The sequence below is a fragment of the Paraburkholderia sp. UYCP14C genome (assembly GCF_004197395.1).
Taxonomy (GTDB): domain Bacteria; phylum Pseudomonadota; class Gammaproteobacteria; order Burkholderiales; family Burkholderiaceae; genus Paraburkholderia.
On record NZ_SELS01000058.1, the window covers coordinates 1 to 52,106 of the forward strand.

The following is a 52,106-nucleotide window of genomic DNA, read 5'->3' on the forward strand; positions in this document are numbered from 1 at the left end:
CGAAGCCCGTCAGGAAAGGCTGATGAAGCTGGCCGCCTGAGCTGCAAAAGCTTGTCCAGACAACCGGAGCCGATACAGAACCGGTAGCGGCCTTCGGCTCGCGCGCTATCGATGCGTTCGAGCAGCAAGTTAGATGAGAAGCTACCGTCGGACAAACGATGTGCCGAGGATTGGACGGCATAGCCGTTGTAATGTTGAATTCGTCTGTTTTGCATTTTAATTTTAATGATATTTGAGTGCGCACATGCCGTGCGAAAAGTGCACGGGCGCGCCGCTTCAAAGCCATTCGAGCCGACTTCTGAAGCAGTCGAACCGCGAAAAATGGCGTCGAAGCCTGAGGGGAGATTGAGGCGCAAGAAGGCGTATGACGCTCTTGGCAAACTGCTCAATAAGCCGTTGCCAATCAGGCGCGATTGCTCCAGCCGAGGGAGACGAAGCTCCGCGAGGGTGTCGCTGCAACCCGGCGTCCGTTGCGGGAGGCCGGGCTCTTCAACTTTACAGCGGCTTGATATTAGCCGCTTGCAGCCCCTTCGGGCCTTGCTTCGTTTCGAAGCTCACCTTCTGATTTTCAGCCAGCGTCTTGAAACCGTCGCCCCTGATTTCGGAGAAGTGAGCGAACAGGTCGTCGCCGCCCTTGTCCGGGCTGATGAAGCCAAAGCCTTTGCTGTCGTTGAACCACTTAACGGTGCCGGTATCCATGAAGAATCCTTGAGAAAAAAATGCGAAAGTTTGCTCTATTAAAGAGCGCGTGAAGCTTCAAGGAGGGAGAGGACAACGAATACCGCGGAGGAGCGAGGAATTGATGAACAGCAATCGAACTTCTTGAACTTCAGAGCGAACAGTACCCGCCGGATGGGTCAGGGTCAATACTTATCTTGTAACTGTTTCACCAGGGCGGCCCGATCTGCAGGCGAAGCGATGCGGCCACCAGCTACAAGGACCGTAAGGCGGTTGCAACCGCGCTGCGCCCGATTTACGCCGCAGCCGGCCGCACAGCAGGCGCTGGAAGACTTCGCTCACGGACTGCGGGGAACGGAATATCCGACCATCGTTTAGTCGTGGCGACGAGCGTGGGAAAAAGTCACGCCCTTTTCGTGTTCCCGTCTGAGATACGCCGGGTCATGTGCACTACAAACGCACGAGAGTCTGAATATGCAACTGCGCAAGAACATCAAGACCCGAGGGCACTTCCCAAACGACGAGGTGGCCATCAAGCTGCTGTGGCTGCGGCTTCGTGATGTGATGGCCAAGTCCGTGCGAGCCGCATTCGACCGGCCATCCGCCATGAACTAATTTGCTATTCTGTTTGGCAAGCGCTTCACGCACGCACGCGGATAACTCCGAAAACCGTCTCCCACACTAAATTGCGGACAGGTTCGGCCGAAAGCGCAAACCCGTCGAGATCGACTCGCGTTTGCATCCGGCGACGAAAGCGACTGTCTCTCCCGGTACTATCAACGTTACTAATGGACGGATGTCGCAACGTGCATGGCGCCTAAAACCGGCGCAAGCCTATCCTGCAGTTCCTAATTTTCTTGTTGTTTTTGACGTGCGATTTCAAATGCAATCAGCTCTCCGCGGGACGCTGTTGGAATCGTTACTGAGCGGACCGTTAGCTTGTTCGACACGCTTTGCATGCCAGTGCGCCTTGTTCTAAACGGAGGGGACCACTCCGAGCAAACCGCGAAGCAATCGTCTCGGATGCAGTTGCGCCTCGCGCGAGCAACGGGTTCAACTCGGGTGATACAGAAAAGCTTTGACCGTCGGTTCTGGCACAAGCAAACTAGGCATCCGCTGCCCACCTACAGAACTACCTGTTTCAAATCTCACGCGCATGTGGGCGAAACAACCGCGACTTACGATCGCCGTTGCGAATTTTCCACGAAACAAAAAAATTAAGTTATTCCAACGAATTCCGTGCGCGCTCGAGGTAGTCCTGCAACGTCTGCTTCCAACCTGAGTGCCGTATTGACATGTCATCCGATGGCGTAGACGATTGAATCAAACCCTCTCATCACCAAATGCAAACGGAAGGTCATCATGCCCGCATCGAAGACTTACACGAAAGCGCAATGGGATGAATTTGCCCGACGACTCGATGAGTTGCCGGAAAAGCCGCCTTCGGAACAGCGCGTTACTGTGCGCGATGCAATGCCGAAGTTTCGCGCGCATATCAATGCGGCTCGCGCGAAGGGGTATTCGTTTGAGCAACTGATCGATCAGGCGAAGGAGGCAGGTATGGACTTAACGGCCCGTGCGCTTCGATACGCGCTCCAAGATACGACGAAACGACGACCGCACACTCGCCGGATACGCGGCTCGCAGCAGTCACCAGACAAGGCAAACCCGCTTGTCACCCGTTCAGACCCGCGGAGGTCCGGTCAGCAGTCCGGTACGCGGTCGCGAACTAAGACAGAACCCGGCGCCATCACACCCGGATCGATGATCGTTCAGGACGCGTTCAGTTTCCCCATTAGACCGGATACGGTCAATCTTTGAACGCGAGAGCAATAGAGAGGGTTCCCGAAAATCAGATTGATTCGACCATTTGAAAGTTGACTCAGCGGAGCGAGGTCATCACCAATGCGCACCTATTGGCACGCCTGAAATGTCACTGGGCGCTTGTTAAGTCGCCGCTTTCCCGCTTCCAATACGAATGACCTCCGCGCCCGAACGGAGCCGATCCAGATAGTCGGCCCATTTCTGCATCATCACCCGGCGTTCCCTGATGAATATCGTGCGGTTATAGGCTGTGCCGAGGCTGTCCGCTACCGTGTGAGCGAGCTGATGTTCGATCACTTCCGGCTTCTGTTCGAGTTCCTCGTGCAGAATCGTGCGTGCCATCGCACGAAAGCCGTGCCCGGTGATCTCCGTGCGTGTGTCGTAGCCCAATCTACGAAGTGCCGCATTGATCGTGGCTTCGCTCATCGGCCGCTTGCGATCGCGCGCGCCAGGGAACACGTAGCGGCCGGCACCGGTGAGCGCGTGCAGTTCATGCAGAATGGCGACCGACTGCTTGGAAAGTGGCACCAGATGCTCAGTCCCAGTCTTGGTGACGAGGTAGCGCCATTCGCCTTTGTCCAGATCGAATTGGGACCATTCGGCCTGACGAAGCTCTCCGGGCCGAACAAACAGTAGCGGCGCAAGTCTGAGCGCGCAGAGGACAGGGAAGGTGCCGGCGAACCCGTCGAACGCGCGCAGCATTTCGCCGACCCTGGTCGGTTCGGTGATCGAGGCGAAGTGGGTTGTTTGTGCCGGTGGAATGGCGCCGACCAGATCCCGTGCGGGGTCGGCCTTGCAATGTCCCTCTTTGATACCGTACCGGAATACTCTGCTGATTTCGCTGCGCACACGATGAGACGTGAAGCGGGCGCCGCGGCTATCAACGCGCTTCAGAACGACCAGAATGTCGGGCGCATCGATCTCTGTGATTGGACGTTTGCCAAGCCACGGGACACATCGTTTTCCATACGGGCGAGGGTTTTCACATGCTGGGCGAGCTCGACGCCGCTCTTGCGCTCATCCATCCAGCCGCGCGCGACTGCCTCGAAAGAGTTAGCCGCTGCAAGCCTGGCGGCTCGTTTCTCGAGGCGCTTGACGTTACTTGGGTCCAATCCCGCCGCCAACTTCTCGCGGGCATCGTCTCGTTTCTTCCGCGCTGCTGCGAGCGGCACGTCCGGATAGACGCCGAGCGCGAGCGTTTTATCCTCTGCCGGCGAACCGATAGTTCATCCGCCAGTATTTCGCGCCGGACTTGTCGAGCTGGAGATACATGCGACCGCTGTCCGCGAGGCGATTGCCGGTTCCCTCGGGGTTGTAGCGTGCGTTCCGAACCTGCACATCGGTCAGCGACATGGTGGTATCTCCCTCTGGAAAAGCCCAGAAACGAGCCAGATACCACCAAAAATACCACCAGATACCACCGGCTGTCGACGAATCGAAACCGATCTCTGGGGAATAAAAAACCCCGCAAGACCTTGATCTTGCGGGGTTTTTCGGAATTTATCGGCTCTCGCCGGAACAGCTTGTGGTGCCCAGGGCCGGAATCGAACCGGCACGCCTTGCGGCGGGGGATTTTGAGTCCCCTGCGTCTACCAATTTCACCACCTGGGCAGATACTGCAGCGTGCGGATCGAACGTCCCGCGCGCGAGGAAGACGCAGATTATGGCCGAAAATCGCTCGACGGGCAAGCCGGTTGCATTCGTCCGCGAGCCCGGGCGCGTCCGCAGCGAGCAGCGGTGCTCAGACCGTACGCGAGAACCGTGTGAGCGTCTGCTGGCCGAGATAGCGGTCGAACACCATCGCGACATTGCGCACGAGCATGCGACCGGCCATCCGCACTTCGAGCTTGCGCGAGCCGAGCGAGATCAGCCCGTCGTCCTCGAATGAACGCAGACGCGCCAGTTCCGGCGCGAATGTGTCGGCGAAGCGGATGCCGTACGCCGCTTCGAATTCGTCGAAGCGCAGTTCGAGGTTGCACATCAGCTGAGTGATCACGTCGCGCCGCAGGCGGTCGTCGGCGGACAGGCGGATGCCGCGCGCGATCGCGAGTCGGCCAGCATCGATCGACTCGGTGTAAGCGGGCAGCTCTTTGGCGTTCTGCGCGTACACATCCCCGACCTTGCCGATCGACGAGGCGCCAAAGCCGATCAGGTCGCACTCGGCCCGCGTGCTATAGCCCTGGAAGTTGCGATGCAGCGTGCGCTGTGCCTGTGCGCGCGCGAGCTCGTCGCTGGGCAGCGCGAAGTGATCCATGCCGATGTACACATAACCCGCCTCGGTCAGCCGTTCGACCACGCGTTGCAGCAGCGCGAGCCGCTCTTCGCTCGACGGCAGCATCGCGGCATCCATCTGCCGCTGCATCTTGAAGAGCTCCGGCATGTGCGCATACGCGAACACCGACAGCCGGTCCGGCGCGAGTTCGAGCATCGTGTCGAGCGTGCGGCTGAAGCTCGCGACCGTTTGATGCGGCAGGCCGTAAATCAGGTCGACGCCGATCGAATGAAAGCCGTGGGCGCGCGCGGCCCGCATCACCGATGCGGTCATCTCGTACGGCTGGATACGATTGATCGCCTGCTGCACGCGCGGATCGAAGTCCTGCACGCCGAGGCTCAGCCGGTTGAAGCCGAGGCGGCGCAGCAGCGCGATCGTATCGGGCGACGCCTCGCGCGGATCGACCTCGATCGAATATTCGGCCTGATCGTCGGGCAGAAGTTTGAAGTGCTCGCGCGTCGCGGCCATCAGCTCGGTCATCTCGTCGTGCGACAAAAACGTCGGCGTGCCGCCACCCCAATGCAGTTGCGACACGGGCCGGCGCGTGTCGAAACACGCGGCCTGCAAGCCGATTTCGCGTTTGAGCCGATCGAGGTACGGCCGCGCGTGCGCGCGATTTTTCGTCACGACCTTGTTGCAGCCGCAGTAGAAGCACACGGTGTCGCAAAACGGAATATGGAAGTACAGCGACAGATCGGTCGACGCGGCACCCGGGTCGGCGGCAGCGCGGCGATAGTCGGCGGTGTCGAAAGTTTCGCGGAACTGCGGCGCGGTCGGATAGGACGTATACCGGGGACCATTCGCGCTGTAGCGCGCGAGCAGGTCGGGACGGAACAGGGTGTCGGCCAGGGACATGAGCGGTATGGGGCGGTGGGCGGCTCTGGTGGCGTGCCGCGTGTGCGTGGTCGGTCAGCTGCTTTGAGTTTAAGTGCGGGTCGGCGGGTCTCGATTGTGTAAAAAGGTCGCACGAACACGCAGTGGCACAATGCGGGTCTGGCAACGCGTTGCCAAGGTTTGAGTTCAGGAAGGATGACGTGGATCAAAGGTTGAACAGCTTACGGCCAAACGGTAGTGGGCCGAGTCAGGCGCAGGCGGAGAGCGGCGACGTCGAACGCACGTCGCCGTTTCGGGTGGACGGCCACGCGTGCCGTCCCGATTGCGGCGCGTGCTGTATCGCGCCGTCGATTTCAAGTCCGATTCCAGGCATGCCCAACGGCAAGCCGGCGGGCGTGCGCTGCGTGCAACTCGGCGACGACCTGCGTTGCGCGATCTTCGGCCGGCCGGAGCGGCCCGCGTGCTGCTCGGGTCTGCAGCCGCAACTCGAGATGTGCGGCGCGAATCGCGGTGAAGCGCTCGCATGGCTCACGCAACTCGAGGCGCAAACACAACCTGCATCCCATCCGTGATGCGCGGCACGCGATAAGCGCCATCGCCCACCTCTCATCCAACGCAAGCCGATGTCCGCACGGGCTTCCACAGGAGATTTCGCATGACTCGACCCGCAGCGCCGGCCCGGCGCCGCTTTCTGCGCGCAGCACTGACCGGCTGCAGCGTGCTTGGCATCACTGTGTCGCTCGCGGCGTGCGCGAGCCCGACGTTTCCGTTCATGCCGTCGCACTACACGTTCTCGCAAAAGCAGGTGCAGGAGGCCGTGCAGCGCAAATTCCCATATCAGCGCACGGTGTCGCAGGTGTTCGACGTCGCGCTGAGCAATCCGGTGGTGGGCATGCTGCCCGATGCGAACCGCGTGCAGGTGAAGCTCGACGCGCGTTTCGCGAGCCCGTTCCTGCAGCAGCCGGTCAATGGCGTGTTCACGCTGTCGAGCGAACTCGCGTACGACGCGGCGAGCCGCTCGGTGATCCTGAAGTCGCCGACCGTCGATAACGTCAGCGTCAGCGGTGAGGCGCAGATGTACACGCAGCAGATCAACGCGGCCGCGGCGCTGCTGGCGACCCAATTGCTGACCAACTATCCGATCTACACGTTCAAGCCCGAGCAACTGCAATTCGCCGGCGTGAATTACGAACCCGGTACAATCACCATCCTTACAAACGGCATACGCGTGCAGATCGTCGAAAGATGACTGGCACGCGCGGCCACGAGGGCCGCGCGTGCCAGTCATGACCGTGCCGGGCCTTTTCGTCGCTTCGTTGCGACAACCTACCGCGATAAGGGGCACGGATGGACTGGCTACTGGCTTGCAAGGCGCTGATTCTCGGCGTGGTCGAGGGCTTGACGGAGTTTCTGCCGGTGTCGAGCACCGGGCATCTGATCGTCGTCGGCAGTCTGCTCGATTTCTCCGACGAGCATGCGAAGACCTTCGACGTCGTGATCCAGCTCGGTGCGATTTTCGCGGTGTGCTGGGAGTTTCGCCGCCGCATCGGCGATGTGATCGTGGGTCTGCCGAGCCGGCCCGAGGCGCGCCGCTTCGCGCTGAACGTGATCGTCGCGACGATTCCGGCAGTCGTGCTGGGCCTGCTGTTCGAGAAGTCGATCAAGGAGGCGCTGTTCTCGCCGGTGCCGGTCGCGTTCGCGCTGGTCGCGGGCGGCGTCGTGATCCTGTGGGCGGAGGCGCGTCAGCGTGCGCGCGGCGACGCGGCGCTGCGGGTGCGCAGCATCGACGACCTGAGCCCGCTCGATGCGCTGAAAGTTGGCCTCGCGCAGTGCTTCGCGCTGATTCCGGGGACATCGCGCTCGGGCTCGACGATCATCGGCGGGATGCTGTTCGGCATCGAGCGCCGCGCCGCGACCGAATTTTCATTCTTTCTCGCGATTCCGATCATCTTCGGCGCGACCGCCTACGAGCTGTACAAGGACTGGCACCTGCTCACCGCCGATGCGCTCGGCAGCTTCGCGCTCGGCTTCGGGGCGGCGTTCGTCAGTGCGTTCATCTGCATCCGCTGGCTGCTGCGCTACGTCGCGTCGCACGACTTCACGGTGTTCGCGTGGTATCGGATCGGCTTTGGGCTGCTGATCCTGCTGATCGGTTATAGCGGTGGGTTGAACTGGGCCGATTGAAGTTCGCCCCGCGATGAAAAAAGGTCCGCGTTTGCGGACCTTTTTTCGTTGGCTTGCCGTCCCGTCGCGTTACGCGGCGGCGCGCTTGCGGAACACCAGGTCCCACACGCCGTGGCCGAGCCGCAGGCCGCGCCGCTCGAACTTCGTCACCGGACGATAGCCGGGCCGCGGTGCGTAGGTGTCGGCGGTGTTTTCGAGCAACGGATCGGCGCCGAGCACTTCGAGCATCTGTTCGGCGTAGTTCTGCCAGTCGGTCGCGCAATGCAGATACGCACCCGGCTTCAGACGCGACACGAGCAGCGCGACGAACTTCGGCTGGATCAGCCGGCGCTTGTGATGGCGGGCCTTGTGCCACGGGTCGGGGAAGAAGATGTGTACACCGTCGAGGCTGTCGGGCGCGATCATGTGCTCGAGCACTTCGACCGCGTCGTGCTGGATGATGCGGATGTTCGTCAGGGACTGCTCGCCGACCAGCTTCAGCAACGCGCCGACGCCAGGCTCGTGCACTTCGACGCCGAGGAAGTCGTCGCCGGGACGCTGCGCGGCGATCTCCGCGGTGGTCGCCCCCATGCCGAAGCCGATCTCGAGGATGCGCGGCGCCTGCCGGCCGAACACGCCGGTCCAGTCGGGCTGCTGCGGTGTATAGGGTACGACGTAGCGCGGGCCGAGCTCATCGAGCGCGCGGCGCTGGCCGGTCGACACGCGACCCGCGCGCGTGACGAAGCTGCGGATGCGGCGGTGATACAGCGTATCTGCCGGCGTCGCGCCAGCGGTGCCGTCGACGTTGTCCGGCTCGTTGCCGGTGGGCTGGTCGGCTGCGCTCGTGGGTGTCGGGAAGTCGTCCGGGAGACCGGAGTCGTTTGGATCGTGGATCATCGTCGATGCTGCTGCAAGGGTGAGGGCTGCGCGGCTTGCGTGGCGGGTCGTGCGTCGCACCCCGCGGTCCGCAATGGCCGCCGACGCGAAGCCGCGTGGCTTGTTGCGTCGCGTGCGCTGTACCGGGCCATTGGCACTACAAAAAAGCCGCCTTCAGGGAGGCGGCTCTTGCTGGATTCCGCTGAACACTCAGCCGGAAAGTGGAGCGGGCGATGGGAATCGAACCCACGGCTCTAGCTTGGGAAGCTAGGGTATTACCATTATACGACGCCCGCAGAACGCGCAATTTTACAGGGTTTTGGGTGGTTTGGGCAGGGGGGAGGGTTGGGTGAGGCAGGCGGCGCCGGTGTGACGATTTCACGAAGTACTTGAGGGTGCCGCCCGGCTCGCGGCCGGATTCTGCTGGGCCTTTCCGAGTTCGCCTGGACTTCAGATCCGGGCTCCCGTTGCCGTTAACGCGGCTGGTGCCCTACGCCGTGAGCTTTCGCAACCGCAAGCTTGCACACCCCGGCGCTCCCCATCCCGATCGAGAGACTTTCCCAAGATGCAGTGGTTTTCCAATCTGAAACTGAGCCAGAAGCTGGTCGGCTCGTTGATGCTGTGCGCGTTCGTGACCGCCATCGTCGGCACGGTCGGTGTGCTGAAGGTGCGCGAAGTCGCGACGATGCAAACCGAAATGTACGACCGCGAATTCGTGCCGGTGCGCGACGACGGCACCGCCGCCTGGCAGGCGGCGTCGCACTTCCGGCGCCTCTATTCGTACATCCTGAATCCGGATCCGGCCGGCCGCGCCGATACGGTGCGCCTGAATCACGGCGGTGAAGCGGCGATCCTGTCGGCGTTCGACTACGAGCGCAAGCACGCGACCACCGACGCGCAGAAGCAGTTGCAGAGCGACTTCGACGCCGCCTATCCGGCCTACATGAGTTCGGTCGCGAAGGTGATGGCGCTGGCCGACCAGGGTGATCAGACCGGCGCGCTCGCCGAGCTCAAATCGACCACCGACCCGCTGCACGTCAAGCTGCGCACGCTGATGATCAAGCTGTCGGACGTGCGTGACGAACTGGCCCGGCAGCGCGTCGCGAACGGCGTCGAGATGGTCCAGTCGGTGACGTGGTGGATCGGCAGCTGCGCGGTCGTCGGCGTCGCGATTGCGATCGGCCTCGGGCTGCTGGTGACGCGCGCGGTCGTGCGGCAGATCGGCGGCGAACCGGCCGAAGTCGCGAAGGTCGTCGAGCAAATCGCGGCCGGCGACCTGAGCCAGCGCCTGCACACCGGCGCCGCCGACGACGGCAGCATCCTGCGCGCGGTCGCGCACATGCAGGAGCGTCTCGCGACGACGATCGGCTCGATTCGCGAAAGCGCCGAGTCGGTCAGCATCGCGTCGCAGCAGATCGCGAGCGGCAACATCGATCTGTCCGCGCGCACCGAAGGGCAGGCCGCCTCGCTCGAACAGACCGCGGCGAGCATGTCGGAATTGACGCAGACGGTCAGCCGCAACAGCGACAACGCCCGCAACGCGAGCGCGCTCGCGACCCAGGCGGCGCAGGTCGCCAACACCGGCAACACCGCCGTCGAGGGCATGGTGCGGACCATCGGCGAGATCAGCGGCAGCTCGACGAAGATCTCCGAGATCACCGGCGTGATCGAGGGCATCGCGTTCCAGACCAATATTCTTGCGTTGAACGCGGCGGTCGAGGCGGCGCGCGCGGGCGAGCAGGGGCGCGGCTTCGCGGTGGTCGCGAGCGAGGTGCGCAATCTCGCGCAGCGCTCGGCGAGCGCGGCCAAGGAGATCAAGGAGATGATCACGACGTCGGTCGCGATCATCGAGGGCGGCACGCAGCAGGCCGCCGAAGTCAGCGCGACGATGGCGGATATCAAGGACGCGATCAACCGCGTGTCGGATATCGTCGGCGAGATCGCGACGGCTTCCGAAGAGCAGAACCGCAGCATCCATCAGGTCGGCCAGGCCGTCACGCAGATGGATGAGACTACCCAGCAGAACGCGGCGCTCGTCGAAGAGGCCGCGGCGGCCGCGCAATCGCTCGAAGCGCAGGCGCGCAAGATGAAAGAGACGGTGTCGGTGTTCCGCACGGGGGAGAGCCGCGGCTTTACGGCGGCCGTGCCGAAGCAGGCGGTGGCGCCGGCTCGGGCGTCGGCGCGCGTACGTGTCGACCAGCCGGCGTCGCCGCAGCCAGTGGTGGCGGCGACTGCGGCCGCGGATAGTGACTGGAGTACGTTCTGATTCGCGGCTTGCCAACGAGCGCGGCGATCAGCGCCGCGCCATCGACGAATCGCGCGGCAAGCTGGAAATCGACCGACTGAGGCGCTCGAAGCCGCAACCACAATCGGCAGATACGAAAAAACCGCCGCATGCAGTCGCAAACGGCGGCATCTGAAGCGCGACGCGTGGCTCGAGGCCGCGCGTCAACCCACCTCCATCTTCCCGCGCGATCGGCTCAGATCACAAAATAAGTCAGCTGGACCGCCGCGCGCGTGACGACCATCTGCAGCACCTGCACGATCACGAACAGCAGGATCGGCGACAGATCGAGCCCGCCGAACTTCGGCAGCACGCGGCGCAGCGGATTCAGAAACGGCGCGGTCAGCTGATAGAGAATCGGCATCGCCGGCGAGCGCGGATTGAGCCACGACAGCAGCGCCATGATGATGGTCATCCAGATGATCAGGTTGAGCGCCCATTTGATCGCGGTGAGCACCGCGACGATCAGCAGCGTCGGCACGAGCGTCAGCGGATCGGCACCGGTCAGCACGATCATCAGGACGACGTAGATAATCGCGGCGATCAGCGTCGCGACCACGCTCGCCCAGTCGATCCTGCGCGTGCTCGGCAGGATGTGCCGCAGAGGCAGCACGATCCAGTTGGTCGCCTGCAGCACGGCGTTCGAGACCGGGTTGTACGGCGGCAGGCGCACGACCTGCAGCCACGCGCGCAACAGCAGCGCCGCGCCGAACAAAGTGAAAACGGTATTGAGCAGAAAACGGGCGATATCGCCAAACATCTCGTGTCCTTATGCTTCTGATGAGCTTTTGATGACGGCCGTCGAGGGCCGCGGGCTGCCGGCGTCGCCCGATCGGTGCGCACCGGCGGTTTTCTGGAGTTACCCGGTTAGCCAACCGGAGGGTCGACGCCATTGCGCGCCGCCAACCGGTGGCTGTCTGTCCGGCATCACACGGAAATCCGGACCTCGCTGATCAGGATCGTGCCGTTGCCGCCGTCGGTGTAGTTCGGGATATCCGCTAAAAGTTGCTCGGACGCGGGCTTGAACACTTTATAGAAGTCGTCCGCGCTGTCGAACAGGAAGTGACCCGCGGCCACATAAGGCGGCGGCGTGCCGGGTGGCCCGGCGTTGAGGCCCGCGTCGACCGACCAGCCTTTCAGCGCCGGCCCGAACAGCTTCGCCGCGAGCGGCATATGGGTCGCGCAGTAGTAGTCCATGTCGAAGCGGCCATTTTCCCGGTACGGGTAGAGGATGCTGACCTTGATCATTGTGCGTTCTCGTCTGTTGATCCCGAAGCGCGGCGCCGGTCGTCGCGGGGTTCGCGTGTGGTTCGTCCGGCGTGCCGGACGTCACATTATCACGGCTTACTTGACGCTTGCACCTGCCGCGGCCTGATTCAGCGAGCGGCCGAGCGATTCTTCCACGGCTTCGGAGATCGCTTCAATCGACGCGGGCGGCGCGGCGCGCCGTCGGGCGAGGTTGACCGCGCGGCGCGTCAGCAGTCCGTACAGCGCGGCATGGTCGCCGGCGAAGCTTTCGAGCAGCGCAAGCTGCTTCTCGACGACCCCCGTGTCGCCGCGCGAAACCGGCCCCGCGAGCGCGTTCGGCAGGCCTTTGTCGCGCGCCGTTTCGATCGTGCCGGCGAGCATCGGCAGCAGCGCACGCAACGCGTCGTCCTCGGCGAAGCCGAGCGTGCGCCACAACGCGACGCATTCGGCGAGGCTGCACAGCGCAAAGCTCGCCGCGTAGTGCGCGGCGGCGTGATACAGCATGCGGCCGCCCGCCGGAATCGACAGCGGATGACAGCGCAGCGCGAGCGCGAGCGCGGTCAGCGTCTCTTTCAGCGCGCCGTCGGCTTCGATCGTCACCGAGCAGCCGACGATCCGCTCGAGATCGGCGAGCTCGCCGCTAAATAGATACAGCGGATGAAAGCCGCCGATCGCCGCGCCCTGATCGCGCGCCGGGGCGAGCAGTTCGACCGGCGAGGCGCCGCTGCAGTGCACGAGCGCTTTGCCGGGGTGGCCTGCCGCATCGCGTCCAAAGCGGAGTGTGTGCGCTGTCGTACCGATGCTGTCGTCGGGAACGGCTAAAAAAACGATATCGGCGGCGTCGACGACCTGTTGCGGGTCGTCAGAGGCCGCGCAGTGTGCAATCTGGACGGCGAGCCGGCGCGCGGAATCGGCCGAGCGGCTCGCCACCGCGGTGACCGGGTAGCCGGCGCGCGCAAACGCGAGCGCGAGACAACGCGCGAGCCGCCCCGCGCCGATGAAGCCGACGCGCGGCAAGGAAGACTGGGACATGGTCACCTGCTCCGGACGGATCGTGTGAACGGGAAAGCAGCAGTATCGCGCATCCGCCGAAGCGCGGGCGTGATCCGGCCCCCTGCATGGATCGACAGCTGTCGTCGGATGAGTTTGCGGGCGATATGGCGCCAGTGGTCGGTCATCGGGTGGCGCGACGCCCACGGGTGTGAAAACTGCTCACAATCGCAGTAACAGGAATAGTGGTCGATGCACCGGTTTTGACAGTCGTATTTTCGTACTTCGTTCGCATTCGGAAATTCGGGAGGGTAGCGATGAGTATTTTTTCTTACCGAAAACACTTGCGGTTCCTGACGCACGCCCAGCGCCGTCGCTGGTGGGATCAGAGAAAGCGCCTGACGCCGCGTGTGCGGATCAGCGGCGCATACGTGCCGCCCAACGTGTCCCGCGAATTCGTGTACGTGAAGGTCGGCTAGTCACGCGGTCTTTGCAGGTGAGAAAATGCCCGGCTCGAGCCATCGAGCCGGGCATTTCTTATTGGGAAATTCCTTCCGGCTGTCAGGATTGAATCGAATTTGTAATTAAAGTTTACCGATGCGCGAACTCAAGCCCGCGCACTCGATCAGACCTAACGACGGGGCGGCCCGTCGCTCGCATACAACCCCTTGATTCCCAGCTGATTTTGCTGTCGTCGCGGCGGTGCGTGGGCGCGCTCGCGCGATGCTCGGCAAAACGCTCCGGCTTGTCCTTGCAATTTGCAACAAATGCGAACAATTCGGGTGGGGCTTTTTAGATACATTGATTCAACAGCATGCGAAGCATGCGCTGTCGGCGACCTTGGCAGGCCGCGCTAGGAGAATAGAAGTGAAAAAGATCGTTCCGTTTGTCGTTGCAGCCGCACTCGGCTTGGGACTTGCCGGGGCTGCTGAGGCAGGTGTTTCCGTCGGTATCGGCCTTGGGGTGCCGATCGCGCCGGCCTACCCGGTCTATGCGGCGCCGCCGCCTGTCTATTACGCGCCGCCGCCCCCGCCGGTGTACGCGCCGCCGGTCGTGGTCGCACCGGCTCCGGTAGTGGTTGGGGGCTATTACGGTTATGGCCACCCTTACTATCGTGGCTACTACCACGGCTACCATGGCTACTATCGCGGCTACGGGCACGGCTACGGATACTATCGCCGCTAAGTGCGGGCGCGCATGACGCGCGGGAATGACGACGGCGTAACGCCGGCTTGCGCCGGGTTACGCCGTTTCAATTTGCGTCGCCGGTTTTTTGCGTTGCTCAGCGTGGTCGGTTGGTGCCGCGCGGCCGCGCGAGCGCCGTTCCAAAGCATCGGTGAAGCTGGGAGAATGTGTGTTTCGCCACCGCTCCAGGAGAGTTTCGCCGATGCAAGCGCTTCCCGCTCCCACTTTCGATGACGTCCTCGACGCCGCCGCGCGTCTCGAAGGCGTCGCGCACCGTACCCCCGTTCTGACGTCGAGCACGTTCGACGAGCGCACCGGCGCGTCGGTGTTCTTCAAGTGCGAAAACTTCCAGCGCATGGGCGCGTTCAAGTTCCGCGGCGCGTACAACGCGATTTCGCATTTCGACGCGGAGCAGCGCAAGGCGGGGGTGCTGACCTATTCGTCGGGCAATCACGCGCAGGCGATCGCGCTGTCGGCGCGCCTCGCCGGCATACACGCGACGATCGTGATGCCGCACGACGCGCCCGAGGCCAAGGTCGCCGCGACCAAAGGCTACGGCGGCGAAGTGATCAGCTACGACCGCTACAAGGAAAATCGCGAGGAAATCGGCCGCCGGCTTGCCGAGGAGCGCGGCATGACGCTGATTCCGCCGTACGATCATCCGCACGTGATCGCCGGGCAGGGCACCGCGGTCAAAGAGCTGATCGACGAAACCGGTCCGCTCGACATGTTGTTCGTGCCCCTCGGCGGCGGAGGGTTGATCAGCGGCAGCGCGTTGTCGGCGGCCGCGCTGAGCCCGGCTTGTACGGTGATCGGCATCGAGCCCGAGGCGGGCAACGACGGCCAGCAGTCGCTCGCACGCGGCGAGATCGTTCATATCGACGCGCCGCGCACGATCGCCGATGGCGCCGCCTCGACGCATCTGGGCCATTACACGTTTGCGGTCATCCGCCAGCGGGTCGCGCGAATCGAAACGGTCAGTGATACGCAGTTGATCGACACGATGCGCTTTTTCGCGCAGCGCATGAAGATCGTCGTCGAACCGACCGGCTGCCTCGCGGCGGCAGCGGTACTGAACGGCATCGTGCCGGTGAACGGCAAGCGCGTCGGCGTGGTGGTGAGCGGCGGCAACGTCGATCTGCCGAAGCTCGCGCAGTACCTCGCATGAGCGGCTCACGTCGCATCGCATGAATGAAAAACGGCTCGCCGAGGCGAGCCGTTTTTTTGTCCATGAGCCGTTTCAGCTGGTCACTTGGAATGTGCTTTGCACGATCAGATCGTGATACCCGTTGACGATCACGCTGTACGAGAAATACGCGAACAACAGCGCCGACAGAACGTGACACGCGCGCAGCAGACCGCTGCCCGCACGCTTGCGTCCCTGGCTGCCGAGTCCGCAAATAAAAACCGTCCAGCACAGGCCGCCGAGAAAGAAGCCGCCGAGGAAGATCAGCGCGGTCGTCGGGCTGGTTGCGCCGGCCTTCGCGATCAGCGCGCCGCCGACCGCCGCGAACCACAGGATCGCCGACGGCGACGACACCGCGAGCAGCACGCCGCGCACGAACCCGCGCCACGGAGACTGATGCGGCGTTGCCGTAATGCCTTCGCCGGCAACGGCTGGCGCCGTGGCCGGGAACATCGCTTCACGCGCCATCTTCCAGGTGAGAAACAGCAGGATCGCCGCGCCGCCGATCCACACGACCCAGCGCACCGATTCGAACTGCAGCAGCGCGGCCATGCCCGCGAGCGCCAGCGTCGCGTAAATCAGATCGCCGACGCACGAGCCGAGGCCGAGCCAGAAGCCCGGCCGGAAGCCGTGCGACAGCGTTAGCGAAATGATCGCGACGTTGACGAGACCGATATCGAGGCACAGCGACAAGGACAGAAAAAAACCGTCCGACATCATTGAAAAAGCGTGCATCCGCGCGAGCGCTCCATCCGTTATTGATTGTGTTGTCCGGCGCGCGTTACAGGCCGAGGCCCAACTCGTTCCACAAGCTATCGACACGCTGTTTGACCGCGTCGTCCATCACGATCGGGCGGCCCCATTCGCGGTCGGTTTCGCCCGGCCACTTGTTGGTCGCGTCGAGCCCCATCTTCGAGCCGAGGCCGGCCACCGGCGACGCGAAATCGAGATAGTCGATCGGCGTGCGGTCGACGAGCACCGTGTCGCGCGTCGGGTCCACCCGTGTGGTGATCGCCCAGATCACTTCCTTCCAGTCGCGGATATTGACGTCCTCGTCGACGACGACGATGAACTTCGTATACATGAACTGCCGCAGGAAGCTCCACACGCCGAACATCACGCGTTTCGCATGACCGGGGTAGCTCTTCTTCATCTGCACGATCGCCATGCGGTAGCTGCAGCCTTCGGGCGGCAGATAGAAGTCCGTGATCTCGGTGAACTGCTTCTGCAGCAGCGGCACGAACACTTCGTTCAGCGCGACGCCGAGCACCGCGGGCTCGTCGGGCGGCTTGCCGGTGTAGGTGGAGTGATAGATCGCGTCGCGGCGCATCGTGATGCGCTCGACCGTGAAGACCGGGAACCACTCCTGTTCGTTGTAGTAGCCGGTGTGATCGCCGTACGGGCCTTCGAGCGCGTGTTCGTACATGGCTGAGGCACCCTTCGACGGGCGCGGCGGTGCGCCGTCCGGAGCGGGCGACGGCGCGCCTTCCTGCGGATAGATGAAGCCCTCGAGCACGATCTCGGCGCGCGCGGGCACCTGCAGACCGTCGACGCCCGGCGTGATGCATTTCGCGAGCTCGGTGCGCCCGCCGCGCAGCAGCCCGGCGAACTGGTATTCGGACAGCGTGTCGGGCACCGGGGTGACGGCGCCGAGAATCGTCGCCGGGTCGGCGCCGAGCACGACGGCCACCGGATACGGCTTGCCGGGATTTTTCAGCGCGAACTCGCGGAAATCGAGCGCGCCGCCGCGATGCGCGAGCCAGCGCATGATCAGTTTGTTACGCCCGATTAGCTGCTGGCGATAGATGCCTAGGTTTTGTCGGCTCTTGTTCGGCCCTTTCGTGACGGTCAGACCCCAAGTGATCAGCGGGCCCGCATCGCCGGGCCAGCAGGTCTGGATGGGCAACCTGGCGAGGTCGACATCGTTGCCTTCCCAGACGATTTCCTGGCAGGGCGGCGCGCTGACCGTCTTCGGCGCCATGTCCCACACCGCCTTCGCCAGCGACAGCAGCTTGCCGGCGTCCTTGAGCCCTTTCGGCGGCTCGGGTTCTTTCAGCGCGGAGAGCAGCCGGCCAACGTCGCGTAGCGATTCGAGCGCCGACTGGTCGCCGGCGCCGGCTTCGGCATCGATGCCCATGCCGAGCGCGACGCGACGCGGCGTGCCGAACAGGTTGCCGAGCACCGGGAACGTATGCCGCTCGGTGTTCTCGAACAACAGTGCTGGGCCGCCCGCGCGCAGCACGCGGTCGCACAGTTCGGTCATTTCAAGATTCGGCGACACCTTTTGCGAGATTCGGCGTAATTCACCGATCGTCTCGAGGCGGCCGATGAAATCGCGCAAGTCTTTGTATTTCATCTGTGACGGTTCAGGGCCGCATGCACGGCGCATAGGACTGGGAGCGCAGCAGGAACGGCGGCGGAGCCGGTCCGGCGGAAAAAAGCGATTGTCGATTTTACCTGCGTTAGCTAGCGCACGTAGATCAACCAAACGGTCTATTCCGAAGAGCTAGGGTCGGATCGCCCGAAACGCGCATAGAGCGCGGTTTTCGGGCGACTGAACACTGTTCATAATTACAATTAGTTATAGTTTTTGCATTCTATAGTGTTGACGATCTATAAAACCGTGCATAGAATCCGTCCACATTGGTTGCAGGGCGTTAACCTTTTTACCGTCGCCCCCGGTCCTTAGACGCAACGCGTCACCGTTTTACTTCCCTGCGGGGTAGAACGGCCTTAGAGAAGTCCCTCACCAGCGTCCACTAACGCTGGTTTTTCGCGTGGGAGCCAAGCCCGTCATACATGAAGTGCGTGGGCTGTTTTTGAGATGGCTCCCCGAACGGTATTTATTGCCGTTTTCCCGGCATCGCTGCTGCCCAACCAGAGAGCACGCGATGTCTTGACTCTGCGAGCGCGCTGTACCGCCTGATTTGTGCCGGCGGAGTTCGCGGATCATGCAAGATGGGAGATCTGAATGAACGCCTGGTTATCGTGGCGTCCCGATGAGCGTATTGCGCAGCTTGTGCGCGGTGCGCTGCGCCGCGGGACGCGACTGAGTCATCACCTGTTCAGCATCGTCGGCGGTATCGCGGTGGTGCTGGCTCTCGCACTGTGGCTGATGCCGACCTGGCGCGGCGCGCTCGCCGCGCGTCTGATGCCGGTCATTTCCGCCGCCGTGCAAGCGGGCCCCGTCCGCCTGCTGCAAGGTAATCCGCTGCCCGCCATCGGTCCCACCAGAAGCGTCGGGGCATCCTCCGACGAGTCGCTATCGGCCAATTCGCCGACCATGCCGACCACGCCGAGCCCCAGCGATGGCTCGAACGACGGCAGCATGACCCTCACCGCGGCCACCACGAGCTTCGACGGCGCCTTCGACTCCGGTACGCCGGGCACGACCGCCGCCGCGCTCAACGGCCTCGATCCGCGCACCATGCAGGGCGTCACCGCGCTAGCGCGTCTGATTCCGCAGCAGCGTGTGTCCGCCGATGCGCGCGATGACCGTGTGCTCGTGTCGAGCCACGAGCAGGACCTGGTGGCGTCGTACCTCTCGCGGCGTTATCGCGTCGCTCAGGAGCCCGTCAGCGAGCTCGTGAAGGCCGCGTTCGACACCGGCCGCGAAGTCGGTCTCGATCCGCTGCTGCTGCTGTCCGTAATGGCGATCGAATCGGGCTTCAATCCGTACGCCGAGAGCGGCGTCGGCGCGCAGGGCCTGATGCAGGTGATGTCGAAGGTGCATTCGGACAAATTCCAGTATTTCGGCGGCCAGAGCGCGGCGCTCGACCCGCTCGCGAACATCAAGGTCGGCGCGCTCGTGCTGAAGGATTGCATCGCGCGCGGCGGCTCGCTGCCGGGCGGCTTGCGTCTGTACGTCGGCTCGAGCACGCCGGATGACGGCGGCTACGGCGCGAAGGTGATGGCCGAGCGCGGTCGTCTGCGCGACGTCGTGCGCGGCCGCAAGGTGCCGATCAATGCGCCGCAGGCTCCGGTGCTGACCGCGTCGGCCACGCCGGCACCGGCCGCCGCGACGAGCAACGGCAAGCGCGTCCAGGTGACGCTGCAGGGCGGTCACGCGATCAGCTCGACGACACCGGCGGCACACACGCAGCCGGCCGATCAGGACGACGCGAGCGCCAGTTCGACGACGCGCCATGTGGCTTCGGCGTCGGAGATAGGGGCTTGAGTTAGACGTCGTCGTCGAGCCGTATGAAAAAAGGACACTCTCGAGTGTCCTTTTTTTCGTCCGGCAGGCCGGCTGCCGCCGACCCAAGGCCTCACTCCTGCGTCAATGTCGCCCAAACAGCTTCGCCAGCCGCTCGACAGCCTCCTCGAGCTTCGGATACGCGGTCGCATACGACAGCCGGATGTAGTCCCTGGGCGCGTGCGTACCGAAATCCATCCCCGGCACCAGCACGACGCCGGCATCGTGCAGCATCGCCTTCGTGAGCGCCGCGCTGTCGCCGGCCGCCGGATGCGCAACGCCGCGGCAGTCCGCGTACACGTAGAACGCACCGTCCGGCATGACCGGCACGGAAAAGCCGAGCGATTCGAGCGCCGGCGCGATGAAGTCGCGACGCCGCTTGAATTCGAGGCGCCGGGCCTCATAGATCGCGATCGTGTCCGGCTCGAAGCAGGCGAGCGCCGCGTGCTGCGCGAGCGCCGACGCGCAGATGAACAGGTTCTGCGCGAGCTTTTCGAACGCGCCGACCATCGCGGGCGGCACGACGAGCCAGCCGAGGCGCCAGCCGGTCATGTTGAAATACTTCGAGAAGCTGTTGACGGTGACCACGTCCTCGCCATACGACAGCGCCGACACGGGCTTCGCGTCGTAGCTGAGGCCCTGGTAGATCTCGTCGACGATCGTGAAGCCGCCACGCGCGCGCACGGCCTTGACGATGCGTTCGAGCTCGGCCGGCTCGATCGACGTGCCGGTCGGATTCGACGGCGACGCGAGCAGCACGCCGCGGGTGCGCTCGCCCCACAGGCGTTCGACGTCGGCGGCGGTCAGCTGGAAGCGCTCGGCCGGCCCGCTCGGCACCATCACCGGCTTGCCTTCGGCGGCGATCACGAAATGGCGGTTGCACGGATAGCACGGGTCGGGCATCAGCACTTCGTCGTCACGATCGACGAGCGCAGCGCAGGCCAGCAGCAGCGCTGCCGACGCGCCCGCGGTGACCACGATTCGCGCCGGATCGACGTCGATGCCGTAGAACTCGGCGTACTGCGCGGAAATCGCGTCGCGCAGCGCGTGCACGCCGAGCGCATTCGTGTACTGCGTGACGCCGCGGCGCAGCGCGCTCGCGGCCGCTTCGATGACCGGCTCGGGCGCGGTGAAATCCGGCTCGCCGATGCCCATGTGAATGATGTCGCGCCCCGCGCGTTCGAGCAGCGCGGCCTCCTTGGCCAGTTCCATCACGTAGAAAGGCTGGATGGCGTCGACGCGCGCGGCAAGCCGCACGAGAGGTTCGGTCACGGAGTTCATACGGTCAGATCCAGTTCAGAAGCAGGACGGCGCGCCCCATCGAATGATGCGCTCATCGATGCGCGCAGCGCCGTCAATTGCGGGCGGTCGAGGTTCTTCGCCCTGTGCGGTGGATCGCGGTGTCGAGCCGATGCGCGGCATGGCCCCACCCGCGCCGCGCTCAGCTCTTGCGAGCCGCCTGCGTTTCGGCGGCGCGCAGTTGCGCCGAGAGCTTGTCGAGCACGCCGTTCACGTACTTGTAGCCGTCCGAGCCGCCGAACGTCTTGGTCAGCTCGACCGCTTCGTTAATGACCACGCGATACGGAATATCGACGTGATTCTTCAGTTCGAACGCGGCGACCAGCAGCACCGCGCGTTCGACCGGCGACAGTTGCTCGATCGGACGGTCGAGGCACGGCGCGATCGCGGCCGACAGCGCCTCGGAATCGCGCATCACGCCATGCAGGATCGCGTCCAGGTGCTCGTGGTCGGCCTTGTCGTAACCTTGCGCGCCGCGCAGTTGCGCGTCGATCTCACCGCCGGGCGAGCCCGACAGCAGCCACTGGTAAAGCCCCTGCGTGGCCAGTTCGCGGGAGCGTCGGCGTGCGCTCTTCATGCCTCTTCCTCGTCGTCTTCATCTTCATCTTCGTCGTCATCGCCGCCGAGCTGTTCGAGCGCGACCGCGAGGTTCGCCATTTCGACAGCCACGCGCGCGGCGTCGCGACCCTTCTCGGTCATGCGCGCGACGGCCTGCTCGTCGTTCTCGGTGGTCAGCACCGCGTTCGCGACGGGGATGCCGAAGTCGAGGCCGATGCGCGTGATGCCCGCGCCGCTTTCGTTCGACACGAGTTCGAAGTGGTACGTCTCGCCGCGGATCACCGCGCCGAGCGCGATCAGCGCGTCGAATTGCGCGCTTTCAGCGAGCTTTTGCAGCGCGAGCGGGATTTCCAGCGCGCCCGGCACCGTGACGAGCAGCACGTCTTCGCCGGTCACGCCGAGGCGTTCGAGTTCTTCGATGCAGGAGTCGGCGAGGCCGTTGCAGACGGGTTCGTTAAAGCGCGCCTGGACGATGCCGATGCGCAGTCCGTCGCCGTCGAGATTCGGTTGGTATTGTCCGATTTCCATGTGAATTCCGTAGTGTTTGAGTGGGCGCGATGCGCGTGAGTGGCCGGATCAGACTTGCGGGGCTTGCGTTTTGCTGCCGGGCATCGGAATGAAGCCCGTGACTTCGAGACCATAACCCGACATGCTGCCGAGCTTGCGCGGGTTCGACAGCACCTGCATCTTGCCGACGCCGAGTTCGCGCAGAATCTGCGCGCCGATGCCGTAGGTCTTGAAGTCGACCGGCCGGCGTTTCAGCGCATCGGCTTTTTCCTTCGAGTCGAACGCCTTGAAGACGTCGATCAGATGGTCTTTCGAGTCGCCGCAGTTCAGCAGCACGACCACGCCGAGATCGCGTTCCGCGATTTCTTTCATGGCCGCATCCAGCGTCCACGAGTGGGTGGATTCGCCGACTTCGAGCAGATCCAGCACCGACAGCGGTTCGTGCACGCGCACCGGCGTGTCTTGGTCGGGCGACGGCGTGCCGCGCACCAGCGCGATGTGCGGCTGGCCGCTCGGCTGGTCGAGATACATGACCGCGCGGAACGCGCCGTGCGCGGTTTGCATCGTGCGTTCGCAAATACGCTCGACGATCGATTCGGTGCGGCTGCGATAGTGGATCAGATCGGCGATCGTGCCGGTCTTCAGGCCGTGCTCCTTGCCGAACTCGAGCAGGTCCGGCAGTCGCGCCATCGTGCCGTCGTCCTTGATCACTTCGCAGATCACCGCGGCCGGCGTGAGGCCCGCGAGCCTCGTGAAGTCGCAGCCGGCCTCGGTATGGCCGGCGCGCACCAGCACGCCGCCCGGCTGGGCCATGATCGGGAAGATGTGGCCCGGCTGCACGATGTGCTCGGCTTTCGCGTCCGGCGCGACCGCGGCGGCGATCGTGCGGGCACGGTCGGCTGCCGAGATGCCGGTCGTCACGCCTTCGGCCGCTTCGATGCTGACCGTGAACGCGGTGCCGTACTGCGTGCCGTTGCGATAGGTCATCAGCGGCAGGTTCAGCTGCTTGCAGCGATCCTGGGTCAGCGTCAGACAGATCAGGCCGCGACCGTAGCGAGCCATGAAATTGATCGCTTCCGGAGTGACAAACTCGGCGGCGATCACGAGGTCGCCCTCGTTTTCGCGGTCTTCTTCGTCGACGAGAATCACCATCCGGCCGGCTTTCAGTTCGGCAATGATCTCTTGGGTGGAGGCGAGCGTCATGTTGGCGAGTTTTTCGGGAAAGCGCGTATTTTACGCCACGCGCGGGTCCAAGTCGCCTCCGCCGGACGACATAGGCCGTTTGGCCGACTGGCGATGAGCCTGGCGCGGTTGCTATGCTCGTCGAAACGGTGGGCGAGGGCGGCCCGCGGGGGGCGTGGCTTCGTATCGACACCGGATGGAGACTCGAATGAAGCGTACCTGGACGATCATCGGTGTGCATGACGTGGCTCGCAGCTTCGCCTGGTATCAGACGCTGTTCGGTCAGCCGCCGGCGTCGCCCGCTCATGACGACTTCGGGCAGATTCTCGATACGGACGGCACCGTGCTGCTGTGCCTGCATCAATGGGGCGCTCATGAGCATCCGTCGTTGACGAGCCCGGGCAATGGCCAGCCCGGCAACGGCTTGTTGTTGTTTTTCCGGGTCGACGATTTCGATCCGTGCGTCGCACGAGCGCGGACGCTCGCCGGCCGGCTCGACGAAGAGCCGCGCTTGAACTCGCACACGGGCACGATGGAGTTCGCGCTGCGCGATCCCGATGGTTACTGCGTGATGGTCAGCGCGCTATCCCCGGCGTGAGAATTCCTCGCCGCGAGAACCTGCCCGAACGTTTTCCGCTTTGCCGCCGGTCATGCCCACCGCGCACAACATGCTCTGCATGCATCGAAAGTTGATGCAGGTCATGTTTGAGCCGGGAAAACGGCTTCTTTTTCAATGCCCGGCGCGCATGGTGCGATGCAAAATCCCTAGAAACACCGGGCTTTCTAGCCTCTTCATACCCTGCAGGTATGAAATAGGACAGGAAAAGTATTGGACGGGCAAAACGGGCGAGGGGTATAAAAACATCCAATGAACTCACTTCTCGCAGCAGCCGCCATGACCCAAGCGACCATCGAACGTATCGAAACCCGCCTCGTCGATCTGCCGACGATCCGTCCTCACAAGCTGTCGGTCGCCACGATGTATGGGCAGACCCTGATGCTGGTCAAGATCTACTGCAGCGACGGCATCGTCGGGATCGGCGAAGGCACCACGATCGCCGGCATGGCCTACGGCCCGGAAAGCCCCGAAGCGATGAAGCTCGCGATCGACGCCTACTTCGCTCCCGCGATGATCGGCAAGGACGCGACGCAGATCCAGGCGCTGATGGCGCACCTCGGCAAGCTGGTCAAGGTCAATCATTTCTCGAAGAGCGCGCTCGAAACCGCGCTGCTCGACGCGCAGGGCAAGCGCCTCGGCGTGCCGGTGAGCGAGCTGCTCGGCGGCCGTCGTCGTGAGCGCCTGCCGGTTGCGTGGACGCTCGCGTCGGGCGATACCGCGAAGGACATCGCCGAAGCCGAACACATGCTCGACGTGCGCCGCCACAAGGTCTTCAAGCTGAAGATCGGCGCCAAGGAACTGAAGACCGACATCAAGCACGTCGCCGAGATCAAGAAAGCGGTCGGCGAGCGCGCCGCGGTGCGCGTCGACGTGAACATGGCGTGGAGCGAGACCCAGGCCGCCTGGGCGATTCCGGCGCTGGCCGACGCGGGCTGCGATCTGGTCGAGCAGCCGGTCGCGTCCGCCGCGGCGCTCGCGCGCCTGATGCGCCGCTTCCCGGTCGCGCTGATGGCCGACGAAATCCTGCAAGGCCCGGACAGCGCGTTCGAGATCGCGAAGAACAGCGGCGCCGATGTGTTCGCGATCAAGATCGAGCAGAGCGGTGGCCTGTTCGCCGCGCAGCGCGTGGCCGCGATCGCCGATGCCGCCGGCATCGAGCTGTACGGCGGCACGATGCTCGAAGGCGCGCTCAGCACCGTGGCGTCGGCGCATCTGTTCGCGAGCTTCGCGAATCTGCAATGGGGCACCGAGCTGTTCGGGCCGTTGCTGATCACTGAAGAAATTCTGACCACGCCGCTCGACTACAGCGACTTCGAGCTGACCGTGCCGAACGGCCCGGGTCTCGGCATCGAACTCGACGAGGCGAAGGTCAAGCGATTCACGCGAGAAGGGCTGATGAAGGTCACTCGCTAAACGGATTCAGATCAAAAGGATTCAAACATGCTTTTCCAAGTGCGAATGGACGTGCACCTGCCGGTCGACATGCCGGCCGAAGTGGCGAACGAAATCAAGAATCGCGAGAAGGCTTACTCGCAGGAACTTCAGCGTAGCGGCAAGTGGCGTCATATCTGGCGCATCGTTGGCGAGTACGCGAATTACAGCATCTTCGATGTAGAGAGCAATGCCGAACTTCACGACATTCTGTCCGGTTTGCCTCTGTTCCCGTACATGAAGATTTCGGTGACGCCCCTGTGTCGTCACCCGTCGTCGATTCGGGACGGCGACATCTGAGCCCAGGGGCCAGGCGCACATAAGGCGAGCGCATCCAACGCCGATTTTTTCCCCCTATACCAACTGGAGACAGTCATCGTGAGCGTCAAAGTTTTTGAAACCAAAGAAGTGCAGGACCTGCTGAAAGCCGCTTCCAACGTCGATGCCGGCAACGGCGACGCACGTTTCCAGCAGATCGTTTTCCGTCTGCTGGGCGACCTGTTCAAGGCGATCGATGACCTCGATATCACGCCGGACGAAGTCTGGGCCGGTATCAACTATCTGAACAAGCTGGGTCAGGACGGCGAAGCCGCGCTGCTCGCGGCCGGCCTCGGTCTCGAGAAGTACCTCGACGTCCGCATGGACGCGGCGGACAAGCAGATCGGTCTCGAAGGCGGCACGCCGCGCACGATCGAAGGCCCGCTGTACGTCGCCGGCGCGACCGTGCGCGACGGCCTGTCGAAGATCGACATCAACGCCGACGAAGACGCGGGCCCGCTCGTGATCCGCGGCACGGTCAAGGATATGGACGGCAAGCCGGTCGCCGGCGCGCTCGTCGAATGCTGGCATGCGAACTCGAAGGGCTTCTACTCGCACTTCGATCCGACCGGCGCGCAGAGCGAATTCAACCTGCGCGGCGCGGTGAAGACCGGCGCCGACGGCAAGTACGAATTCCGCACGCTGATGCCGGTCGGCTACGGCTGCCCGCCGCACGGCTCGACCCAGCAGCTGCTGAACGCGCTGGGCCGTCACGGCAACCGTCCGGCGCACGTGCACTTCTTCGTCACGAGCGACGGCCATCGCAAGCTGACCACGCAGTTCAACATCGAAGGCGATCCGCTGATCTGGGACGACTTCGCGTATGCAACGCGCGAAGAGCTGATTCCGCCGGTCGTCGAGAAGACCGGTGGCGCGGCGCTGGGCCTGAAGGCCGATGCGTACAAGGACATCGAGTTCGACTTCACGATCACGCCGCTGGTCCAGGGTAAGGACAACCAGCTGGTCTATCGTCTGCGCGCTTCGGCCGAAGCGTAATCGCACGAGGCGGCGCCGTGGCGACACGGCCGCTGCCTTTCGTTGTCAACGGCCGGCTGTCCTGCCGGCCGATTCCCTGAAGCGTCGAGGAGTTGACGGTGCCGAGCAAACTTCGTGAGCAGGCGGCGCACGAGGTCGCCTCCGTGTTGCCGGAGCGCGCCCACGATCTGGCGCGCTTGCTGATTCTGATCGACGACAGCGAACCGGTCGTCACCGTCGTCGGCAAATACAACCACGGCAAGAGCAGCCTGCTCAACGAGCTGCTGGGCCGCGATGCGTTCGCGGTGTCCGACCGGCGCGAAACGGTGCGCCTGTCCGACAGCGTGCATCAGGGTGTCTGCTGGCTCGATGCGCCGGGACTCGACGCCGACGTCGGCAGCGAAGACGACCGCGAAGCGTTGCGCGCCGCGTGGCTGAAGTCCGACATTCGCCTGTTCGTGCACGCCGCGAAAGAGGGCGAACTCGACGCGAAGGAACTGATGCTGCTGACCGAGCTCGACGCCGACCGCGTCAGGACCGGGCGGCAGACGCTGTTCGTGCTGTCGCAAGTCGACCAGCTTCCCGACGACGCCGCGTTGCAGAAGATCGGCGCAGCCATCGACCGGCAAATGCCGGGTATCGCATTGAATGCGGTGTCCTCGATGCGGCATCGCAAGGGGCTCGACGGCGGCAAGAAACTGCTGCTGGAAAAGAGCGGCGTCCCCGCGCTGCAAGCGGCGTTGCACGCGGAACTCGCGCGCGTGCCGGATGCGCGCACACACGAAACCGCGCTGCTGATCGGCGAAATCCGCGACGAACTGCAACGGCTGCGCGCGGCGCGGCAAACGTCGCTGGATATTCTGCGCACGACGCAGCACCAACAAAGACAGGACTTCGATCGGGGTCTCGCGGCCGTTATCGATAAGGTCAGCGGCGACATCGACGCGATGTTGAATGCGCTCGGCACCGATCACGCAATCGTGCCCGATACCGCGAAGGACGCCTACGCGATCACCGCGGGCAAACTGGAGCGCGCGCACATCCAGATCGCGTACTCGCGCGCGTGCATCGAGATCGATGCGATGCTGGCCGGGCACGGTGTCATCGGTTTGCCGACGGAGCAGCACACCGCGGCGAAAAGCCTGAACTCGGTGATGATCGCAGTGATGGGCGTGTCGGTGAAGTTCCGCAAGGACCTGCGCCGCATGTTCTGCGAAGCGACGGGACGCGAACGCATGCGACGCGAGTTCACGCACTACTACGAGCTGTCGGCCGACCGCAAGGCGCTGGCCGCGCAGATCGCCGATACGCAAGCGGCGATCGCCGCATCGGACGACGCTGCGGCCGCGATGCGGATACTGGAGGCGCGCGCATGAAAGCCGACGTGAGCGACGAGCAACGCTTCATCGCCGAGGTCGATGCCTTCGACTTCATCGCGGAGGATATCGACGCGCTGCTGCATGCGCTGAACGACTGGCTCGCGAAGCTGAGCGTCGATCTGCAAACCGACGCTTTGACGTGCGACGGCTTGCGCGCAAACAACCCACTGGCCATTCAGGCCGACACGATCAACACGCTGCTGCGCGACAGCGTAGCGGCGTGGTTGCAACAGTGGTCGAGCGTCGAAGCGGCCCAACACCTCGCCGATCGTTTCGACGATCAGGCACTGCTGCTCGTGTTCGGCAAGTTCAACGCGGGCAAAAGCTCGTTCTGCAATTTCCTCGCCGAGCGCTTCGCCGCGCACGGCCGCAGCGTGCAGTATTTCCATGTCGACGCGGGCCGCGTCGTCGAAACGTCGGAACCCTTCACGGAAGGCGCGACGGAAACGACCTCGCGGCTGCAAGGCGTGCGTCTCGGCGCCAAGCTGGTGCTGCTCGACACGCCGGGACTGCATTCGGTGACGCCGGAAAACGCCGCATTGACGCAGCGCTTCACCGATAGCGCCGACGGTGTGTTGTGGCTGACCAGCTCCACGTCTCCGGGCCAGGTGCAGGAACTCGACGAGCTCGGCCGCGAATTGCACCGGATGAAGCCGTTGCTGCCGGTGGTCACGCGCAGCGACGAATACGAGGAAGACGAAGTCGACGGTGAACTCGTCAAGTGTTTGTGCAACAAGAGCGCGCCGCGTCGGGCGCTGCAGGAGCACGACGTCAAGGTGCGAGCGGAAGACAAGCTGGTCGCGATGGGCGTCGATAAGGCGCTGTTGAAACCGCCGGTGTCGGTCTCCGCGTATGTCGCGCGCGAGGCGGGGCAGACGGCGGTGGCGATGAGCGAAGCGGGTTTCGAGCGGCTCTATGCCGCGTTGCTCGACATCACCGGACCGGCGCTCGCGTATAAGCGGCGCAAGCGGGCCGAGGTGCTGCTGCATCATCTGGAAGAAAACGTGCTCGGCAGCCTGCAAAACGACGTGCTGCCGTTGCTTGCCGAACTGGGCAAGTCGTCGCAAGCGGCGCTCGCGAAGCTCGAACCACAGCAGGAGCAACTTGCCAATGCCGTGTGGCGCGGCATCGTGCCGGCGCTGCCCGCTTTGCTCGATGCACATGCGGCAACGCATGACGTGATCGGGCTTGGCAACGCTCTGTCGGAATCGATATTCGAGCTGTTTGCTCGCGAGGCGGACCGGCTGTTGGGCGATTACGTGATCGAGTCCGATGCTTCGCTCGCGCAGATCAAACTCGATGCCGACGTCGGTTTCGACGATATCGTCGTCGAGTGTGTGGGCGCAAATGGACCGATGCGCGAAGTTGCGGGCGTCGACTACGGCCGCCTTCACGCCGCGCTCAGCCACGCGATTCGCGAGTGCGTGCTGAGTCTTGCCGCTCATACCGCGCAACGGTGCCGCGCGTCGATCGCTCAGCTGATGAAGCTCGCGCGGGGGCTCGAGGCGTCATTGGCGACGCATCAGGAAGGTTTGTTCGATCTGAAGTCGCAGGTGCGCTCGGAATCGTTCTGAAGCGGCAGCGCCCTTCAAACGCCCGGTCTGAGCGTGATCGTGAACGACCGTGGCGCCTCACCGCTTACGGCAACGCGGTCGACAGCAGAGAAGGACCGGTCTCGCCCGACGGAAAAGACGGCAGATGGGCGGAGTCCCTGTTGCACGCGGCCGTCGTAACGCCCACGTGCGGCAGGTTGAACACGACATTGGTTTCGACCGCCACAGGCTGATAGTCCACACCGGTGAAGGGTCTGCACTGGGCACGCCGCGATGCCTGAAGTGCGAGGTTGTCGAACGCCGGATTGCGCGACGAAACCTCGACGACCGCGTCGGCGATCTGCCCACGTTCGTCGACCCATGCACGCACGGTCGCATTGGGACGCGGCGCCTGCTCGAGCGCGGCGCCGGCGGACTTCAGGTCGTCGCTGGACAGACCGTAGGTGCAGGCAATGCTCTGCGCGGACACGAAGTGCGGTGCCAACGATGCAGGCGAGGATCAGCGACGCTTTCGTCAGGTGCACAGGCAGCGGACTCTGGCAACGTACAGGTGGCCGACGCTTGCCCGGCATGTTGACATACCCTCGTGCGCGGGATTACTTCAACGATGTTTCGCCATCGCGCGGCGCATTGAGCATCCGCTCCACATAGCGCGCAATCAGATCGATCTCCAGATTCACCCGCACGCCGTCGCGCAGATGCTTGAGCGCCGTCACCTGCACGGTATGCGGGATCAGATTGATCGAGAACTCGCAGCCATCGTCGCGATCTTCGACGGCGTTCACGGTCAGGCTCACGCCGTTGACCGTAATCGATCCCTTGTACGCGAGATAGCGGCCGATCTCACGCGGCGCGAGAATGCGTAGCTCGTGCGATTCGCCGACCGGCGCGAAACGCGTGACGGTGCCGAGCCCATCGACGTGGCCGGAGACGATATGCCCGCCGAGCCTGTCATGCGCGCGCAGCGCTTTCTCGAGATTGACCTCGCCGGTTTCGCCGAGACCGGCCGTGCGGTTCAGGCTTTCGCGCGACACGTCGACTTCGAACGAATGATCGGTCATCGCGACCACCGTCATGCAGGCGCCCTGGATCGTGATGCTGTCGCCGAGCTGCACGTCGGTGAGGTCGAGCCCGCCCGCCTCGACGTTCAGGCGCACGCCCGCGTCGCCGCCCGTGCCGAGCGGCTTGACTGATTCGATGCGGCCCACTGCCGCGACGATTCCTGTAAACATCGTGCTAGTCCTTGATCATTTCGAAACGGTGGGGGACACGGTATCGGTCCCGGGTACGGCTGTCGGTGCGAAGCGCGCGAGGATTCGCAGATCGTCGCCGATCCGCTCGATCGTGTGGAAACTGAGCTTCACGCGATCTTCGAGCAGGTCGGGCGAGTCCAGATTGAACATGCTCATCGAGTCCATGCCGAGCAGGCTCGGCGCGAGATAGACCAGCAGTTCATCGACGCAGCCTTCGCGCAGCAGCGAGCCGTTGAGCTTGTAGCCGGCTTCGACGTGCAGCTCGTTCACATTGCGCTCGCCGAGCACGCTCAGCATGCGCGGCAGGTCCACCTTGCCGAACGCGTTCGGCAGCGGCACGATCTCGGCGCCGCGCTCGCGCAGCGCGCCCGCGCGTTCTTCGAGCCGCGCATCGAGCTCGCCGCAGAAGATCAGCGTCGGCGCGCCGGCCAGGATCTGCGCGTCGAGCGGCACCTCGAGCTGGCTGTCGATCAGTACGCGGTGCGGTTGACGCGGCGTGTCGACCGCGCGCACGGTCATGCGCGGATTGTCCTCGCGCACGGTGCCGATGCCGGTGAGGATCGCCGACGCACGGGCGCGCCATGCATGGCCATCGGCGCGCGCGGCCGCGCCCGTGATCCACTGGCTTTCGCCCGAGGGCAAGCCGGTGCGGCCATCGAGCGATGCCGCCACCTTCATGCGCACCCACGGACGGCCGCGCGTCATGCGCGACACGAAACCGATGTTGAGCTCTCGCGCTTCGTTCGCGAGCAGCCCGCAGCGCACTTCGATACCGGCATCGCGCAGCATCGCGAGACCGCGGCCGGAGACTTGCGGATTGGGATCTTCCATCGCCGCGATCACGCGGCCGATCTGCGCTTCGATCAGCGCGTTCGCGCACGGCGGCGTGCGGCCAAAATGGCTGCACGGTTCGAGCGTCACGTAGGCGGTCGCGCCGCGCAGGTCGTGGCCGCGCGAGCGGGCATCCTTCAGCGCGCGAATCTCGGCGTGATCCTGGCCGGCTGGCTGCGTGTAGCCTTCGCCGATCACCTCGCCGTTTCTGACGAGCACGCAACCGACCCGCGGGTTCGGGTCGGTCGTGTACATGCCGCGCTTCGCGAGCGCGAGCGCACGTTCCATATGGACGAAATCGGTTTGCGAGAACATCGGTGTCCGTTGCGGTGCGGTGTCTGGGTCGTGCGGGTTGTGGCCTTTGCCTCAGACCTTGCTTCAAGCCTTGCTTCAATCCGCGCTCGAGGCCTCGACCGAGGCTCGATCGCGGCCTGGGTTCAGCCCTTCAACGCGGCGAACGCGCCTCGCGCGGCTTCGATCGTCGCGTCGATGACCGCGTCGTCGTGCGCGCTCGACACGAAGCCTGCCTCATATGCGGACGGCGCGAAGTACACGCCCACGTCGAGCATCTTGTGGAAGAACGCATTGAAGCGCGGTACGTCGCTCTTGGTGACTTCGGCGAAGCTCGTCGGGATCGATTCGCGGAAGTAGATGCCGAACATGCCGCCGAGCGCATCGGCCGCGAACGGCACGTCCGCTGCGCGTGCCGCCTGTGCGAGGCCTTGCGCGAGACGCGTGGTGCGCGCGGCGAGCGTGTCGTAGAAGCCCGGCGCCTGGATCAGTTGCAGCGTCTTCAGGCCTGCCGCGACCGCGATCGGATTGCCCGACAGCGTGCCCGCCTGATAGACGCCGCCGAGCGGCGCGAGGTGGGCCATGATGTCGCGCCGGCCGCCGAACGCCGCCGCCGGCATGCCGCCGCCGATCACCTTGCCGAGACAGGTGAGGTCCGGCGTGATGCCGTAGAGTTGCTGCGCGCCGCCGAGCGCAACGCGGAAGCCGCACATCACTTCGTCGAAAATCAGCACCGAGCCGTACTCGGTGCACAGGCGGCGCAGCGACTGCAGGAATTCCGGGGTCGCGCGCACGAGGTTCATGTTGCCCGCGACCGGCTCCACGATCACCGAGGCGATCTCGTTGCCGAACGCCTTGAACGCTTCTTCGAGTTCGGCGACGTTGTTGTATTCGAGCACGGTGGTGTGCTTCGCGATATCGACCGGCACGCCCGCCGAGGTCGGATTGCCGAAGGTCAGCAGACCCGAGCCGGCCTTCACGAGCAGGCTGTCCGCATGGCCGTGATAGCAGCCTTCGAACTTGACGATGCGGCTGCGGTTCGTGAAGCCGCGCGCGAGACGCAGCGCGCTCATCGTCGCCTCGGTGCCGCTCGACACCATGCGCACCTGTTCGATCGACGGCACCAGCTTGCAGATTTCCTCGGCGATCTCCACTTCCGACTCGGTCGGCGCGCCGAACGAGAAGCCATTCGTGAGCACGCGCTGCACGGCTTCGAGCACTTCGGGATGAACGTGGCCGAGGATCATCGGCCCCCACGAGCCGATGTAGTCGGTATAGCGCTGGCCGTCCGCGTCCCAGAAGTACGGGCCTTGCGCGCGCTCGATGAAGCGCGGCGTGCCGCCGACGGAACGGAAAGCGCGCACCGGCGAATTCACGCCGCCGGGGATCGTGCGTTGCGCGCGTTCGAAGAGGATTTCGTTTCTGGACATGGCGATGGCTGGAATAGGGGTTGCGCAGCGGCGCAAAGGGCCTCGGACGATTCCCGCGGGCACTTCGCGCAATGCTGGGATGGATCGAGAAATTGTACCGGAGTCGGCGCCGGCGGGCTGTGCGGGCGGGCGGTCGCGGCGGCGCGCGTCTGGCCTGGCTAGCCTTGGCTTGCCGGTGCGGGTATCGGCGGCGGCTTGCGCTTGCCGGTCAATTCGGCCCAGCGCTTCTCCAGCGCGCCTTCGGCGATCGGCTTGATGATCGTGCCGGAGCTTTGCGCATCCCACGTCTGCACCGAGAACGGATGCACGCGCAGTTGATCGCGTGGGATGACCGGCGCGTGATGCGCATCGACGAGCCAGTCATAGACGAAGTCGATGCACAGCCGGTAGCCGCGTTTGGTCGACGCGTCGGGGACCTCGTAGGGCGCGCGCGTCACGTAGCCCGAGCCGAAGATGCCCTTCGGCTCCTGCGCGACGCGATGCAGGAACACGCGATCGCCCGGCAGGATGCCGCGCGCGAAGCCGCAGCCCCACGCGTCGGACACCGCTTCGCCGGCCGCCACGCGTTTCGCGAGGTCGGGCAGCTCGGGCCACGGCCATTTTTTGGGGCTCCAGATCAGCAGGAAGGCGGTCATCGCGGGTTCGAACGGGATCAGGGGAAGGGTGTTGCGCGATGTCGAGCGCGGATGGGCGGCCCGTCAGGCTGCGCATACGGAGGCGCGCCGGACGGCCGGACTTGCAGGCGGCAGCTTAACCGATCGACGGTGATTGCGCCGCGCCGCGCTGTCGCGCAACGTCCACGTGGCCTGCCACGCGCGCAGTCAGCGGGTTAACCGTCGCGTACAATCGAGCCGGTCAGCTGGTGGTCGTTGCCGCTTCACCCGTTCCGCTGCCGATGCCGGCGCGGCGTTCCATCCGGATTTCCCATGTCTCACGTCGTCAAACGCCGGCCCGATGGCCGGCTGATCCTGTTGCTCGGCGCGCTGGCCGCGTGCGGGCCGATTTCCATCGACATGTATCTGCCGAGCCTGCCGACCATCGCGCAGGCCTTCGCGGTCAGCACGGGCGCCGCGCAATCGACGCTGACGAGCTTCATGTTCGGCTTCTCGATCGGCATGCTGCTCTACGGTCCGCTGTCCGATACGTATGGCCGTCGGCCGATCTTGCTTGGCGGCATCGTCATGTATGCGCTCGCGAGCATCGCCTGCGCGCTGTCGATCTCGATCGGCTCGCTGGTCGGCTTCCGCTTCGTGCAGGCATTGGGCGCGGGCGCGGCGTCGGTGCTCGCGCGCGCGATCGCGCGCGACGCGCACGAACCGGGCGACGCGGCGCGCGTGCTGTCGATGATCGCGATCGTCACGGCGATTGGTCCGCTGTTCGCGCCGCTGATCGGCGGACAGTTGCTGCTGGTCGGCGGCTGGCGCACGGTGTTCGTCGCGCTGACGCTGTTCGGTTCCGTGTGCGCGGTGACCGCATACCTGAAAGTGCCGGAGACGTGGCCACGCGAGATGCGCGCGCAGTCGGCGCTCCTGAAGTCGTTCGGCGCGTACGGCACGCTGCTGCGCGATCCGGTCGCGTGGGGGCATATGTTGTGCGGCGGCATGGCGTTCGCGTCGATGTTCGCGTACATCACGGCGACGCCGTTCGTGTACATCGAGTATTTCCACGTGTCCGCGCAGCACTATGGCTTCCTGTTCGCGCTGAACATCATCGGCATCATGTTCGGCAATTACCTGAACACGCGGCTCGTCGGCCGGCTCGGGCCGGTGCCGATCATCTCGTTTGCGGCGACCGTGAGCTTCGTCGCGTCGCTGTTCGTGTCGATCGTGTCGCTGACGGGGTGGGGCGGCCTGTGGTCGATCGTGTTCGGGCTGTTCTTCGTGGTGGGCGTGGTGGGCGTGTTGTCCGCCAACTGCACGACCGATCTGATGCATCGCTATCCCGCCAACGCGGGCGCCGCGGCGGCCGTGTTCGGCGCGGTGCAGCTCGCACTGGGCGCGTTGTCGAGCCTCGCGGTCGGGCTGTGGCAGGACGGCACGCCGAAGGGCATGGGGATCGTGGTCGGCGTGGCGGGCTGCCTGTGCTTCGTCGGACGGCTGCTCGTGATGCGCTGGCACGGGACGAAGTTGCCGGTTGCGGCTGTGTGAGCGGTGTTTGGGTGCTGCGCTCGAGCATTGCGCGAGCGCTGTGAAAGCGGCGTGAAAAGTGTGTGACGATCGTGCTGCTCCGGCTGTGGACATCGGCCGCCGCGTGAGTTCACCGGGCGCGTCTCCGGAAAACACCTGGTGTTGCGCGCGCACCACCGTGCGTCGCGGGTTGCATTGCTATGATGAAGTCACTGTTCCTCGGAGCGGCAATCATGGCGATCAAAGACCTGATGAACGGCGAACGGCATTTTGCCGCATTCGCCGAAGCGCAACGGCTGGCCGACAGCGGCGCTTACTACGACTACACCGACATCGAATACGTCTTGCGCTTTGATCACGGTTTGACAGATGTATCGGCTCTGCTCGATGGCCAGTTGATGCATCGCGATCTGAATCGTCGTTGTGCGGATGCGCGCGAAAAGCTCGAGATGGCGGACGCGTGATGCGTGCTGTGGCGTGCGCGGGTTCGTGCTGAATCGAGCACGGTTGTGAACCGCTCCGAGATTTTCCCTTCTGGAGTGATTGATGACCGATAGCGCGCACGCCTCACATTTGCCTCACACCGACAATCCCGCCGCGCTTGCGAAGCCCGGTGGTCACTACAGTCATGTCGCGGTCGCGAATGGCTTCGTCTTCGTGTCCGGGCAATTGCCGATCAATGCGCAAGGCGAAAAGCTCGCCGATGCGTCGTTCGACGCGCAGGCCGAACAGGTTCTGGCCAATGTGAAAGCGGCGCTCGAAAGCGTCGGCAGCAGCGTCGCGCAATTGGTGCAGGTGCGCGTGTACGTCGTCGATGTCGAAAACTGGGCGAGCTTCAATCAGATCTACGCGCGCTGGGCCGGTGATGCCAAACCGGCGCGCGCGGTCGTGCCGGTGCCACAGTTGCACTATGGGTTCAAGATCGAGGTTGAGGCGGTGGGGGTGGTTTAGTTCGTGAGGGCGGAGAAGGAATGCGCCGCTTTTCAGAGCCGCAAAAGCAAAACCCCGTCGTTCATCAGAATCGACGGGGCTGCAATGCCACAGAATCTGGCGGAGGCGGTGAGATTCGAACTCACGGAAGGATTGCTCCTTCGCCGGTTTTCAAGACCGGTGCCTTAAACCACTCGGCCACACCTCCAAGCCGCGAATTGTAACCTGAAAAGGTTTCGCTGCCGAGTCCAGGCAGTCCGCCATCACTGCGGATCTTTCAGGAACAGCTCCTGCAGATCGTTCAGAAACGCCTGCCCAAGCGGCGTCGGCGCGATCCGTTCGTGGTCGCGCGTGATCAGCTTGCGGCGCTCCGCTTCCTGCAACGCCGGCTCGATCGTCGTGATCGACAGACCCGTGCGCTCGATGAATCGATGCACCGGAAATCCTTCCACCAGGCGCAGTGCGTTCAGCATGAACTCGAACGGCAGATCGCGAGGGCCCACCTCGTGCTCTTCCTGCACGCCTGCCCCGGCCTTGGCCTGCTCGATGAACGTGGTCGGATGCTTGTAGCGCGCCTGGCGCACGATGCGATTCGGAAACGACAGCTTCGTATGCGCGCCCGCGCCGATGCCGAGATAGTCGCCGAAACGCCAGTAGTTCAGATTGTGTTTGCTCTGCCGATGCGGCTGCGCATACGCGGATACCTCATAGCGCCCATAGCCGGCCTCGGCGGTGCGTTGATGAATCCAGTCCTGCATGTCCGCGGATGCGTCGTCATCGGGCAGCGCGGGCGGGAACTTGGCGAACAGCGTGTTCGGTTCGAGCGTCAGGTGGTACAGCGATAGATGCGGCGGCGCAAACGACAACGCCGTTTCTACGTCGGCCTGGCATTCGGCGAGCGTTTGCTTCGGCAGCGCGAACATCAGGTCGAGGTTGAAGTTGTCGAACGTGGTCGCGGCGACTTCGACCGCGTGGCGCGCCTGCGCCGCATCGTGGATGCGGCCGAGCGCCTTCAGATGCGCTTCGTTGAAACTCTGGATGCCCACCGACAGCCGGTTCACGCCGCTCGCGCGAAACTGCGCGAACTTGTCGGCTTCGAACGTGCCGGGGTTCGCTTCGAGCGTGATTTCCGCGTCGGCATCCAGCGGCAGCAGCGCGCGAATGTCCGACAGCATGCGATCGAGCCCCGCCGCCGACAGCAAACTCGGTGTGCCGCCGCCGATGAACACCGTATGCACCTGACGGCCCCAGATCAGCGGCAATGCCATTTCCAGATCGGCGCGCAGCGCGTCGAGGTAGTCGTTCTCCGGGAACGTCTCGCCTTTCCACTCGTGCGAATTGAAGTCGCAGTACGGGCACTTGCGCACGCACCACGGAAAATGCACGTACAGCGCAAGCGGTGGTAGCGACGTCAAACGGATGCCGCCCGGCGACGTGAATGCCTTCACGACACCGTTGCCGATGTCTGCCGGCGTCGATCGGATCGGAATCACGCTTCCTCCGACAGACGCGCGAGCAATTGCCGCAGTGCGATCGCGCGATGGCTGCTGGCGTTCTTGACCGCCGGCTCGAGCTCGGCGGCGCTCGCGTTCAGCGACGGCAGATAGAAGTACGGGTCGTAGCCGAAGCCATGTTCGCCGCGCGGTGCATCGAGAATTTCGCCATGCCAGCGGCCTTCGGCGATCAGCGGTTCGGGATCGTCCGCGTGACGCACGAGCGCGAGCACGCAGTAGTAATAGCCGCGGCGATCGCTCGCGCCGTGCAGTTCGGTGACGAGGCGCGCGTTGTTTGCCGCGTCGCTCTTCTCGCCGCCGGCGAGTTGCGCGAAGCGTGCCGAATAGACGCCCGGCGCGCCGCGCAGCGCGCGCACGCAAAGGCCAGAGTCGTCGGCGAGCGCGGGCAGGCCGGTCAGCTTCGCCGCGTGACGCGCCTTGGTCAACGCGTTCTCGACGAAGGTGGGATGCGGCTCTTCCGCTTCCGGCACGTTGAGCTCGCCTTGCGCGATCAATTCGATGCCGGCCGCGCCGAGCAGCGCCGCGAATTCGCGCAGCTTGCCCGCGTTGTTCGACGCGAGCACGACTTTTTTCAACGGCATGCCCGACGTGGCGCCCTGAGCGTCGTTCTGAGCTTGACTCGCGCCGCCGTTCTGACGAACCTCATTCACTGCTGCACTCCCAGCGCCTCTTTCTGCTTCGCGATCAGCGTGCGGATGCCGTCGTTGGCGAGATCGAGCAGCGCATTCATTTCGTCGCGCGAGAACGGCGCGCCTTCCGCGGTGCCCTGAACTTCGACGAAGCCGCCCGCTCCCGTCATCACGACGTTCATGTCGGTATCGCACTGCGAGTCTTCGTCGTAGTCGAGGTCGAGCACCGGCACGCCGTCGTACACGCCGACCGAAATCGCGGCGACGTAGTCGTTGATCGGCGAGCTTTCGAGGCGCCCCGTCGCGAGCAACCTGGCGACCGCGTCATGCGCGGCGACGAACGCGCCGGTGATGCTCGCGGTGCGGGTGCCGCCGTCGGCCTGGATCACGTCGCAGTCGAGATTGATCGTGCGCGCGCCGAGCTTCTCGAGATCGAACACCGAACGCAGCGCACGGCCGATCAGCCGCTGGATTTCCTGGGTGCGGCCGGTCTGCTTGCCGCGCGCGGCTTCACGGTCGCTGCGCGTGTGCGTGGCGCGCGGCAGCATGCCGTATTCGGCGGTGAGCCAGCCCTGGCCGCGATCGCGCAGAAACGGCGGTACGCTCTCGCTGACGCTCGCGGTGCAGATCACCTTGGTGTCGCCGAACTCGACCAGCACCGAGCCCTCCGCATGCTTCGTGTAGTGGCGCGTGATGCGCACGTCGCGCAACTGGTTGGGCTGGCGGCCGCTGGGGCGTTGGGTGTCGTTGCTCATGTCGGAATAGGTTGCGATGGATCAGGAGAGGCCGGAAGAGGGGCGGAGGAAAAACCATAATTTTACCGCCGATCGGATAGGGCGGTTGCCCATGCGGATCGCACGCAAAGTTGCGGGTGCCGACAGCGGCGCGAGTGTGCGAAGGCTGTCGCGGCTGCAAGCGGCAACGGATGGCAATAAATCGACGGCGTGGCGAGCCGCGTCCCTGCTCGCTCGCGAGCGGATGCTGCGGCCAAAAATGGGATAATGCCGGTTCCCCGCCCCGCGTCTCGTACACGCCGGGCGATCCGCTTCTCAGGCCATCGTCGAACGCATGGCCGCAATCGCGAGATATACGATGATCTATAGCATGACTGGCTATGCGAGCGCCACGCGCGAACTCGTGGCGTCTTCGGGCACTGGCGGCGTCAGCGTATCGGTCGAATTGCGCACGGTGAACTCGCGCTTTCTCGATCTGAACTTCCGCATGCCGGAAGACGTGCGCGTCGTCGAACCGACGCTGCGCGAGATGCTGATGAACAAATTGTCGCGCGGCAAGGTCGACATTCGCGTGAATCTGCAGCGCAGCGAGCAGTCGGCGAACGCCGGCGCGATCAACCGCGACGCGCTCGCGCAACTCGCGCAGCTGGAACGCACGGTGCTCGACACCTTTCCCGAAGCCGGCCGTCTGCGTACGGGTGAGATCCTGCGCTGGCCTGGCGTGCTCGCCGAAAGCGGCATCGCACCCGAGATGCTGCGCGACGCGGTGCTCGCGTGCGGCAAGCAGGCGATCGCGGACCTGATTGACGTGCGCGCGCGCGAAGGCGCGCAACTCGCGACGATGCTGCTCGCCAACGTCACCGAAATGGAGACGATCGTCACGAAGATCACGCCGCTCGTGCCCGAGCTGATTGCACGGCATCAGCAGAAGATCGTCGAGCGTCTGCAGGAAGCGCTCGGCATCGCCGCGCCGGATGCGGCCGCGACGATCGTGTCGCGCGAAGAGATCAACGAGCGGATTCGTCAGGAAGTAACGATGTACGGCATCCGCATCGACATCGCCGAAGAGCTGTCGCGCCTCACCGCGCACCTGAACGAAACGCGGCACGTGATCGAGAAGGGCGGCAAGGTCGGCAAGCGGCTCGACTTCATGATGCAGGAGCTGAACCGCGAAGCGAACACGCTCGGTTCGAAGGCGGCGGCGAAGGAACTCGCGGATTCGTCGATGACGCTGAAGCTGCTGATCGAACAGATGCGCGAGCAGGTACAGAATCTCGAATAAGGCTGGAGCACTACACATCATGACCGACCATCACCCACGCGAAACCGGCGCGCCGCGCCATCCGTACGCCGGCGCATATCCCGGCAATCTGTTCATGGTCGTCGCGCCGTCGGGCGCGGGCAAGTCGACGCTCGTGAACGCGCTGCTCGCCGGCGACGACGCGATTCGTCTGTCGATCTCGTACACGACGCGCCCGCCCCGTCCGAAGGAGCAGGACGGCGAGCACTACCACTTCACGACCGTCGAAGACTTCATGGCTCGTCACGACGCCGGCGAGTTTCTCGAAAGCGCGGAAGTGCACGGCAACTACTACGGCACGTCGCGCGTGTGGATCGAGGAGCAGATGAAAAACGGCCATGACGTGCTGCTCGAAATCGACTGGCAGGGCGCGCAGCAGGTTAAAAAGCAATTTCACAACGCGGTGGAAATTTTCATTCTGCCGCCGTCGCTCGAAGCGCTGGAAGAGCGTCTGAAAAAACGCGGCCAGGACGAGCCGAACGTGATCACGCGACGTCTGCTCGCGGCGGGCGGCGAGATGGCACACGCAGCCGAGGCGGAGTACGTCGTGATCAACGAGAACTTCGATCGCGCGCTGGCTGAGTTGCAGTGCCTCGTCGGCGCGACGCGTTCGCGTTTCGCGTCGCAGTACGCGCGTCACACGCAGCTTTTCATGCAGCTCGGCATCCACCTGCCGCACGCGTGAGCGCGGCGTGGTGTCAGGCACATAAGGTAGAATAAGCAACATACTGAGAAGGAACCCAACATGGCCCGCATTACCGTCGAAGACTGCCTCAAACAGATCCCGAACCGTTTCGAACTCGCGCTTGCCGCAACCTATCGCGCGCGTCAGCTCGCTCAAGGCCACACGCCGAAGATCGAAAGCCGCGACAAGCCCACCGTCCTCGCGCTGCGTGAAATCGCGTCGGGCCAGGTCGGCGTCGAAATGTTGAAGAAGGTGCCGGTCTAAGGCGCACGGATTTTCGTTTTCGACTTGCCCGGTATTCGCCACACCGGCTTGCCCAACGTGCAGAACTGTGTCCAACCCTGACCGCTACCGGAGGCGACCATGAGTGCTACCCCGCCCACCGCCACGGAAGCGGAACACGACACCGACTCGCCCTCGTCTGCACGCAAGTACATCGACGCAGTCCTCGAGCAATCGTTTCGACATCTGTTCGGACCGACTGCCACGCCGGAGCAGCCGCGCCGGCATGACGTCGTCTCCATCGCCAATCTGACGTCCGCCTTATCCGGCTATCTGCAGCCGGAAGAAATCAAGGACATCAAGGCGGCGTTCCACTTCAGCGACGAAGCCCACCTCGGCCAGTATCGCCAGAGCGGCGAGCCCTACATCACGCATCCGGTCGCCGTCGCGGAAATCTGCGCGGGCTGGAACCTCGACGCCCAGTCGATCATGGCGGCGCTGCTGCACGACGTGATGGAAGACCAGGGCGTGACCAAGGCGGAGCTCGCCGAGCGCTTCGGCGCGAAGGTCGCGGAACTGGTCGACGGGTTGTCCAAGCTCGACAAGATGGAGTTTCGCAATCGCGAGGAAGCGCAGGCGGAGAACTTCCGCAAGATGCTGCTCGCGATGGCGCGCGACGTGCGCGTGATCCTCGTGAAGCTCGCCGACCGGCTGCACAACATGCGCACGCTCGGCGCTGTGCCGCCGGAGAAGCGTCGCCGCGTCGCGCGCGAAACGCTCGACATTTACGCGCCGATCGCTCACCGGCTCGGTCTGAACAATACCTATCGCGAACTGCAGGACCTGAGTTTCGCGAACTTCAATCCGCACCGTTACGCGACGCTCGAAAAAGCCGTGAAGGCGGCGCGCGGCAATCGTCGCGAGGTGGTCGGCAAGATTCTCGAATCGGTGCAGCGCGCGATTGCGGACGCAAAGATCGACGCCGAAGTCACCGGCCGCGAGAAAACCATCTTCAGCATCTACAAGAAGATGCGCGACAAGCAACTGTCGTTCTCGCAGGTGCTCGACGTGTATGGTTTTCGCGTGGTCGTCGAGAGCGCGCTCGAATGCTATACCTGCATCGGCGCGCTGCATGCGCTGTTCAAACCGGTGCCGGGCAAATTCAAGGATTACATCGCGATCCCGAAGGTGAACGGCTATCAGTCGCTGCACACCACGCTCGTCGGCCCGTTCGGCGCGCCGATCGAGTTTCAGGTGCGCACGCGCAAGATGCACGAGATCGCCGAGGCGGGCGTCGCCGCGCACTGGCTGTACAAGAACGGCAGCGCGGATCTGAACGACGTGCAAAAGCGCGCGCACCAGTGGCTGAAGTCGCTGCTCGACATTCAGAGCGAAGCGGGCGACTCGAGCGAATTCCTCGAGCACGTGAAGATCGACCTGTTCCCGGACGCGGTCTACGTGTTCACGCCGAAGTCGAAGATCATGGCGCTGCCGCGCGGCGCCACCGCGCTCGACTTCGCGTATTCGATCCACAGCGACCTCGGCAACCAGTGCGTCGCGGTGAAGATCAACAACGAGCTGTTGCCGTTGCGTACCGAGCTGAAGAGCGGCGACATCGTCGAAGTCATCACGGCACCGTATTCGAAGCCGAACCCGGCGTGGCTCGGCTTCGTGCGCAGCGGCAAGGCGCGCTCGGCGATCCGTCACTATCTGAAGACGATGCGCCTGAACGAGTCGGTGCAGCTCGGCGAGCGTCTCGTCGATCAGGCGTTGAAGGGCTATGGCCTCGCGCTATCGGATGTGACGCCGGAAGCGTGGGAAAAGCTCGTGCAGTGGACGGGCAATAAGAACCGTCAGGAAATCTTCGCGGACATCGGCCTAGGCCGGCGGGTCGCCGCGGTGATGGCCAAGCGCATCGAAGTGCTGATGAACGGACGCGACGGCGACGACGATGGCTCGCGCTCCGAGTCCGGCTCTGCGCCGCATGCGCCGCCGGTCGTCATCACCGGTACCGAAGGCATGTCGGTGCAACTGTCCGCGTGCTGCCGCCCGATTCCGGGCGACGACATCATGGGCTATATCGGCATCGGTCTCGGCATGGCGATCCATACCACCGACTGCCGCGTCGCACAGCGTATCCACCGGCGCGATCCGGGCCGCTGGATCGACGTCGCGTGGGCACCGCAGCCGGGGCGTCTGTTCGATGTCGCGGTCAAGGTGCTGGTCAAGAACACCAAGGGCGTGTTTGCCCGCGTAGCGGCCGACATCACGTCGGCGGACGCGAACATCGTCCATATCGCGATGGACGAAGATCTGTCGCAGGAATCCACGATTCTGCGCTTCGTGATTCAGGTCAGCGACCGCGTGCATCTGGCTAACGTGATGCGGCGCGTGCGCACGAATCCCGATGTCATGCGCATCGCGCGTGAGCGGCCGAGCGAAGAGGGGCATCACCGCCACGACGGCGGCATGCGCATCGACCGCGAGCGCGCGGATTACTGAACCTTCTGACTGGGCGCCGCCGCGGTTTTGAGCGGCGCTGCGGGCGCTAGTCAGGCATCTTTCGCGCGGCTCAAGATGCTTCTGAACGCAAGTCTCACCTGAACCTCAGGGAGAACGCAATTGAACATATCCGACCTCGCTGGCGTGGCGCTTGACTACTGGGTCGCGCGCGGCCTCCACGACTTCGTGCGCGAAATCTACTTTACCGATAGCGGCGAGACTGTTGCGATCCGCGGCAACGATCGTGGCCGTCCGTGGGACGGGCGTTTCACGCCTTCCACGTCATGGGAGGCGGCTGCCGTGGTGCTCGAGCGCGCGATGCGGCTCGATGTGCGCGAGCAGAGCGAGAAAGGCGCGGTATGCGTCGCTGAGTTCAAGGGCGGACATCAAGCCTCGGAGGGGAGCGGCGACTCGCTGCGCATCGCTTTGCTGCGGGCGTTCGTCGCGAGCCATTTCGGCGACACCGTCGACGACGTGCTGCGCGAACGCCAGGCACTGACCGGCGTGCGGGCCAAGACGATCAGCGAGCAAACGGTAGACGGGGTCGTCGAGGACTTGCCGCACCCGGACGGGCAGATTGGGGATATTCAGTCGCCGCCGCGATGAGGCTGCTCGCGCACGGCATCGTGCGCCAGAAAAGACAAAGGGCCTTCCGGTTGGAAGGCCCTTCATGGGTGGCGCGGCTGGCAGGATTCGAACCCACGACCCCTTGGTTCGTAGCCAAGTACTCTATCCAACTGAGCTACAGCCGCACGCAAAACGGTGATGCTTACTGCAAAAACCGGTGAAACCTGAAAACTCCCGGTAAGGAAGCTCTCGAATGAGGTGGCGCGGCTGGCAGGATTCGAACCCACGACCCCTTGGTTCGTAGCCAAGTACTCTATCCAACTGAGCTACAGCCGCACGCAAAACGGTGATGCTTACTGCAAAAACCGGTGAAACCTGAAAACTCCCGGTAAGGAAGCTCTCGAATGAGGTGGCGCGGCTGGCAGGATTCGAACCCACGACCCCTTGGTTCGTAGCCAAGTACTCTATCCAACTGAGCTACAGCCGCACACAGAAACGAGATTATAGCCAACAGAATTGAAAAATGGAAGCCCATCACGGCGATTTGTGTCGCGGGCCCGATCGTGTAACCTTTTACAAGGTTGATGCTAGCTGCTGTTAATGGATCATTATGAACAAGGCCTTTGTCAAAGAGTCGAGCGAAGACAACGACGACGATCTCGATGTCGCCCAGCCCGACGTGCCTGCAGGCACCAAAAACTACATGACTCCCGCCGGTCATCGGCGTATGCGCGATGAATTGCTGCATCTGATCGATGTCGAGCGGCCCGAGGTCGTCAAGCTCGTGTCATGGGCTGCGTCGAACGGCGACCGCTCGGAGAATGGCGACTACATCTATGGCAAGCGCCGTCTGCGCGAAATCGACCGGCGCATCCGTTTTCTGACCAAGCGGCTGGATCTGGCCGAGGTCGTCGATAGCAGCCGGCAGGAGAACGTCGATCAGGTGTTCTTCGGCGCGACGGTCGACTATGCGACCGAGGATGGCGAAGAGCGTAAGGTGACGATCGTCGGTGTCGACGAGGTCGACCTGGACATCGGGCACGTGAGCTGGATTTCGCCCATTGCGCGCGCGCTGCTGAAGGCTAAAGTTGGCGATACGGTCACGCTCTACACGCCGGCCGGCCCGCAGCCGATCGATATTCTCGACGTCAAGTATCCAACGCCTGATAGCGGCCGCTAGGCCTCTGGCGAGAACCTGGGTTCACGTGTCCGCATGCAATCTGGCGCGAAGCGGGGCGATGGACCCGGTTCAGCATGGACACAAAAAAGGCGCCGCGAACGGCGCCTTCTCTACTGCCAGTCTTTGCGCAGTGCCTAGAAGCGGTGACGCAGACCAGCCGTCACAGCGACCTGCTTGTTGTTGCTCGAAGCCGCGCCGAGGCCATTGATGTTGGCGTCGACGATCGAATCTTCGTTGGCCGCCTGATAGACACCCTGCAGGTACACGTCGGTGCGCTTGGACAGCGCATAGGCGGTTTGCAGGTTGACCTGGTTCCAGTGCACGTGCGTGCTCGACAGGTTCGCGCGGGTGTACGTGTACGCTGCCGCGAGGCTCAATGCCGGCGTCAGAGCGTAACGGGCATTCGCTTCGAAGTTCTGGAACTGGGCGCTGTTGGTCGGGAAGCCGATGCCGCCCGGCATGCCCGATGCAGCCTGGCTGATGCCGGCGAGGCCGTGCAGGTTCGTTTGCGAGTACACGAGGCCGACCGTTGCCGGGCCGAACGCGTAATTGGCGCCTGCGCCCCACGTTTGCTGGCGTTGCGCGAAGAACGTGTTGTCGCCCGACACCGCGCCACCCGAATTGAACGCTGCGGACGCGCTGGTCGAGCCGTTGCTGTTCAGTTGCATGTACGCGGCAGCGACATTCAGGCCACCCCAGTTGTACGACGCGCCCGCGCTGTATGCGCGGTTGTTCGCGAAGCCGGCAGCCTGGTTCGAGAAGCCGTACAACGCGCCGAACTTGAAGCCGCCGTAGTTCGCGCTCTGGTACTTGACCGAGTTGTCGATACGGAACGAGTTGTTCAGGTTGTCGTTGTCGAACGGGTGGGCGAACTGCGTGCCGCCATATTGCGTGCCGGTCAGCGCCAGCGGGCCGACGTAGTCGACCATGCTGTCATATTGACGGCCGAGCGTGACGGCGCCGAACTGGTTGCTCGACAGACCGACGAAAGCCTGCCGGCCAAACAGACGGCCGTTCTGCTTGAGCGTGCCGTCGTTGATGCCGAAGCCGTTTTCCAACGTGAAGATGGCCTTCAGACCACCGCCGAGATCTTCAGCGCCACGCAGGCCGAAGCGGCTGCCGTTCACTGAGCCGCTCGTCATTTGCCAGTTGCTGTGGCCGTGCTGGTTGTTCGTATAAGTGATACCGGCATCAATCAGGCCATACAGGGTGACGCTACTTTGCGCGTGCGCTGCCGTGACGAAAACGCCCGACAGGGCGGCGACCATGAGTGTCTTCTTCATTGATATAACTCCAAGAGCGAGAGAGGTATAAAACCCTGGCTTAGGAGACCTTCACGCGAGCGCTGCGAGAGGCGGAATTCGCATGAGAAGCGCGTTGACCTGATTCGCGCCGGTTTCCGATTAGGCAGAGTGTAGAGAGACACTTCCAGGCGTTGGCGTTCCGATTCACGCAATAAAGTATTACGCAAGGAGAAACGATCGCTAATTACCATTCGAGCCTTATGTGCAAAGGCTTTCCGCCTCACTCGGCGGATTGGCGGCTGAATTTTCTTAGAGCGCGTTGCTGATTCGCGACATCGAGCGATGCGGAAAAACAACGGGACAAAATGCGATAAAAAGATTGTTGTTATTGCGGCAATAGACGATTGTTAATTGTGCGAATAATCGAAATCGCATACGACCGCTATACTGTAATTTCTGCTTTCCGAAGCAGACTTTTTCGTTGACGAAAAAGATCTCCAAACCTTTGTCGGCGCGACCTTCCAGTCGCGCTTTTTTATGGCGAACGACCTTCGCGGATTCGCCTAATGAGCGGGCGCGGTGCCTTCCGCGTCGTCCCAGTCTGCCTGGGCGGACACGCTCCAGTCTTCCATCACATAGCGGCGCGCATCCATCGGCGAGGAGAGCAGGTTTTGCCAGTGGTCTCCGTGCCACATCGGATCGAAGTCGTAAACGGTGGATGACTCCGCGGTCCGAGCGGGTTGGTCTGGAATGACCTTGGCATGCGAATGCGTGAGCCAGGCGAAGAGATGGCGAACTTCCTTGAACAGCATGGCAACCTCCTGAAGCGCATCGCTACAACTGATTTGCATCATGCGAAAGGGGACGCGCTGCAACAAGTCGGACAAACACTTACGCAAAGAGGGATTTTGTTACATTCGCATTGCATATTGCCGAAAATTTTTCCGTTCACGAGACCGGGTATATTTCATCCAGGTAAATTTGACAGGGTGATATATATTTCCACGATTTGAAGTCTTATCTTTTTATGCGCTAAACGCATATGAAAAGTTTACTTGACTGCCATTCTCTGTTCCCCGTATAACGGCAAAGCCGAATTTCATTGGCTGGTTTCTGGTTTTTGTCTCAATCAGAATATAGGCAACTGAATGGGGCTAGATCGATTCAAGGGCATTGCCCGCTTTGGATAAATCACAGAGGGAAAACAGGAAATGGAAACTGGTGTCGTCAAATGGTTCAACGATGCTAAGGGTTTTGGCTTCATTACGTCGGATTCGGGGGGCGAGGATCTGTTTGCGCACTTTTCGGAAATCCGCAGCGAGGGCTTCAAGTCGTTGAAGGAAAACCAGCGTGTGTCGTTTGAAATCAAGACCAGCCCGAAGGGCAAGCAGGCGGCCAACATTCAGCCGCTGTAAATACGCTGCGCCGGGCACGCTGTCCCGCGGTCTGAAGTGAAAAACCCTCGCCGTCGTGCGAGGGTTTTTATTTTTATCCAGATGCCCCCGCGAGTTCGAGATTCTGTAACTGCACGGTTCAGCGATACGGATTATCGTCGGAAGATAATGCATCGAAGCGAACTGACCGCGCCCGGATTAATGGGCTGTTCAAGTGTATGCGGGGAAGCGGAGCATAATCGACGGCCTATGCCCACGCACAGTTTCCACCCGCGCACGCGCCGCAAGCTGGATGCGCCACGTCCAACTGGTGCATACTTGCCGCAAATTCATGCGTCCGAATCCCTTGTCCCATGTCTGAACTGCTTTCGCCGGAACCGGCACTCGATACACCGATCGTTTTCGTCGACCTCGAAACGACAGGCGGCTCCACCAGCGAGCACCGCATTACCGAGGTTGGCGTCGTCGAAGTCGGGCCGGCTGGCGTATCACGCTGGAGCAGCCTGATCGACCCGCAGCAGCCAATTCCGTCGTTCATCCAGCAGCTGACCGGCATCACGAACGACATGGTGCGCGGCGCACCGACGTTCGAGTCGATCGCGCCCGCGCTGTTCGAGCGCCTGAACGGCAAGCTGTTCATCGCGCACAACGCGAGTTTCGATCGCGGATTTTTGCGCAGCGAATTTCGTCGGGCGGGAATCGCGTTCGATCCGGACGTGCTGTGCACGGTGCGGCTGTCGCGCGCGCTGTTTCCCGGCGAGAAGCGCCACGGTCTGGATGCGCTCGTCGAACGCCATGCGCTGGTGCCCTCCGACCGCCACCGGGCGCTCGCCGACGCCGATCTGATCTGGCAGTTCTGGCAGCGTCTGCCGACGCTGGTGCCGCTGGAAGCGCTGCGCGCGCAGATCGAGCGCACCACGCGGCGCTATCGGCTCGCCGGCGACATCACCGAGGATCTGCTCGACACCGCGCCGGCGGGCTGTGGCGTGTACGCGTTCTATGGCGAAGGCGATGCGCCGCTGTATGTCGGCCGCAGCGTGCGCGTGCGTCAGCGGCTGCGCTTGCATCTGACCGGCGAGCGCCGTTCGTCGAAGGATATGCGGCTTGCGCAACTGGTGCGCCGCGTCGAATGGCGCGCGACGGGCGGCGAACTCGGCGCGATGCTCGCGGAGGCGCAGTGGATCGCAACGCTGCGGCCGGGACACAACCGCTTGCCGCGTGTGACGAAGAGCGACCCCGCGAACGCGCCGTGGCCATTCGAGGGGCCCATCGTGTTCGAGGAGCGTGAGGACGCGCAGCGCATCTTTCACGTGGTCGATCGTTGGCGCTACCTCGGGCACGCACCGTCGCTCGTCCAGGCGGCGCAACTGCATGCGTCGATGATGGCGGGGTCGTTCGAACTCTCGACGTACCGTATCCTGCAAAGCCATCTGGCGCGTGGCTTGCGCGTGATGCCGTTGAGCGTGTCGCGCGACACGCCCGAGTCGAGCATCGTCGCGTGACGCTTATCCGGCGTGCACGCGCCGTGGCGCTCCCAGAAATCAGCCGGTCGCGCCGACTCCGCCCGTCTCGCACACGTGACCTAGCGCACGCGTCAGCGCGCTCGAGTGCGCCGAGTCATAGCGCGTCAGCGCTTTCCAGTTAGCCAGCGATTGCGCGACGCGCGACGGACAATCGTCCGCCGTGCGCATCGGCTGCACGCGCGACAGACTCGCCATCAGCGATTGCGTCAACTTGTCGAGCTGCGGTCGCGTGCTGGTCGCGAGATCGGGTGCGGGACCTTGCGGCGGCTGGGTGCGGCGCCAGTTTGCGAAGAGCGCGTTCTGGACGTCCTTGCTCGCTTCGATCTGATCCCGAAAGAACTCGCGGGCGAACGCCGGGTCGACGTTTGCCGCCGCGGCGCGCTTTTCCACTTCGGCGAGCAGCGCGTTTTCGCGCGGCGTGTCGGTGATCGGCTGGTGGTTCGCCCACTTCCAGCGCGCGACCGGTTCGGCAAGCGCAAGACGTTGCGAAACCAGTGCGATCAGGTTGGTGAGCGCGGTGTCGTCGCCCTCGGCGAGGGCGGGGGCGGGTGAGAAGGCGACGGTGGCGGCGATGGCGAGCGCGCATGAGACGCCGAAACGGTGCAAACGATTCATGGGGTGAACTTGGCCGGGTAGCCGTTGAATGAAAAACCAGAAGAATAAATGATGCGCGGAAAACGGCGCGTATCGGGCCAATCCACACGGATCGTCGGAGGGGAGGGGCGGCGCGAGGAGCACGCGCGCGTTCGCACGCTCGAGCCGCGTGGCCCAGCGCTGCAGCAGGGATCAGGCGACCTGATCCAGCGTCATGACCGAGGTGTCTGACGCGTAGTAATGAGGGCGCGAGTATTCGCTACCCGTGAATTCAACGAGCGCGAATGCTGCGCCGCACCAGTGGTCCGTTACTTCGGGTCGCACGACTTGCGTTGTTCGTCGAAGAAAGCGCGAACATGCTCGGGCAGCTCGGCTCCCAGAAACTCGACGGCCACTGGTTCCGGATCCGGGTAAAAAACTTTGTCCGGGGTCGGAATCTTCGGTGGTTTGGCATCCATGATCTTTCTCCTTTGCGAACCGATTATCGGCCTCGTTCCCCGTGTCGCACCAGTGTCCGCTGCGAGTCATACACACTCTGTTGCTTTAACGGCACAAGCCGACACATCAGCAGAGGGATTGAATAAAATTTATCGTCTGACTATCGCTTGGCTTTCGCGATCTGCTTGATCCGCTTAATTGCCAGCGCGAAATCATCTCTGTGCCGCTCCCTCCGCCATTCCCTTCCGTGGCCTGCCTGGCCTAGGTTTCAGCACGACCGGTCGATATTGTCGCTGCGCTGCACCTAACATTTTCGTGTGAATAACACGTGACAAAACTTGTGCATCGCCGCATCGGCAAGATTTTCGCTTTTATGAACTGAACGTTCGTAATTTGCCGATTGCATAACTGCCGGCCTAATTCTTTGTAAACGGCAGATTCCGCGTCGCGTTGACCGCGCAAAACACTATTTATAGATTTTTGTCGTTAATTAACTGGCTCATAGTTGGCTAGCAAACGCATTTTCCGCATTGCTGTGACAAAAGGACCTCATTTGGTGACAAGTCACACACAGCGCGTCAGGTTTCCTATGATTGAAGCGACTATTGATCGCCCGATGTGCGTTGGCATACGGTCGCGCAACGTGCGACGCGGATGATGACAATCTTCATTGTTCAGGGAGAGATCGCGATGGAAAACGCTGTCTACTGGAACGGACGTCAGGTTGGCATCGAGTGCGCCGGCAAGATCCTGTGGTTCGCGTCGGCACCCGCGGAAGCGATAGCCGCATACGGCGCGCCGCACCAGCAGCCTACCGCGCCGGCGGATACCGTGGTCGCGCGCAACCTCGCGATGCCGCGGTCGTACGACCCGCTCCGCGCTCCCGAATAGGCAAGCCGTGCGTTGAGCCTCGCTGTCGCGCCGCGCGATGATCGGTAAGGCTCACCCATGGCTCAACAGGGGATGGAATCGAAAGGCGGGACGGAGCCTATCGCGCCCGCCTCCTGATGATCAGCAGTGGCTCGCGCAACGGCGTGCGATTCGGATGATCGTGCGAAGCAAGACGCGCGACAGAAAAACAAAAAGTGTATCGGCTCCGGTTGTCTGGACAAGCTTTTGCAGCTCAGGCGGCCAGCTTCATCAGCCTTTCCTGACGGGCTTCG

Annotated in this window: 52 protein-coding genes, 6 tRNA genes and 2 pseudogenes; 28 read left to right on the forward strand and 32 right to left on the reverse strand. The window is 63.5% G+C overall.

Going from position 1 to position 52,106, the window contains the following annotated elements; all coding sequences use genetic code 11:
* Together EVC45_RS46275 and EVC45_RS34945 are read right to left on the reverse strand one after the other, a co-directional pair.
* Positions 1-356 (reverse strand): annotated as a pseudogene (locus EVC45_RS46275) (hypothetical protein); the annotation flags it as partial.
* A 139-nt stretch (positions 357-495) separates the two neighbouring features.
* Complete coding sequence (locus tag EVC45_RS34945; RefSeq protein ID WP_129962714.1) at positions 496-699, reverse strand: cold-shock protein; 204 nt, start codon at positions 697-699, stop codon at positions 496-498.
* Between the two features lie 405 nt (positions 700-1,104).
* On the opposite strand from EVC45_RS34945, the gene EVC45_RS34950 reads away from it, so the two are divergent.
* Positions 1,105-1,293 (forward strand): transposase, encoded by a 189-nt coding sequence (locus EVC45_RS34950; protein WP_129962715.1) that lies wholly within the window; start codon positions 1,105-1,107, stop codon positions 1,291-1,293.
* 747 nt (positions 1,294-2,040) lie between these two features.
* On the forward strand, positions 2,041-2,499 hold the full coding sequence (locus EVC45_RS34955; RefSeq protein ID WP_129962716.1) for a hypothetical protein: 459 nt from the start codon (positions 2,041-2,043) through the stop codon (positions 2,497-2,499).
* A 126-nt stretch (positions 2,500-2,625) separates the two neighbouring features.
* Here EVC45_RS34955 and EVC45_RS34960 read toward each other — a convergent pair.
* The 3 genes and pseudogenes from EVC45_RS34960 to hemN all read right to left on the reverse strand — a co-directional run bounded on the left by EVC45_RS34960 (position 2,626) and on the right by hemN (position 5,629).
* Positions 2,626-3,855: pseudogene (locus tag EVC45_RS34960) on the reverse strand (tyrosine-type recombinase/integrase).
* Between the two features lie 173 nt (positions 3,856-4,028).
* Positions 4,029-4,113: transfer RNA gene (locus EVC45_RS34965), tRNA-Leu, on the reverse strand.
* A gap of 130 nt (positions 4,114-4,243) precedes the next feature.
* Positions 4,244-5,629, reverse strand: a complete 1,386-nt coding sequence (gene hemN, locus EVC45_RS34970) for an oxygen-independent coproporphyrinogen III oxidase (RefSeq protein ID WP_129962717.1) — start codon at positions 5,627-5,629, stop codon at positions 4,244-4,246.
* Positions 5,630-5,904: 275 nt separating this feature from the next.
* Here hemN and EVC45_RS34975 point away from each other — a divergent pair, with 275 nt between their 5' ends.
* The 3 genes from EVC45_RS34975 (at position 5,905) to EVC45_RS34985 (ending at position 7,792) form a co-directional block, all read left to right on the forward strand.
* Positions 5,905-6,180, forward strand: coding sequence for a YkgJ family cysteine cluster protein (locus EVC45_RS34975; protein WP_129962760.1), 276 nt, complete (start codon positions 5,905-5,907; stop codon positions 6,178-6,180).
* Between the two features lie 83 nt (positions 6,181-6,263).
* A complete protein-coding gene (locus EVC45_RS34980) occupies positions 6,264-6,857 on the forward strand; it encodes a DUF1439 domain-containing protein (protein ID WP_129962718.1) in 594 nt (197 codons plus the stop codon).
* Positions 6,858-6,955: 98 nt separating this feature from the next.
* Entirely contained in the window at positions 6,956-7,792 is an 837-nt protein-coding gene (locus EVC45_RS34985) for an undecaprenyl-diphosphate phosphatase (protein ID WP_129962719.1), read from the forward strand.
* A 69-nt stretch (positions 7,793-7,861) separates the two neighbouring features.
* Here the strand turns inward: EVC45_RS34985 and trmB are convergent, their stop codons facing one another.
* The gene (gene trmB / locus EVC45_RS34990; RefSeq protein ID WP_129962720.1) at positions 7,862-8,668 is read right to left on the reverse strand and encodes a tRNA (guanosine(46)-N7)-methyltransferase TrmB; all 807 of its coding nucleotides are present in this window, start codon (positions 8,666-8,668) and stop codon (positions 7,862-7,864) included.
* Positions 8,669-8,869: 201 nt separating this feature from the next.
* A tRNA-Gly gene (locus EVC45_RS34995) sits at positions 8,870-8,943 on the reverse strand.
* Positions 8,944-9,212: 269 nt separating this feature from the next.
* On the opposite strand from EVC45_RS34995, the gene EVC45_RS35000 reads away from it, so the two are divergent.
* Positions 9,213-10,913: a methyl-accepting chemotaxis protein gene (locus EVC45_RS35000; RefSeq protein WP_129962721.1), complete on the forward strand. Its 1,701-nt coding sequence runs from the start codon at positions 9,213-9,215 to the stop codon at positions 10,911-10,913.
* A gap of 214 nt (positions 10,914-11,127) precedes the next feature.
* On the opposite strand, the gene EVC45_RS35005 is transcribed toward EVC45_RS35000, so the two are convergent.
* The 3 genes from EVC45_RS35005 to EVC45_RS35015 all read right to left on the reverse strand — a co-directional run bounded on the left by EVC45_RS35005 (position 11,128) and on the right by EVC45_RS35015 (position 13,211).
* A complete protein-coding gene (locus EVC45_RS35005) occupies positions 11,128-11,691 on the reverse strand; it encodes a YggT family protein (protein ID WP_129962722.1) in 564 nt (187 codons plus the stop codon).
* A gap of 167 nt (positions 11,692-11,858) precedes the next feature.
* Positions 11,859-12,179 (reverse strand): EthD family reductase, encoded by a 321-nt coding sequence (locus EVC45_RS35010; protein ID WP_090801500.1) that lies wholly within the window; start codon positions 12,177-12,179, stop codon positions 11,859-11,861.
* A 96-nt stretch (positions 12,180-12,275) separates the two neighbouring features.
* Positions 12,276-13,211, reverse strand: coding sequence for a Rossmann-like and DUF2520 domain-containing protein (locus EVC45_RS35015; protein ID WP_129962723.1), 936 nt, complete (start codon positions 13,209-13,211; stop codon positions 12,276-12,278).
* Between the two features lie 275 nt (positions 13,212-13,486).
* Between EVC45_RS35015 and EVC45_RS45860 the strand changes: the two genes are divergently transcribed.
* From EVC45_RS45860 to EVC45_RS35025, 3 genes are all read left to right on the forward strand, one after another.
* Positions 13,487-13,648, forward strand: coding sequence for a hypothetical protein (locus EVC45_RS45860; protein ID WP_167544139.1), 162 nt, complete (start codon positions 13,487-13,489; stop codon positions 13,646-13,648).
* Between the two features lie 388 nt (positions 13,649-14,036).
* On the forward strand, positions 14,037-14,354 hold the full coding sequence (locus tag EVC45_RS35020) for a hypothetical protein (RefSeq protein WP_129962724.1): 318 nt from the start codon (positions 14,037-14,039) through the stop codon (positions 14,352-14,354).
* Positions 14,355-14,556: 202 nt separating this feature from the next.
* Positions 14,557-15,522, forward strand: coding sequence for a threo-3-hydroxy-L-aspartate ammonia-lyase (locus EVC45_RS35025; protein ID WP_129962725.1), 966 nt, complete (start codon positions 14,557-14,559; stop codon positions 15,520-15,522).
* 72 nt (positions 15,523-15,594) lie between these two features.
* Here EVC45_RS35025 and EVC45_RS35030 read toward each other — a convergent pair whose 3' ends face one another.
* Both EVC45_RS35030 and EVC45_RS35035 read right to left on the reverse strand, forming a co-directional pair.
* Positions 15,595-16,275 carry a LysE family translocator gene (locus EVC45_RS35030; RefSeq protein WP_129962726.1) on the reverse strand — a complete coding sequence of 227 codons (681 nt, stop codon included), beginning with the start codon at positions 16,273-16,275 and terminating at the stop codon, positions 15,595-15,597.
* 46 nt (positions 16,276-16,321) lie between these two features.
* Positions 16,322-17,896 carry a UbiD family decarboxylase gene (locus tag EVC45_RS35035; protein ID WP_129962727.1) on the reverse strand — a complete coding sequence of 525 codons (1,575 nt, stop codon included), beginning with the start codon at positions 17,894-17,896 and terminating at the stop codon, positions 16,322-16,324.
* Positions 17,897-18,511: 615 nt separating this feature from the next.
* Between EVC45_RS35035 and EVC45_RS35040 the strand changes: the two genes are divergently transcribed.
* Positions 18,512-19,717, forward strand: coding sequence for a lytic transglycosylase domain-containing protein (locus tag EVC45_RS35040; protein ID WP_129962728.1), 1,206 nt, complete (start codon positions 18,512-18,514; stop codon positions 19,715-19,717).
* A 102-nt stretch (positions 19,718-19,819) separates the two neighbouring features.
* Here the strand turns inward: EVC45_RS35040 and EVC45_RS35045 are convergent, their stop codons facing one another.
* The 4 genes from EVC45_RS35045 to ribBA all read right to left on the reverse strand — a co-directional run bounded on the left by EVC45_RS35045 (position 19,820) and on the right by ribBA (position 23,302).
* Entirely contained in the window at positions 19,820-21,016 is a 1,197-nt protein-coding gene (locus tag EVC45_RS35045; RefSeq protein ID WP_129962729.1) for a pyridoxal phosphate-dependent aminotransferase, read from the reverse strand.
* Between the two features lie 160 nt (positions 21,017-21,176).
* On the reverse strand, positions 21,177-21,611 hold the full coding sequence (gene nusB, locus EVC45_RS35050) for a transcription antitermination factor NusB (protein WP_129962730.1): 435 nt from the start codon (positions 21,609-21,611) through the stop codon (positions 21,177-21,179).
* A complete protein-coding gene (gene ribH, locus EVC45_RS35055; RefSeq protein WP_013090228.1) occupies positions 21,608-22,120 on the reverse strand; it encodes a 6,7-dimethyl-8-ribityllumazine synthase in 513 nt (170 codons plus the stop codon). The genes nusB and ribH overlap by 4 nt, the downstream gene beginning before the upstream one ends.
* A gap of 48 nt (positions 22,121-22,168) precedes the next feature.
* Entirely contained in the window at positions 22,169-23,302 is a 1,134-nt protein-coding gene (ribBA, locus tag EVC45_RS35060) for a bifunctional 3,4-dihydroxy-2-butanone-4-phosphate synthase/GTP cyclohydrolase II (RefSeq protein ID WP_129962731.1), read from the reverse strand.
* Positions 23,303-23,489: 187 nt separating this feature from the next.
* Between ribBA and EVC45_RS35065 the strand changes: the two genes are divergently transcribed.
* The 6 genes from EVC45_RS35065 (at position 23,490) to EVC45_RS35090 (ending at position 29,577) form a co-directional block, all read left to right on the forward strand.
* Entirely contained in the window at positions 23,490-23,879 is a 390-nt protein-coding gene (locus EVC45_RS35065; RefSeq protein WP_129962732.1) for a VOC family protein, read from the forward strand.
* Between the two features lie 297 nt (positions 23,880-24,176).
* Positions 24,177-25,313, forward strand: a complete 1,137-nt coding sequence (locus tag EVC45_RS35070) for a muconate/chloromuconate family cycloisomerase (RefSeq protein ID WP_129962733.1) — start codon at positions 24,177-24,179, stop codon at positions 25,311-25,313.
* 27 nt (positions 25,314-25,340) lie between these two features.
* The gene (gene catC, locus EVC45_RS35075; RefSeq protein ID WP_129962734.1) at positions 25,341-25,631 is read left to right on the forward strand and encodes a muconolactone Delta-isomerase; all 291 of its coding nucleotides are present in this window, start codon (positions 25,341-25,343) and stop codon (positions 25,629-25,631) included.
* A 78-nt stretch (positions 25,632-25,709) separates the two neighbouring features.
* Positions 25,710-26,645 carry a catechol 1,2-dioxygenase gene (catA, locus tag EVC45_RS35080; RefSeq protein WP_129962735.1) on the forward strand — a complete coding sequence of 312 codons (936 nt, stop codon included), beginning with the start codon at positions 25,710-25,712 and terminating at the stop codon, positions 26,643-26,645.
* A 98-nt stretch (positions 26,646-26,743) separates the two neighbouring features.
* The gene (locus EVC45_RS35085; RefSeq protein WP_129962736.1) at positions 26,744-28,000 is read left to right on the forward strand and encodes a GTPase; all 1,257 of its coding nucleotides are present in this window, start codon (positions 26,744-26,746) and stop codon (positions 27,998-28,000) included.
* Positions 27,997-29,577: a GTPase gene (locus EVC45_RS35090; RefSeq protein WP_129962737.1), complete on the forward strand. Its 1,581-nt coding sequence runs from the start codon at positions 27,997-27,999 to the stop codon at positions 29,575-29,577. The genes EVC45_RS35085 and EVC45_RS35090 overlap by 4 nt, the downstream gene beginning before the upstream one ends.
* Before the next feature lie 64 nt (positions 29,578-29,641).
* Here EVC45_RS35090 and EVC45_RS35095 read toward each other — a convergent pair whose 3' ends face one another.
* The 5 genes from EVC45_RS35095 to EVC45_RS35115 all read right to left on the reverse strand — a co-directional run bounded on the left by EVC45_RS35095 (position 29,642) and on the right by EVC45_RS35115 (position 33,996).
* Complete coding sequence (locus EVC45_RS35095; RefSeq protein WP_129962738.1) at positions 29,642-30,025, reverse strand: energy transducer TonB; 384 nt, start codon at positions 30,023-30,025, stop codon at positions 29,642-29,644.
* A gap of 127 nt (positions 30,026-30,152) precedes the next feature.
* Positions 30,153-30,788, reverse strand: a complete 636-nt coding sequence (locus EVC45_RS35100; protein WP_129962739.1) for a riboflavin synthase — start codon at positions 30,786-30,788, stop codon at positions 30,153-30,155.
* A gap of 15 nt (positions 30,789-30,803) precedes the next feature.
* Positions 30,804-31,955 carry a bifunctional diaminohydroxyphosphoribosylaminopyrimidine deaminase/5-amino-6-(5-phosphoribosylamino)uracil reductase RibD gene (ribD, locus tag EVC45_RS35105; protein ID WP_129962740.1) on the reverse strand — a complete coding sequence of 384 codons (1,152 nt, stop codon included), beginning with the start codon at positions 31,953-31,955 and terminating at the stop codon, positions 30,804-30,806.
* 122 nt (positions 31,956-32,077) lie between these two features.
* Positions 32,078-33,361, reverse strand: coding sequence for a glutamate-1-semialdehyde 2,1-aminomutase (gene hemL, locus EVC45_RS35110; protein WP_129962741.1), 1,284 nt, complete (start codon positions 33,359-33,361; stop codon positions 32,078-32,080).
* 158 nt (positions 33,362-33,519) lie between these two features.
* The gene (locus EVC45_RS35115; protein ID WP_129962742.1) at positions 33,520-33,996 is read right to left on the reverse strand and encodes a hypothetical protein; all 477 of its coding nucleotides are present in this window, start codon (positions 33,994-33,996) and stop codon (positions 33,520-33,522) included.
* A 291-nt stretch (positions 33,997-34,287) separates the two neighbouring features.
* On the opposite strand from EVC45_RS35115, the gene EVC45_RS35120 reads away from it, so the two are divergent.
* From EVC45_RS35120 to EVC45_RS35130, 3 genes are all read left to right on the forward strand, one after another.
* The gene (locus EVC45_RS35120; protein WP_129962743.1) at positions 34,288-35,508 is read left to right on the forward strand and encodes a Bcr/CflA family multidrug efflux MFS transporter; all 1,221 of its coding nucleotides are present in this window, start codon (positions 34,288-34,290) and stop codon (positions 35,506-35,508) included.
* 212 nt (positions 35,509-35,720) lie between these two features.
* Positions 35,721-35,951: a hypothetical protein gene (locus EVC45_RS35125; RefSeq protein ID WP_129962744.1), complete on the forward strand. Its 231-nt coding sequence runs from the start codon at positions 35,721-35,723 to the stop codon at positions 35,949-35,951.
* 82 nt (positions 35,952-36,033) lie between these two features.
* Positions 36,034-36,438, forward strand: coding sequence for a RidA family protein (locus EVC45_RS35130; protein WP_129962745.1), 405 nt, complete (start codon positions 36,034-36,036; stop codon positions 36,436-36,438).
* Positions 36,439-36,535: 97 nt separating this feature from the next.
* Here the strand turns inward: EVC45_RS35130 and EVC45_RS35135 are convergent.
* The 4 genes from EVC45_RS35135 to rph form a co-directional block, all read right to left on the reverse strand.
* Positions 36,536-36,625 (reverse strand) — tRNA-Ser (locus EVC45_RS35135).
* Positions 36,626-36,680: 55 nt separating this feature from the next.
* A complete protein-coding gene (gene hemW, locus EVC45_RS35140; RefSeq protein ID WP_129962746.1) occupies positions 36,681-37,910 on the reverse strand; it encodes a radical SAM family heme chaperone HemW in 1,230 nt (409 codons plus the stop codon).
* Positions 37,907-38,581, reverse strand: coding sequence for an RdgB/HAM1 family non-canonical purine NTP pyrophosphatase (rdgB, locus tag EVC45_RS35145; RefSeq protein WP_129962747.1), 675 nt, complete (start codon positions 38,579-38,581; stop codon positions 37,907-37,909). Before rdgB ends, hemW begins: the two co-directional genes overlap by 4 nt.
* Positions 38,578-39,315: a ribonuclease PH gene (gene rph / locus EVC45_RS35150; RefSeq protein WP_129962748.1), complete on the reverse strand. Its 738-nt coding sequence runs from the start codon at positions 39,313-39,315 to the stop codon at positions 38,578-38,580. Before rph ends, rdgB begins: the two co-directional genes overlap by 4 nt.
* Positions 39,316-39,652: 337 nt before the next feature.
* Between rph and EVC45_RS35155 the strand changes: the two genes are divergently transcribed.
* From EVC45_RS35155 to EVC45_RS35175, 5 genes are all read left to right on the forward strand, one after another.
* A complete protein-coding gene (locus tag EVC45_RS35155) occupies positions 39,653-40,576 on the forward strand; it encodes a YicC/YloC family endoribonuclease (protein ID WP_129962749.1) in 924 nt (307 codons plus the stop codon).
* A gap of 19 nt (positions 40,577-40,595) precedes the next feature.
* Complete coding sequence (gmk, locus tag EVC45_RS35160) at positions 40,596-41,279, forward strand: guanylate kinase (RefSeq protein WP_129962750.1); 684 nt, start codon at positions 40,596-40,598, stop codon at positions 41,277-41,279.
* 60 nt (positions 41,280-41,339) lie between these two features.
* On the forward strand, positions 41,340-41,543 hold the full coding sequence (gene rpoZ, locus EVC45_RS35165) for a DNA-directed RNA polymerase subunit omega (protein ID WP_008921215.1): 204 nt from the start codon (positions 41,340-41,342) through the stop codon (positions 41,541-41,543).
* A 99-nt stretch (positions 41,544-41,642) separates the two neighbouring features.
* Entirely contained in the window at positions 41,643-44,003 is a 2,361-nt protein-coding gene (locus EVC45_RS35170) for a bifunctional (p)ppGpp synthetase/guanosine-3',5'-bis(diphosphate) 3'-pyrophosphohydrolase (RefSeq protein ID WP_129962751.1), read from the forward strand.
* A 120-nt stretch (positions 44,004-44,123) separates the two neighbouring features.
* Entirely contained in the window at positions 44,124-44,609 is a 486-nt protein-coding gene (locus tag EVC45_RS35175) for a phage protein NinX family protein (protein ID WP_129962752.1), read from the forward strand.
* A gap of 69 nt (positions 44,610-44,678) precedes the next feature.
* Here the strand turns inward: EVC45_RS35175 and EVC45_RS35180 are convergent.
* The 3 genes from EVC45_RS35180 to EVC45_RS35190 form a co-directional block, all read right to left on the reverse strand.
* Positions 44,679-44,755: transfer RNA gene (locus EVC45_RS35180), tRNA-Arg, on the reverse strand.
* Between the two features lie 74 nt (positions 44,756-44,829).
* Positions 44,830-44,906, reverse strand: a tRNA-Arg gene (locus EVC45_RS35185).
* Between the two features lie 74 nt (positions 44,907-44,980).
* A tRNA-Arg gene (locus EVC45_RS35190) sits at positions 44,981-45,057 on the reverse strand.
* 123 nt (positions 45,058-45,180) lie between these two features.
* Between EVC45_RS35190 and greB the strand changes: the two genes are divergently transcribed.
* On the forward strand, positions 45,181-45,750 hold the full coding sequence (gene greB, locus EVC45_RS35195) for a transcription elongation factor GreB (protein WP_129962753.1): 570 nt from the start codon (positions 45,181-45,183) through the stop codon (positions 45,748-45,750).
* Positions 45,751-45,884: 134 nt separating this feature from the next.
* Here the strand turns inward: greB and EVC45_RS35200 are convergent, their stop codons facing one another.
* Together EVC45_RS35200 and EVC45_RS35205 are read right to left on the reverse strand one after the other, a co-directional pair.
* Complete coding sequence (locus EVC45_RS35200) at positions 45,885-47,033, reverse strand: porin (RefSeq protein ID WP_129962754.1); 1,149 nt, start codon at positions 47,031-47,033, stop codon at positions 45,885-45,887.
* Positions 47,034-47,557: 524 nt separating this feature from the next.
* Positions 47,558-47,806 (reverse strand): hypothetical protein, encoded by a 249-nt coding sequence (locus EVC45_RS35205; protein ID WP_129962755.1) that lies wholly within the window; start codon positions 47,804-47,806, stop codon positions 47,558-47,560.
* A gap of 399 nt (positions 47,807-48,205) precedes the next feature.
* On the opposite strand from EVC45_RS35205, the gene EVC45_RS35210 reads away from it, so the two are divergent.
* Positions 48,206-48,409, forward strand: coding sequence for a cold-shock protein (locus EVC45_RS35210; RefSeq protein WP_129962756.1), 204 nt, complete (start codon positions 48,206-48,208; stop codon positions 48,407-48,409).
* 332 nt (positions 48,410-48,741) lie between these two features.
* Positions 48,742-49,890, forward strand: a complete 1,149-nt coding sequence (locus EVC45_RS35215; RefSeq protein WP_129962757.1) for an exonuclease domain-containing protein — start codon at positions 48,742-48,744, stop codon at positions 49,888-49,890.
* A 39-nt stretch (positions 49,891-49,929) separates the two neighbouring features.
* On the opposite strand, the gene EVC45_RS35220 is transcribed toward EVC45_RS35215, so the two are convergent.
* Both EVC45_RS35220 and EVC45_RS45865 read right to left on the reverse strand, forming a co-directional pair.
* A complete protein-coding gene (locus EVC45_RS35220) occupies positions 49,930-50,526 on the reverse strand; it encodes a chorismate mutase (protein WP_129962758.1) in 597 nt (198 codons plus the stop codon).
* 287 nt (positions 50,527-50,813) lie between these two features.
* Positions 50,814-50,963, reverse strand: coding sequence for a hypothetical protein (locus EVC45_RS45865; protein ID WP_008921206.1), 150 nt, complete (start codon positions 50,961-50,963; stop codon positions 50,814-50,816).
* Between the two features lie 670 nt (positions 50,964-51,633).
* Between EVC45_RS45865 and EVC45_RS35225 the strand changes: the two genes are divergently transcribed.
* Entirely contained in the window at positions 51,634-51,834 is a 201-nt protein-coding gene (locus EVC45_RS35225; protein WP_129962759.1) for a hypothetical protein, read from the forward strand.
* Positions 51,835-52,106: the final 272 nt, after the last annotated feature.

Excerpts from the sequence above, each read along its gene's own strand:
- EVC45_RS35125 (WP_129962744.1), top strand. The coding sequence starts at position 35,721 with ATGGCGATCAAAGACCTGATGAACGGCGAACGGCATTTTGCCGCATTC.
- EVC45_RS35030 (WP_129962726.1), bottom strand. The coding sequence starts at position 16,275 with ATGCACGCTTTTTCAATGATGTCGGACGGTTTTTTTCTGTCCTTGTCG.
- rpoZ (WP_008921215.1), top strand. The coding sequence starts at position 41,340 with ATGGCCCGCATTACCGTCGAAGACTGCCTCAAACAGATCCCGAACCGT.
- EVC45_RS35120 (WP_129962743.1), top strand. The coding sequence starts at position 34,288 with ATGTCTCACGTCGTCAAACGCCGGCCCGATGGCCGGCTGATCCTGTTG.
- EVC45_RS35220 (WP_129962758.1), bottom strand. The coding sequence starts at position 50,526 with ATGAATCGTTTGCACCGTTTCGGCGTCTCATGCGCGCTCGCCATCGCC.
- EVC45_RS35215 (WP_129962757.1), top strand. The coding sequence starts at position 48,742 with ATGTCTGAACTGCTTTCGCCGGAACCGGCACTCGATACACCGATCGTT.
- ribH (WP_013090228.1), bottom strand. The coding sequence starts at position 22,120 with ATGGAAATCGGACAATACCAACCGAATCTCGACGGCGACGGACTGCGC.
- EVC45_RS34945 (WP_129962714.1), bottom strand. The coding sequence starts at position 699 with ATGGATACCGGCACCGTTAAGTGGTTCAACGACAGCAAAGGCTTTGGC.
- catC (WP_129962734.1), top strand. The coding sequence starts at position 25,341 with ATGCTTTTCCAAGTGCGAATGGACGTGCACCTGCCGGTCGACATGCCG.
- EVC45_RS35040 (WP_129962728.1), top strand. The coding sequence starts at position 18,512 with ATGAACGCCTGGTTATCGTGGCGTCCCGATGAGCGTATTGCGCAGCTT.
- EVC45_RS35115 (WP_129962742.1), bottom strand. The coding sequence starts at position 33,996 with ATGACCGCCTTCCTGCTGATCTGGAGCCCCAAAAAATGGCCGTGGCCC.
- EVC45_RS45860 (WP_167544139.1), top strand. The coding sequence starts at position 13,487 with ATGAGTATTTTTTCTTACCGAAAACACTTGCGGTTCCTGACGCACGCC.
- EVC45_RS35065 (WP_129962732.1), top strand. The coding sequence starts at position 23,490 with ATGAAGCGTACCTGGACGATCATCGGTGTGCATGACGTGGCTCGCAGC.
- EVC45_RS35000 (WP_129962721.1), top strand. The coding sequence starts at position 9,213 with ATGCAGTGGTTTTCCAATCTGAAACTGAGCCAGAAGCTGGTCGGCTCG.
- ribD (WP_129962740.1), bottom strand. The coding sequence starts at position 31,955 with ATGTTCTCGCAAACCGATTTCGTCCATATGGAACGTGCGCTCGCGCTC.
- EVC45_RS35035 (WP_129962727.1), bottom strand. The coding sequence starts at position 17,896 with ATGAAATACAAAGACTTGCGCGATTTCATCGGCCGCCTCGAGACGATC.
- EVC45_RS35005 (WP_129962722.1), bottom strand. The coding sequence starts at position 11,691 with ATGTTTGGCGATATCGCCCGTTTTCTGCTCAATACCGTTTTCACTTTG.
- EVC45_RS35130 (WP_129962745.1), top strand. The coding sequence starts at position 36,034 with ATGACCGATAGCGCGCACGCCTCACATTTGCCTCACACCGACAATCCC.
- EVC45_RS35170 (WP_129962751.1), top strand. The coding sequence starts at position 41,643 with ATGAGTGCTACCCCGCCCACCGCCACGGAAGCGGAACACGACACCGAC.
- EVC45_RS35210 (WP_129962756.1), top strand. The coding sequence starts at position 48,206 with ATGGAAACTGGTGTCGTCAAATGGTTCAACGATGCTAAGGGTTTTGGC.
- EVC45_RS45865 (WP_008921206.1), bottom strand. The coding sequence starts at position 50,963 with ATGGATGCCAAACCACCGAAGATTCCGACCCCGGACAAAGTTTTTTAC.
- EVC45_RS34985 (WP_129962719.1), top strand. The coding sequence starts at position 6,956 with ATGGACTGGCTACTGGCTTGCAAGGCGCTGATTCTCGGCGTGGTCGAG.
- hemN (WP_129962717.1), bottom strand. The coding sequence starts at position 5,629 with ATGTCCCTGGCCGACACCCTGTTCCGTCCCGACCTGCTCGCGCGCTAC.
- EVC45_RS35070 (WP_129962733.1), top strand. The coding sequence starts at position 24,177 with ATGACCCAAGCGACCATCGAACGTATCGAAACCCGCCTCGTCGATCTG.
- rph (WP_129962748.1), bottom strand. The coding sequence starts at position 39,315 with ATGAGCAACGACACCCAACGCCCCAGCGGCCGCCAGCCCAACCAGTTG.
- greB (WP_129962753.1), top strand. The coding sequence starts at position 45,181 with ATGAACAAGGCCTTTGTCAAAGAGTCGAGCGAAGACAACGACGACGAT.
- EVC45_RS35225 (WP_129962759.1), top strand. The coding sequence starts at position 51,634 with ATGGAAAACGCTGTCTACTGGAACGGACGTCAGGTTGGCATCGAGTGC.
- ribBA (WP_129962731.1), bottom strand. The coding sequence starts at position 23,302 with ATGACGCTCGCCTCCACCCAAGAGATCATTGCCGAACTGAAAGCCGGC.
- hemL (WP_129962741.1), bottom strand. The coding sequence starts at position 33,361 with ATGTCCAGAAACGAAATCCTCTTCGAACGCGCGCAACGCACGATCCCC.
- nusB (WP_129962730.1), bottom strand. The coding sequence starts at position 21,611 with ATGAAGAGCGCACGCCGACGCTCCCGCGAACTGGCCACGCAGGGGCTT.
- EVC45_RS35205 (WP_129962755.1), bottom strand. The coding sequence starts at position 47,806 with ATGCTGTTCAAGGAAGTTCGCCATCTCTTCGCCTGGCTCACGCATTCG.
- EVC45_RS35010 (WP_090801500.1), bottom strand. The coding sequence starts at position 12,179 with ATGATCAAGGTCAGCATCCTCTACCCGTACCGGGAAAATGGCCGCTTC.
- EVC45_RS35015 (WP_129962723.1), bottom strand. The coding sequence starts at position 13,211 with ATGTCCCAGTCTTCCTTGCCGCGCGTCGGCTTCATCGGCGCGGGGCGG.
- gmk (WP_129962750.1), top strand. The coding sequence starts at position 40,596 with ATGACCGACCATCACCCACGCGAAACCGGCGCGCCGCGCCATCCGTAC.
- EVC45_RS35045 (WP_129962729.1), bottom strand. The coding sequence starts at position 21,016 with ATGAACTCCGTGACCGAACCTCTCGTGCGGCTTGCCGCGCGCGTCGAC.
- trmB (WP_129962720.1), bottom strand. The coding sequence starts at position 8,668 with ATGATCCACGATCCAAACGACTCCGGTCTCCCGGACGACTTCCCGACA.
- EVC45_RS35200 (WP_129962754.1), bottom strand. The coding sequence starts at position 47,033 with ATGAAGAAGACACTCATGGTCGCCGCCCTGTCGGGCGTTTTCGTCACG.
- EVC45_RS34955 (WP_129962716.1), top strand. The coding sequence starts at position 2,041 with ATGCCCGCATCGAAGACTTACACGAAAGCGCAATGGGATGAATTTGCC.
- EVC45_RS34980 (WP_129962718.1), top strand. The coding sequence starts at position 6,264 with ATGACTCGACCCGCAGCGCCGGCCCGGCGCCGCTTTCTGCGCGCAGCA.
- EVC45_RS35155 (WP_129962749.1), top strand. The coding sequence starts at position 39,653 with ATGATCTATAGCATGACTGGCTATGCGAGCGCCACGCGCGAACTCGTG.
- EVC45_RS35090 (WP_129962737.1), top strand. The coding sequence starts at position 27,997 with ATGAAAGCCGACGTGAGCGACGAGCAACGCTTCATCGCCGAGGTCGAT.
- EVC45_RS35025 (WP_129962725.1), top strand. The coding sequence starts at position 14,557 with ATGCAAGCGCTTCCCGCTCCCACTTTCGATGACGTCCTCGACGCCGCC.
- EVC45_RS35100 (WP_129962739.1), bottom strand. The coding sequence starts at position 30,788 with ATGTTTACAGGAATCGTCGCGGCAGTGGGCCGCATCGAATCAGTCAAG.